Below are 55,443 nucleotides of genomic sequence, written 5' to 3'. Positions count from 1 at the left end.
CTCCGGGCCGACTCCCTCCGGGCCGGTGCCCGTTGGGATGGCCGAGCATCCACTCCCACAGCTCGACCGGGTCCTCGGCGGTGCGCTCGGCCCCGCAGTGGCAGACCCCGTGCAGCACATCGGTGCCGGGCAGCCAGTCGATCCGGTACACCTCGGCCGTGGGCGCGCCGCTCATGGGGAGGCCGCCACGGCCGCGGCCCGCTCTCCTTCGGCGGCGAGGCGGGCGAGGATGCGGCGCGCGGCCAGACCGCCGGTGTCGATGTTGATGCTGAGCTCCTGATAGCCCTCGCGCTCGGTGTCCAGGGCCTGCTGAAGCAGGTTCAGCGCCCCCACGTCCTGGAGCACCACGGTCCGGTTGAGGTCATGGAGGAAGGTGGACACCTCCTCGTCGTCCTGTGCGAAGTCCCGTGAGACGGCCCAGAAGTCGTACACATGGCGGTCGGTGGACGGGGTGATGGCGTAGGTGATCTCCACATGGAAGGCGTCCGGGTCGGAGCCGTCCGGTTCCGGCAGTACCCCCACCGGGGCGATCCTGCTGTGCAGCAGATACAGACACGGCGCGTGGTACTCGATGTCCTGCCAGCGGGTGATGCGGCCCTCGATCCCGGTGGAGCGGGCGTAGAAGGGCGGGCACTCGGCGTCGTCCATATGGCGGCTGACGCGTACGACGCCCGCGCCCTCGTCGACCTCCGTGGTGATCGGGGTCTCGGCGACCTCGGGGGTGCCGATGTAGCCGCTGTGCAGATAGGTCTCGTGGGAGAGGTCCAGCAGATTGTCCACGAGCAGGCCGTAGTCGGAGTCGATCGGCTCCATGCCGCCCACCGTCGTCCAGCCAGGGTCGGCCAGCCAGGGAGCGCGCGGCACCGCGCCGGGATCGGCGAGCGCCGGGTCCCCGATCCACACCCACACCAGCGAGTCCTGCTCGACGACGGGGTAGGAGCGGACCCGGGCGGTGCGCGGAACGCGCTTCTGGCCCGGTACGAACACACAGGCGCCGCCGGTGTCATAGGTGAAGCCGTGGTAGCCGCAGACGACGGTGTCGCCGTCGAGACGGCCGGCGGTGAGCGGATAGCGGCGGTGCACACAGCGGTCCGCGAGCGCGATGACCGTGTCGTCGGACTCCGCGCGGTAGAAGGCGATGGGCTCGTCGAGGATGGTGCGCCCCAGCAGCTCCCGGCCGATCTCGCGGCCGTAGGCGGCGACGTACCACTGGTTTCTGGCGAAGGCGGTCATGCGTGCCAGCGTGGTGACGCACATCACGTATGGGCAACGGCCCTTCCACTGAGTGGAAGAGCCGCCCGCTGAGCGGAAGGGCCACGCGGGAAGGGGTCCGGTGGACTGCCGGCGGGTCAGCCGCCGAACTGCCAGAAGACGGAGTGATTCAGCGTCAACAACACGATGAGCAGGACCACATCGGCGATGCCGAGCGCGATGCCGAGCAGCGCCCGGCCCCTGCGGCGGGTCTCCCGGGCGAGTGCGAGCGTCCCCAGGACGATCGCGCAGGGCCCGAAGACCGCGTTGAAGAGCAGCAGGCCGATCAGGCCGAGCACGAAGGAGGCGACGGCCATGCCGTCGGCGTCCCCGCGGGCCCGGAGGGGTGCGGTGCGGGACGGTGCGGTGAGTGCCATGGGTCTCAGCTCCCCTTGTGCCCGGTGCGTTCGCGGATGAAGAAGATGAGCAGCCAGGCGCCGATGGCGCCCGCGGCGGCGAGGAACAGGGGGAGCGGGGTGTGCGCCGCCGCCCCCAGAAGAACCCCCATCAGGGCGAGTGCCGCGACGATGAAGAGCATCTGAGCCTCTTTCGAAGTGACGATCCGGATGCGGTTGGCGTGCGGGTGGGCGTTGTCCGGGTGGACATTGTTCGCTTGGGCGTGGTTCGCCCGGTGTTCGGTGAACAGTTGGAAGTACAACTGTTCACTGAGATTCAGAGTACCCCGCCGGGGCCTGGAAAACTTCAGCGAACAGCTGTTTACTGAATGATATGAGTCACAGGTGCGGGGTCCGGCAGGCCCAGAAGGAGAAGACCCGGCGCGCCCTGCTGGACGCGGCGTTGCGGCTGCTGGAGGACCAGAGCCTGAGCAGTCTGGGGCTGCGTGAGGTCACGCGGGCGGTGGGCGTGGCGCCGGCCGCCTTCTACCGGCACTTCCGGGATCTGAGCGATCTCGGCGTCGCGCTGGTCGAGGAGTCCCTGGGCAGTCTGCACCATATGATCGGCGCGATACTCGCCGGTCAGGACGGTGACGCGGAGCGGATCGACGCCACCGTCGCCGCGGTCGCCGAGCATGTGCGCCGCTACCCCGCGCATATCCGCTTCATCGCGCGTGAGCGGCATGGCGGGGTGCGTGCCGTACGCGAGGCGATCGCCGCCGAGCTGGACCGATTCGCCGATGAGGTGGCCACCGACTTCTGCCCGCGGCTCTCGGCCGAGGACTGGCCGCCGGAAGACGTCCGGATGCTCGCGGAGCTGTATGTGGACCACATGGTGATGACGGCGACGGCGTTCCTGGAGGCACAGGCGGAGCACCCCGGGGCCGTGGGTGCTTCGGGTGCTTCGGGTGCTTCGGGTGCCGCTGATGTCGAGGATGCCGTGGGCCCCGCTGGTGCCGCGGATGCCGCTGGTGCCGCGGGCGCCGAGGACGAGCGCCGGGTCGCCGCCACCGCGCGTAAACAACTGCTGCTGATCAGCCTCGGGCGCCACCACTGGCGCGACGGCTGATCTCCACGCCGTAGTCGCCGTCCGCGTCCCGGCCGGTGACGCGGACGCGTATCCGGGTGCCGTTCGCCTGCGTGCTGAAGCTCTCGCCGGGCGCGTAGGCCGCGTCGCTGAGTCCGGGGTGGACATTGCGCTCCCGGGTGCAGCCGCGGCCGTGGGGGGTGGAGTCCACGATGGTGATGGGGCCGCCGCCGGAGTCGACACCGGTGTCCACCCAGGAGATCAGGACACCGGGCTTGCATATGGCCTCGTCATTGCCGCCGTTCGCGCGCGCCTCGATCGCGTAGCCGGTGGACGGCGAGACGGGGACGAAGACCAGCTTGGTCCCCTCCGGGCGGCTCAGCGGCGACAGGGTGTGCGCGACGACCCCGGAGCGGGCGGCGCAGGCGATCTGCCGTGGGTCGAGCCACCCCAGCTTCCACTTGTGCCAGGCCAGCAGGTCATTGCCGGCGCCCCAGTCCTCGGACATCACATCCCAGTGGCCCGCCTTGTCGCCGCCGAGCCGGGTATAGAGGTCGGGCAGCCCGAAGACATGGCCGTTCTCATGGGGCAGGACGCGGAAGCCGGTGCGGCGCAGCGAGCCGGAGCCGTCGTCCTGGCGGCTGTAGACGAAGGAGACATTGGCCAGCGGAACGCCGTCGGCGGTCGGGGCCTGCTGGTTGTCGGCGTAGGTGACGGACAGCACCGCGTGTGCGGCAGGCGGCCCGGCGTTCGGGGTGACCAGGACGTTCACCAGGTCGTAGCGGCGGAAGTCGACCTTGGGGTCGGCGGCCTTGGCGATATCGGCGACGAGTTTGCGATAGCCCGGGTCGAAGGGGCTGCCGCGCTTGATGCCATAGGCGCGGAACGAGCGCGGCATCCGCAGCCAGTGGGTGATCGGCATCTCGGGGCGGTAGTCCAGCCGTCCGTACGAGCTCTGTGTGAACCACCGGGTGGTCTGGGGGAAGAACTCCTCGAAGCGCTCGCGGGCGGTGCCCTGGCCGCGGACGTCCGGGAAGTCGATCATGAGGTTGAGGGCGCGTACCGTGCCGGTGCTGTGGCTGTAGCCGCGGCTGGTGGGCAGGCCCTCGGACATCTGGAGCCCCGGGCCGGAGGCGAGGGCGCAGGGTGCGAGCGAGCCGAAGGCCGGCCGTGCCGAAGGCGCCGGGGCCAGCTCGGGGGGTGCGGGGGGCTCGGGACGCGCGGCCGCCCCCGGTGAGACCACCGCCACCGTGAGCACGGCGGCGGTGGCGAATGCGCTGCCTCTGCGGGGCCGGCGTATTCGTATGCGGGGGCGGGTGGTCCCATGCGTCTGCTCCATTGCCGACCACGGTGTGACGGCGTGAGCCGGGGCGCTCGTGGGGTGCCGCCGTCCGGGGGAATGACCTGCTCCGTTCGGGCGGCGAGGGGTGCCGGGCAGGTGTGAGGCAGGTCACCTACGGACGCAGAAATTCCGGGGACTCATTCCCCGTTTAACCCGGTGAACGCATAAACGGGGACTGACTCCCCGGAAGAGTTGAAACTTGAACGTCAAGGCCGAGGCCGGTGTCACAGCCGAGCCGCCGGCCGAGCCACCGGAGAACCGTACGCATGGATGCCGTACGCAGAAGGGAGTGCTGTTATGGCCGCCGACACGATGACCGCGAAGTCCGCACAGCCTCGGCTGCGCGCGGACGCCCTGCGCAATCGGGAGCGTATTGTCGTAGCCGCCCGTGAGGTGATCGTCGAGAGCGGGGCACATATCCCCCTCGATGAAATCGCTCGACGGGCGGGGGTCGGCAATGCCACGATCTATCGGCACTTCACGGACCGCCGTGAGCTGATCCACCATGTGGCGCTCTCGGTGATGTCCCACGTCGCCGATCAGGCCGAAACCGCCATGGCCGAGGAGGTCGACGCCTTCTCCGCGCTGCGGCGCTTCGTACACGCCGCGGCGGATGAGCGCATCGGTGCGCTGTGCCTGCTGCTCTCCGACGGTCTCGACAAGGAGCATCCTGACCTCATTGCCACCCGTGACCGTCTGTCCGAAGGCGTCGAGGCCCTGATGGGGGCCGCGAAAGCCGACGGCCAGCTGCGCACCGACATCGGCGTCGGTGATCTGATGGTCGCGCTCAACCAGCTCACCCGGCCGCTGCCAGGCAGCTTCTGTGTGGACTTCGACGCCTTTGTGCACCGGCATCTGCAACTGTTCCTGGACGGTTTGCGGGCCCCGGCGCGCTCCGAACTACCTGGTAAGTCCGTGACCTTGGAGGATCTGCAACACCGGCCGTGACCGTGACATAAATCGCATCCGGCCGATCCCGAAGCACCGCTTATTCCACGCGCGTTCACAAGTCTTCCGTACGTGCGTCGTCGCATCTCGCTACCTCTTATCCAACGGCCTGTGCCGGTCTGACCTTGACCGGCCCCACACGTCCCATTTATCACCCTCCGCACCGCTAGGTAGGACCCTCCATGCCTGAAACGGCTCAATACGTGGATCCCCGGCGCTGGAAAGCGCTGATATTCATCGCCCTCGCCCAGCTGATGGTCGTGCTCGACGCGACCATCGTGAACATCGCGCTGCCCAGCGCCCAGGCCGATCTCGGCATCTCCGACGGCAACCGGCAGTGGGTCATCACGGCCTACGCCCTCGCCTTCGGCGGACTGCTGTTGTTCGGCGGCCGGATCGCCGACCTGTGGGGCCGTAAGCAGACCTTCATCGTCGGCCTGCTCGGCTTCGCTGCCGCCTCGGCCATCGGCGGTGCCGCGCTCAACACCGGCATGCTGCTGGGCGCACGGGCGCTCCAGGGTGTGTTCGGCGCGCTGCTCGCCCCCTCCGCGCTCTCGCTGCTCGCCGTGATGTTCACCGACCCCAAGGAGCGCGCCAAGGCGTTCGGTGTCTTCGGTGCCATCGCGGGTGGTGGCGGCGCCGTCGGTCTGATCCTCGGCGGTGTCCTCACCGAGTACATGGACTGGCGCTGGACCTTCTTCGTGAACATCCCGTTCGCCATCATCGCCGTGGTCGGTGCGGTCGCCGTGATCCGCGAGCCGGTGGAGAGCCGTAACTCGTCCCGGCTGGACATCCCCGGTGTGATCCTGGCCACCACGGGTCTGGTCGCACTGGTCTACGGCTTCACCCGCGCCGAGTCCGACGGCTGGACCGCGGGCCTGACCGTCGGTCTGTTCATCGCCGCGGCCGTGCTGCTGCTCGCCTTCGTGATCGTCGAGTCGCGGGTGAAGGCGCCGCTGCTGCCGCTGCGCGTGGTCGCCGACCGCAACCGCGGTGGTGTCTACGCCTCGCTGGCACTCGCCATCATCGGCATGTTCGGTCTGTTCCTCTTCCTCACCTACTACATGCAGATCGTCAAGGGGTACAGCCCGGTCAAGACCGGCTTCGCCTTCCTGCCGATGGTCGCGGGCATGATCACCGGCTCGACGCAGATCGGCGCCCGGCTGATGACCCGGGTCCCGGCGCGGCGGCTGATGGGGCCGGGCTTCCTGGTCGCCTCGGTCGGCATGCTGCTGCTGACCCAGATCGACCTGGACACCTCGTACCCGATGCTGATCCTGCCCGGGTTCCTGCTGCTCGGCCTCGGCATGGGCACCGCCTTCATGCCGGCGATGAGCCTGGCCACGCATGGTGTCGAGCCGCGTGATGCGGGTGTCGCCTCGGCGATGGTCAACACCTCGCAGCAGGTGGGCGGCGCCATCGGCACCGCGCTCCTGAACACGATCGCGGCGAGCGCCACCACCGAGTACGCGAAGTCGCATGCGGCCGGGGCCACTTCCCGCAAGGCGCTGGAGCTCCAGTCGATGGTCCACGGCTACACCTCCGCCATCTGGTGGGCGGTCGGCATCCTGGTGCTGGCCGCGGTGATCGCCATCACGCTGGTCAACGCCGGCCAGCCGGAGAACGGCGGCGCGGTCGCGGGCTCCGGGGACGGGGCGGCGGAGGACGCCATCCCGGTGATGGCGCACTGATGCTGAAGCGCTGAAGCGCTGATGTGCCGATGTGCCGATGTGCCGATGCGCCGATGCGCTGAGGTGCTGAGGTATTCGCCGGTCTGTCCGTACGGCGGCGAAGGCCCCGCTCCCTGGAATCCACCGGGGAGCGGGGCCTTCGTGTGCCGTCTCGGGGTGTCGGTGTCGGTGTCTCGGCGTGGTCTCAGGGTGTCAGCGCAGCCAGGGAAGGTCGGCGCCCTCCGGCTGGAGGCCGTCCGCGATGATCCGGCAGATGTCGCCGAACTGCTCGACCTGCTCGGGGGAGAGCCGGTCGAAGACGGCCAGCCGTACGGCGGAGACATGGCCGGGGGCGGCCTCCCGCAGCACCTCGAATCCCTTGTCGGTGAGGACCGCGTTCTGCCCTCGCTTGTCGTCGGGGCAGTCCTCGCGCCGTACCCAGCCGTCCTTCTCCATACGCGCGATGGCATGGGACAGCCGGGAGCGAGTGATCTTGGCGGACTCGGCCAGTTCGGTCATCCGCATCCGGTGGCGAGGCGCCCAGGAGAGCTTCACCAGCAGGCCGTAGTAGACATGGGGCATGCGCGCGTCGCGCTGGAGCTGGCGGTCGAGGTGGTCCTCCAGAAGCATGCTCGCCTGGATATACGCCTGCCAGCTGCGCTGTTCGTCGTCGGTGAGCCAACGCGGTTCGTCGGTATCCGTGAGGGTTTTCATGGCGTCGTCCACGCGTCCATTCTAGATAACACTCTTTGAACATTAAATAAGTGTGCGGTACAGTAAGGACTGCATGCTTGAGACTTCAAGCATCTTGTCGAATCCAGCTCTGTCGACCGCCGAGGAGTCATCATGTCCGCGCTCGACGGGCGCATGCCCGCCCTTTACCTCAGCCATGGTGCTCCGCCGCTCGCCGACGATCCGGTCTGGCCCGGACAGCTCGCCGCCTGGGCCGAGGGGCTGCCCCGGCCCAATGCCATTCTCATGATCTCCGCCCACTGGGAAGAGGCGCCCCTGGCCATCGGGGCCACTCAGCAAGTGCCGCTGGTCTATGACTTCTGGGGTTTTCCCCAGCACTACTACCAGGTGCGGTATGACGCGCCGGGCGCCCCCGGGCTCGCCGAGCGGATCCGTAAGACGCTGCGCACGGCCGGGACCCCGGTCCAGGACATTCCCGACCGGGGGCTGGACCACGGGGCGTATGTCCCTCTGGTCGAGATGTATCCGGAGGCCGACATCCCGGTTCTTCAGGTTTCGATGCCGACCCTCGATCCGCGGAAGCTGATGGAGATCGGCCGAAAGCTGGCGCCGCTGCGGGACGAGGGCGTGCTGATCGTCGGCAGCGGCTTCTTCACCCACAACCTGGCCGCCATGCGGCATACCGGCCCGATGCCGCCCAGTTGGTCGGCCGAGTTCGACGACTGGGGGCAGCGGGCCCTGGAGGCGCTGGACATCGACGCGCTGCTGGACTTCGAGCACACGGCCCCGGCGGGACGGCTCGCCCATCCGCGCACCGAACACTTCGCGCCGCTGTTCGTCACGCTGGGCGCGGCGGAGGCGGAGCTGGGCGGCCAGCGGAGCGTGATCGACGGGTTCTGGATGGGGCTGGCGAAGCGGTCGTTGCAGTTCGGGTGAGGGGGCGCGGCCGGGGGCGGCTGGGTGCGGCTTGGTGGCTGAGGTCGTACGGACGGGCTCGTGCCCCCGCCTCCGCGTCTCGCCTTCGCCCTAGCGTCTCGTCCTCGCGCCTTCGCTTTCGCCTTCGTCAGAGGACCGGATCGATCATCGCGCAGGCGTGCAGTGCGGCGGTCAGGGCCATCGCGTCCGGGCCCTGGGCGACGTCGAGGGCGGTGTCGGTCAGCTTGATGGCATGCTCATCGCCGTGCGCCGCGGCGCGGGCGAAGACCTCCTCGGGCGTGACGCCGCCGGCCACGGACGGCAGCCGGTCGGCCGGGAGCGGCTCCCGTGGCGCGTACACCGCCGTGACCGCGGCGCTCGCCGCCCATGCCGCGTCCAGACTCGGCGCCCACAGCTCGCGCGGCAGCGCGGGCAGGACACGCAGTACGGCGTTGGGCGCGGTCGCGGCGTGGACCAGCATGATCGGTTCGCCGTGGCCATGGGTGGCGTAGCGATGGGTCGCGGCCCGTACGAGCTCGGCCAGCCGCCGGTGCGCCTCCTCCGGGTGGTCGGTGGGGGCGGTCGTTGCGTCGTCCGTCGGGGTGGGCGGCCAGGTGGGGAAGGCGGTGAGCCGGGCCAGCCGCTCCCGTATGCCACCGCTCTGGTCGGCGATCGGCTCCACGGCGGTCAGCGCGTCGGCCGCCGACCCGGAGGCGGGGCCAGGTCGCTGCCGGAGCGGCGGCAGCGGGGCGTGGCGGGCGGCCCAGTAGCCGAGGGCGTGGGCCAGCTCGGCGGTGCGGGGAGCGGTCGTGGCGCCCGGGTCCGGACCGTCCAGGAGGGTCCGTACGGCGTGACCGACCCGGATCACCGGATGCGTCGCGCCGCCCGCGATGCCCGGCAGCAGCCGCGGCCACCACACGGCGAGTACGTCCCGCCAGGGGCGGCCGGCGAGCTCCCGCTCGAAGTAGGCGGGCCAGTCGGCGAGACGGCGCGGATCGCCGAGCGCCTCGTGCCAGTTCTCCTCGGTGATCCGGGCGTGCGGGCGCGGCATCTCCTCCAGCTTGTGGCGATAGCGGTCCAGCCAGCGGTGCACGGTGCGCCCCTGGCCGTGGCGTACCAGCGCCTCCACGGCCATGGGCGCGTGATTGCTCAGCCAGCCCAGACGCTCGGGGCCGCTGGCATGCAGGCGCTCGAGGGCTTCGTCGAGGGTTCCACTCGTGTCGTCCGTCATGACCTCACGCTAGGGACGGGGGCGGCGGCCCCGAAACGGACCGGGGACGGAAGCGTGTGGGGACCAATGACCTAAGCCGAGGACTATTCCGTCGACGGCTGTTCCGTCGAGGGCCGTTCCGGAGGACGCTCTTCCCGGATGTGGAAGACGTAGAACGACACGGCCGCCATCGCGACCCCCATCCCGAGGCCGATCCCCGCGGACCGGTACACCGAGCCGCCGCTCACGGAGTGCAGAAAGCCCATCGCGCAGCCGAGGAGCGCCCCGTACAGAATGGCCCTGATCTCCGGCATCAGGCCCGGCGTCAGCCTGCCGAAGGCGTAGCTGAGCACCCCGACCACCACGGCCGACACCACGCCGTAGACGGCGGACGCGGGGATGGTGGAGCCCTGGTTGTGGGCCACGAACATCACCCAGCCGCCGTAGAGCACCGCCAGCACGACGGGGACGCCCCAGGAGGCAGAGGGGTGCGGGGGGAGGTGGAGCCGTGGCTGGCGGTGGTGGCTGACCGGGGCCGTGAGGGCATGCATGGCGGAACCTCCTCGTCGCCGTGTCCCCGCCCTGACCTGTCACTTTCCAGCGCACACCCATGCGGGCGGGCGGGCAACCCGGCGCGATCGAACAAACGGGCAACCGCGCAGCCATGAGATTCGTCTTGACAGATGAGAGAAGGGCGGGACAGCCGTAGGAGGCGGCCGCAAAGGGGGTCTGACCTGCGCTTCCCGGCCTCTCGGCAGTGCGCTGACCCTGGTGTGGGTGGACAGGATACTGCATGATCGTAAAAAGATGAGGGCCTGATGGGAATTCTGTCCTGATTCCAGTCGTTGTTTCCTTCGGACGGGGCACCCGACACCGGAGAGTCCGTCCATAGTCCGCGCCCGATCCATCTGTAAGGGAGCACGCATGGCAACCCGTGCCGTCGCCCGTAATCAGTCCGCCGCCGGTGGTGGCGCTGATGGGGCCAACAGCGTTCGCGCCTCAGGCGGGGAGATCGCCGATCGCGACCTGGTCGGCATGTATCTCGACGAGATCGCTCGCACCCCGTTGCTGGACGCGGCGAAGGAGGTCGAGCTGTCTCAGTCCATCGAAGCGGGGGTGTACGCCCAGCAGATCCTGGACGGGGAGGTTGAGGACACCCCTGCCGCAGGTGCGAGCCGCGAGGAGCTGGAGGCGATAGCCGCCGAAGGTGCCCGCGCCAAGGACATCTTCATCCGCTCCAACCTACGCCTCGTCGTGGCTGTGGCGCGCCGCTATCCGCGCAGTGGGCTGCCCTTGCTCGACCTGATTCAGGAGGGCAACGCGGGCCTGGTGCGCGCGGTGGAGAAGTTCGACTACACCAAGGGCTTCAAGTTCTCGACCTATGCCACGTGGTGGATCCGTCAGGCCATCACGCGCTCGATCGCGGATCAGTCCCGTACGATCCGGCTGCCCGTCCATCTGGTCGAGGAGCTCGGCCGGATCCGCCGGGTGCAGCGGGAGTTCAACCGCGAGCACGGCCGCGAGCCGGAGCACGCCGAGATCGCCGAGGAGCTCGGCTCCACCATGGAGCGGGTCTCGGATGTGCTCGACTGGGCCCGTGACCCGGTCAGTCTGAACATGTCGGTCGACGATGAAGGGGAGACCCAGTTCGGCGATCTGCTGGAGGACACCTCGGCGGTCTCGCCCGAGCAGTCGGTGATGACGCTGCTGCGCAGCGAGGAGCTGGAGGGCCTGATCGGCCGCCTCGACGACCGCACCGCCTCCATCATCAAGGCGCGGTACGGCATCGACGACGGCCGGGAGCGCACCCTCACCGAGGTCGGCAAGCAGCATGGCCTTACCCGTGAGCGAATCCGCCAGATCGAGAAGCACGCATTGCTTGAGCTGAAGAAGATGGCCCGCCAGACCGGTTTCGACGCAGCGGCTTGAGTTCTCAAGCCAATAACTCTCAGCCACCAGACCCTCTCCAACCCATGGACCGAGCCCCGGCGCCTCCCCCCCCCCGGCGCCGGGGCTCGCTTATGTCCGCTCGTGTGACCCGTCTGTCCCTCATGGCCTCGCGTGGGGGCCTCGGCGTGGATGGTGTGACCTCGGCCGCGGACCGTTGGGGCGGTCGGTCAGACGGCGAAGCCGCCGTCCACGGCGATCGACGCCCCGGTGATGTAGCGGCCGTCGTCGCCCGCGAGATGGGCCACGGTCGCCGCGATCTCGGTGGGCCGACCGTAGCGGCCGAGTGCGGTGAAGCCGCTCTGGAGGGCGGCGCTCGCGCCGTCGGCCGGGTTCATCTCGGTGTCCACCGGGCCGGGGTGGATCAGGTTGGCCGTGATCCCGCGCGGGCCGAGCTCACGGGCCAGGGCCTTGGTGAGGCCGGTGAGCGCGGTCTTGCTGGTCGAGTAGAGGGTGCCGCCGGGGAAGGCGACGCGCTCGGCCATGCAACTGCCGATGTTGACGATCCGCCCGCCGTCGGTCAAATGCGCCGCGGCCGCCTGCGCCATCAGGAACGGCGCCCGGACATTCACGGCGAGGACCCGGTCCACATCGTCCAGCGACAGCTCGGCGATGGGGCCGAGGACGCCGACACCCGCGTTGTTGACCAGGATGTCCAGCCGTCCGAACTCGGCGGCTGCCCCCTCCACCGCGGCGCGCGCCGACGGCGCGTCGGCGCTGTCGGCCCGCACCGCCCAGGCGCGACGGCCGAGCGCCTTGATCCGGTCCACGACATCCGCCGCGCGGTCGGCCTGGCTGTGGTAGGTCAGGGCGATATCGGCGCCGTCCTCGGCGAGCCGGATCGCCACGGCCTCGCCGATGCCCCGGCTGCCGCCGGTGACCAGAGCCGCCTTGCCGTCGAGCGTCATGTCTTCTCCTCGTAAGCTGTCTTCAATGCCTTGTATGGGCAAGAGGTGATGAGAATTCCGCTGTGCGGTGGCCCCTCCCGATGAGGGGGACATGACTCGATCCTGGCCGGGCGGGTCGTGGAAGTCCGGCGGCATTCGGACGGTGCGCTGCGGTCGCCGGTCGCCGGTCGCCGGTCGCCGGTCGCCGGTTGCCGGGCGGCGGGTGGCAGGCGGCCGGGGGCGGGCGGCGGTCAGGGGGAGTGGTCAGAGGCAGTGGTCAGGGGCGGCGGTGAGACGTGGCCGGGGAGGTCGCTGAGCGATCGCGAACCGTATATGCCTGGTCGAGTTTGTTTCGTGCCCGAGTCTGTTTACTTTCCTGCATCGCCCACGTAATCTGGCCGCGAAATCACAGGTTCGGGCATGGAAGGGGCGTAAACCCACATGTACGCACCGGAGCGTCAGCAGGAGATTCTCCGGCTCGCCCGTGAGGGCGGGCGGGTGGATGTCCTGTCTCTCGCCGAGGAGTTCCAGGTCACCGCCGAGACCGTACGACGTGATCTGCGCGCCCTCGACCGGGCGGGGCTCGTCCGCCGCGTGCACGGGGGCGCCATCCCGGCGGGCCGTCTGGACTTCGAGCCCGATCTCGCCGAGCGCGAATCCACCGCCGCCGATGAGAAGGACCGCATCGCGCGGGCCGCCATCGCCGAACTGCCGTCCGACGGCAGCGTGATCATCGACGCGGGTTCGACGGCCGCCCGGTTCGCCGCAGCCCTTCCGCTGGAGGCCAAGCTCACCGTCGTCACCCACGCCCTGCCGGTCGCCGCCCGCCTCGCCGACCACCCCGGTATCGCGCTGCACCTCGTCGGCGGCCGGGTCCGCCACCGCACCCGGGCCGCCGTGGACGCCTGGGCGCTGCGCGGCTACGGCGAGATCAAGGCCGATGTGGTCTTCCTCGCCACCAACGGCTTCTCGCTGGACGGCGGGCTCACCACCCCCGATCTCGCGGAGGGCGCCGTCAAGAGCGCCATGATCGCGGCGGCCCGGCGGGTGGTGCTGCTCGCGGACTCCGCCAAGTTCGGCCGGGAGCACTTCGCCCGGTTCGGCGGCCTCGACGATGTCGATCTGCTCATCACGGACACCGGGCTCAGCCCGCAAAACGCCCTGGCCATCGAGCGCCAGGGCACGGAAGTGGCACGCGCATGATTCTCACCGTCACCCCCAACCCCAGCCTGGACCGTACGTACGAGATCCCCGCGCTGGAGCGCGGCGCCGTGCTGCGGGCCACGGCCGACCGGGTCGACCCCGGCGGGAAGGGCGTCAATGTCTCGCGCGCCGTGGCCGCCGCGGGGCATCGCACGGTGGCCGTGCTGCCGCTCGGCGGACCGGAGGGCGCGCTGCTCGCACGGCTGCTGGAGGAGCTCGGCATCGAGGCGGCGGGTGTGCCCGTGGCGGGCTCGACCCGGGTCAATATCTCCGTGGCCGAACCGGACGGCACCCTCACCAAACTCAACGCCAGCGGGCCCGAGCTGAGCGACGCCGAGGCCGAGGCGGTGCTCGAGGCCGTCCGGACGAGGGTCGAGAGCGCCGACTGGATCGCCTGCTGCGGCAGCCTGCCCCGGGGCCTGGCACCCGAGTGGTACGCCGAGTTGGTGGCGCGGGCCCATCGGGCGGGCGCCCGGATCGCCCTGGACACCTCCGGGCCCTCGCTGACCGCCGCCCTGCGCGAGCGCCCCGATGTGGTGAAGCCCAACGCCGAGGAGCTGGCCCAGGCCGTGGGCCGTCCGCTGGCCACCGTGGGCGAGGCGGTCAAGGCGGCCGAGGAACTGCGAGGTCTCGGCGCCCGCACCGTGCTGGCCAGCCTGGGTGCCGACGGCCAACTGCTGGTCGACGAGACGGGCGCCTACTTCGCCACCGCACGGGTCTCCGCCGTGCGCAGCAACGTCGGTGCGGGCGACGCCTCGCTCGCCGGATTCCTCACGGCGGGCGGCGCCGGACCCGCCGCGCTCGCCTCGGCCGTGGCCCACGGCGCGGCCGCGGTGCAACTGCCGGGCAGCGCCATGCCGACCCCCGCCGACCTCGACCCGTCCGCCGTGATCATCACGGCGGACATTCCGCTGGACCGTGTGCTCAAGGAGCCCGCGTGACCGGCCGACCCCACTCCCACCCCCCAGTCCCCACTCCACCCGCCCGCTTCCCCAAGGGCGGCACCGCACACAAGGGAGCCGCGAGATGAGTGAGCTGATCACCGCGGATCTGGTCGACCTTGACCTGTCCGCCGACACCAAGGAAGCCGCCGCCAGGTCGCTCGCCGAACGCATGGTCGCGGTCGGTCGGGTCACCGACCTCGACGGCTTTCTCGCCGATGTGGCGGCGCGTGAGCAGCAGATGCCGACCGGCCTGGACGGCGGCATCGGCATACCCCACTGCCGCAGCGCGCATGTCACCGAGCCGACCCTGGCCTTCGGGCGCAGCACGGCCCGGATCGACTTCGGCGCGGCAGACGGCCCGGCCGATCTGATCTTCCTGATCGCCGCCCCTGAGGGGGCGGACAGCGACCATCTGTCGATCCTGTCGAGCCTGGCGCGGCAGTTGATGAACGCCGACTTCACCAATGCGCTGCGCTCGGCCGGCCAGCCCGAACAGGCGGCCGCCCTGATCCGCGGCGATGAGCGGAGCGCACCCGCCGCCGAGGACACGGAAGCCGAGGGGCCTGCTGCTGAGCCCAGCACCGCTGAGCCCAGCGCATCCTCCGCTGGTGCTTCCGGCGCTGCCCAGACCGCTCCGGAGCCGGTGGCCCCCTTCCGGATCGTCGCCGTCACCTCCTGCCCCACCGGTATCGCCCACACCTATATGGCCGCCGAGTCGCTGGAGAACGCCGCTCGCGAGGCCGGGATCGAGCTGGTGGTCGAGACCCAGGGCTCGGCCGGATTCGACAAGCTCCCCGCCGCCACCATCGCCGCCGCCGACGCGGTGGTCTTCGCACACGATGTGGAGGTCCGGGAGAAGGCCCGCTTCGCGGGCAAGCCGACGGTGGACGTCGGGGTGAAGGCGGCCATCAACCGTCCCGCCGAACTCATCGCCGAGGCGCGGGCGAAGGCCGCGCGGGGCGAGATCACCGCACCGGCCGGAGGCTCGGCGGACGGCTCGGCGCCGATGGACGCGGACGGTGCCGCCGGTGACGGCTTCGGCACCCGGCTGCGCAAGTGGCTGATGACGGGCGTCAGTTACATGGTGCCGTTCGTCGCCGCGGGCGGTCTGCTGATCGCGCTCGCCTTCGCGATCGGCGGTTACGAGATCGCGAGCGCCAAGTCCGTGGCGGACCACTTCGTCTGGACCGAGACCAGTAGCTGGGCCGCGCTGCTCTTCCAGATCGGCGGTGCCGCGTTCACCTTCCTGGTGCCGGTCCTGGCGGGCTATATCGCCTACGGAATGGCCGACCGGCCCGGTCTGGTCCCCGGTTTCGTGGGCGGCTACATCGCGACCACCATCAAGGCCGGATTCCTCGGCGGTCTGGTCGCGGGTCTGATCGCGGGCGCGGTCGTCATGGCCATCCAGCGGTTCAAGGTCCCGCCGGCGCTGCGCGGCATCATGCCGGTGGTGGTGATCCCGCTGATCTCGTCGGCGATCGTCGGCGTCCTGATGTTCGTGGTGATCGGCAAGCCCATCGCGTCCGCGCAGGAGGCGATGACCGACTGGCTCAACGGCCTCTCCGGCGCCAACGCCATCGGGCTCGGCGTCCTCCTCGGCCTGATGATGTGCTTCGACCTGGGCGGTCCGGTCAACAAGGTGGCCTACGCCTTCGCGACCGGTGGTATCGCGGTGTCGGACCCGTCTACCGGAAGCCTCAAGATCATGGCCGCGGTGATGGCAGCCGGTATGGTCCCGCCGCTGGCGATGGCCCTGGCCACCGTCGTGCGCGGACGGCTGTTCACCAAGGCCGAGCGGGAGAACGGCAAGGCCGCCTGGGTGCTGGGCGCCTCCTTCATCAGTGAGGGCGCCATTCCGTTCGCCGCGGCGGATCCGCTGCGGGTGATCCCCTCCTCGATGGCGGGCGGTGCCGTCACCGGTGCGCTGTCGATGGCGTTCGACTGCACACTGCGCGCCCCGCACGGCGGCATCTTCGTGGTCCCGTTGATCGGCCAGCCGTTCCTCTACCTGCTGGCCATCGTGGCGGGCACGGTGGTCTCGGCCGGTTTGGTGATCTTCCTCAAGGGGCTGCGGAAGACGGCGGAGCCGGAGGCGAAGGGCCAGGCGGGCGGCGAGGCCGCCACGGGCGGCGCCACCGAGGACGAGTCGAAGGTGGCGGTCGCGGTCTGACCGCATCTCAGTCACCCCCTGTCGGGTCCGGCGGCTTGCCCACTTCCGTGGGCGGGCCGCCGGTCTCCGTAGGCAGGCCAGTCTCTGTGGACATGCCGGTCTCTGTGGGCAGGCCGCGCGAGGCGTAGTAGGCACCGAGCGCCGCCTCGCCACCCGACCCCATGGCGGTCGCGATCCGCTGGAAGCGAACCGATCGCAGATCACCGGCGGTGAACACCCTGGGATGCTGGCTCCCGGGAGGGCAGTACCCGGACCGGTCACGGGCCACGGCCCCGGCCGGGGGCGCCGGAGCGCTGCCCAGGTTGAGGAAGGCGAGATCGGCCGTGAGGGTCCGCCGCTCGCCCTCCACCGTCCGGACCTCGGCGGTGACCGGGGCCGACACGGGCCCCAACTCCAGCCGCCGCACCGCCACCAGCTCCATCCGAGGGTCCTGCCGGATCTCCTCGGTCTTGTAGGCGTCCTCGGGCGGATACGCCACCACAAAGCGGGTCCTCAGCTCCGGATGAGCCAGCGCCATGGTCCCCAGAGGCCGGTCCGCCCCCAGGACCAGCACGGTCCGGTCGTCGATCGCCGCCGGATTCGCCTCCCACAGCGGCGGCAGCGCCCGGCCCGCCGCACCCCCGAGCCATTCCACGCTCTCGGGATCCAGCGGCCCGACCCCGGTGGCGACGACCACATACGGAGCGGTCAGCCGCGTTCCAGACGCCTGCACGGACCCCTCCGGCTCCATGGATCCGACCGGCCCCACGGACCCCACCGCCCCCACGGACCCCATCGCCCCCAACGGTCCTACGGGCTGGACCGTGACCTCGACGTGGTCTTCGTAGGCGTCGATCCGCGTGGCGCGCCGGCCCAGCTCCACCCGGCATGGATCACACCGCCCCAGATCGGCCTCGATCGCCGCCGCCAGATCCGGGCCGTTGGTGGCTCCGAGGACATTGCGCACCGCCGGGATGCGCCGCAGCGCCCCGCACAGGGCGTCGCCCGATTCGATCAGCACCGAGCGCATCCCCACGCTCGCAGCCATCACGGCGGCGGCGCAGCCCGCCGGGCCACCACCGACGATCAGCAGATCGGTATCCATGTCCATAGGAAGCCCCCCTCTCTTCGTCGCTGCGGCCCGCCGCTCTTCCGGCCAGACGCTTCCTTCCTTCCGGCCTCGGCGGATCAGCGGTTGTAAAGATCCCGGTACGCCGGGAAGACACCGCCCGGGCCGTCCACGGTCTCCGCCGCGAGCACCGCCTTGACCACCGCCCGGGTCAGCACATCCGCCCCGGCCGCCAGCACCTCGTTCAGCGCACCGCTCTCCCTGTGCACCCCGAACGCCGGATCGCCGGCGTCCTCGGGGCCGCCGTCCGGTATCAGCGGGCGCCCGCTGGTGGCCAGGGCGAAGACCGTGTCGCCGTCGGACAGCAGATGCACCGGCCGGACGGCCCGCGCCAGACCGTCGTGTGCCGTACCCGCCAGCTTGTGGGCCTGGGCCCGGGTGAGCACGGCATCGGTGGCGACCACAGCCAGTGTGGTGTTCAGCGGGGGCCGCACCGACGCGGCCTGCCGTCGCTCCGACTCGGCCCGTGCGGCGGTCAGCCGACGCATCGCCTCCGCATGCTCGGCCACAGTGGGGCCGTGGGGCCCGTCCTCGTCCAACGGCTCGTAGTGCTCCCCGTACAGCGCGCCCGTACGGGGATCGACGACCGATCCTGCGGCGTTGACCGCGGCCAGGGCGGCCACCGTGACGCCGGACGGCAGCACCGTGGAGGCCGAACCGATGCCGCCCTTGAGCCCACCGGCCACCGCGCCCGTGCCCGCTCCCACATTGCCCTCCGCGACCGGCGCTCCCGGCCGCGAACCGGCCGCCGCCTCGATCGCCTCACGCCCCAACGCGGCGTCCGGGCGGGCCCGCCAGTCGCCGCCCCGGCCCAGGTCGAAGAGGGCGGCGGCCGGGACCACCGGAACGACCTGCGCCGGATCGGGGCCGACCCGGAAGCCCCGGCCGTGCTCCTCCAGCCAAGAGGCCACCCCCGAGGCGCTGTCGAGCCCGAACGCGCTGCCGCCGGTCAGCACCACGGCATCGACGCGCTGGACCAGATTGCGCGAATCGAGGGCATCGGTCTCCCGGGTGCCGGGACCACCGCCGCGCACATCGACCGCGGCAACCGCACCGCCCTCGGGGGCCAGCACCACCGTTGTCCCGGTCAGCCGGCCGCCGCCGGATCGCTGGGCATGCCCCACCCGCAGTCCGGGGACATCCGTCAGGCAGTCGGCCGGACCGGTGGGAGCTGATTCGGGGTTTGTCCGCTCGGCGTTCATGGAAGCTATGCGTAGCACGGCAAGCCGTGGCATGGTCGGGTACCGAGGCGCGAACCACCCTCGTATCCGTCCTCCCGCGATCGCCGCCGAAGGGCGCGGGACGGGGTGAGGCCCTCTCATATAGAGGGCGTTCATCAGACGTTGATGGCGTGGCGGCACTCTGAGCGGTATGCCGTTCGCCCCCGTCCGAAAGAAGACCGCCGTGCCCCATACCTCTCGGACGGAGGAGCTCCCGACGCCGGCCACCGACACTCGGCGGTCCGCCCGGGTCGCCCTCCGCTGGATCAGCGAGCCGGACCGCACCGAGGAGCTCACCCATGCCGAGCTGCTCGACCAGGCGGCCCGGGCCGCCGCCGCGCTCACCCGGCTCGGCGTCCGCGCCGGGGACCGGGTGGCGGTCCATCTGCCGCTGGTGCCCGAGTCCGTGATAGCCACCCTCGCCTGTGGTCGGCTGGACGTCGTCCGCGCCAGCCTTCCCGTGGGATTGCACCCCCATGAGTTGCGCGACCGGATCAGGGAGGTCGGCGCCAAGGTCGTCATCACCGCGGACGCCGGGCAGCACCGCGGGGAGCTCCAGCCGCTCAAGCGCCATGTCGACCGGGCACTGAGCGGCTGCCCGGAGGTGCGGTCCGTGCTGGTGGTCCACCGGCTCGCCTGCCCGGTGTCCTGGAAGCCAGGGCGTGACCTGTGGTGGCATGACGAGCTCGGCCGATACACCGAGCCGCTGCCCGGGCCGTACTCTTGAGGCATGAACACCGCCCCTGCCCCTGGACCGCGCGATCCGGCCGCCGCGCTGATCTTCGACGATCCACTGGCGCAGCGGTCATCGGACGATACGGACCACGGGTGGGGTGAGCGGATTCCCGGCGGCGACAGCGCCGGCGATGCCGCCGATCTGGCCCGGTTCCTCGACGAGAAGCCGCCCCACCACCTCTGACGGGTCCCTAGGCGCTGGAGCCGCTGCCACCACCGTTGTGGACGGCGGCGCGCTGTGCCACCAGCTCGTCGCGGATCTCGCGCAGCAGAACGATCTCCTCGGCGTCCGCGACGGCCTGCTCCTCCTCCGCCTGCGCCTCCTTGGCGGCCTTCCGCGCCAGATAGCGCGACATGGGCAGCACCATCAGGAAGTACACCACCGAGGCCGTGATCAGGAACGTCAGCACAGCGGAGAGCACGCTTCCCCAGAGGATCGGGATGCCGTGGATCACATCGCCCGTGGCGTTGGTCTCGCAGGGCGCCTTGAGACAGGAGCGGTACTTCTCGAGGTCCTTCGTGCCGAAGGCTCCGACTATGGGGTTGATAAAGCCCTTCACTATCGAGTTCACGACGGAGGTGAAGGCGGCTCCGATGACGACCGCGACAGCGAGGTCGATCACATTGCCGCGCATCAGGAAGGCTTTGAACCCTTCCATGACGCTCTTCTTCTCCTCGGCCACCTTCTCTTGGCTCACCCCACTGCCTCTCTTTCGCCGCGTCGGTGCGGGAGCGGACGGTTTCGCAACCTACACCCGCAGGTGAGCGGGGCATCAGGGGAGTCGGGGGAGTCAGCGACGGCATAGCGTCACCGCCAATCGGGAACCGGCCGCGGCCCCGGCCAGCGCGGTGGCGTCCGCTCGCGGCACCGTCAGCACCACCAGCGCCCCGCCGCCGCTCGCGCCTCCGTACTGCACGCCGCCGTCGTCCACGGTCCCGTCACCGCTCGGATCCTTGTCCGCACCGGCCTCCGGCGCACCGCCGTCGGCTGCGCCGCCCTCGGCTGCGCCGCCCTCGGCTGCGCCGCCCTCGGCTGCGCCGCCCGTCGCGCGGCCGCTCCGCGAGCCGGGCACCTCGGTCACCCGGACCCCATGCGCGACCACCCGCGCCGCGGCGCCGGACGACCGGGCTCCTGCGGCGTCCGGAAGCGGTGTGGCCAGCACATCCACCCGGTCGCCGGGGTGCAGCAGCCGCACTGCGGCCGCATCGGCGATCCGGACCGGCGCCGACACCATGGCGGGGCGCGGGCCGCCTCGCCGTTCCTCGCCCGCGGGGGCGGGCGCTCGCGAGGACACCGCGTCCGTATGCCCACGGCCGGGCGGTGCCGCGGCCGCGAGCGCGGCGGCCGTCAGCGCCAGCCCGGCCGCCATCGCTCGGCGCCGCCGCCGCACGGCCCGCCGCAGCCCGAACTCACGGGCGCGCCCGGTGCGCACCGGATCGAAGCACGGCACCGCACGGGCCGGGGGAGCGGAGCGGGGCAACGCGAGGGAGCGGGGCAACGCGAGGTTGGGGGACGGATGGGACATGGCACATCACCGCCTGCCGTGAGGGTCCGGGTGCTTCTGGCCCCCTCACCATGCCCACCTCCGCCCGATCCCGCTCGAGCCTGTGGATGGCCACCGGCCTGTGGACAACTCGGTCACCCGGGCGAGCGACACGCGCCCCGAGGCGAGTTCGGACCCGCCCCCGGCGATGACCTCGGCACCTCACCCCCGCGCCTATGGAAGCTCTATCCCCAGGTCCCAGCCGTCGTGGGCATGGGTGCACAGGCAGTCCCGAGTGGAGCTCTCCGGCAGCTTGCCGACCGCGTCGAAGAGCACCTCGCGCAGTCGGCCCACGTTCTCCCCGAAGACCTTCAGCACCTCGGTGTGGGTGACGCCCTCGCCGGTCTCCACGCCCGCGTCCAGGTCGGTGACCAGTGTCAACGACGTGTAGCAGAGCCCCAGTTCGCGTGCGAGCACCGCCTCCGGGTGGCCCGTCATGCCGACCACCGACCAGCCCTGCGCCGCATGCCAGCGCGATTCGGCCCGGGTGGAGAAGCGCGGCCCCTCGATCACGCACATCGTCCCGCCGTCCACCGGCTCCCAGTCGCGTCCGCGCGCCGCCTCCACGGCCGCCTTTCGGCCCACCGGGCAGTACGGGTCCGCGAAGGTGGTGTGCACCACATTCGGAATCCGGCCGTCCGGCAGCGCCTCGCCGTCGAAGTAGGTCTGCGTACGCGCCTTGGTGCGGTCGACCAGTTGGTCCGGGATGAGCAGCGTCCCAGGTCCGTACTCCGGCTGTAGTCCGCCCACGGCGCACGGGCCGAAGACCTGCCGCACCCCGAGCGAGCGCAGGGCCCAGAGGTTGGCGCGGTAGTTGATGCGGTGCGGTGGCAGATGGTGCTTGCGGCCGTGCCGCGGGAGGAAGGCGACCCGGCGCCCCTCGATGTCGCCGAGGACGAGCGAGTCACTCGGCGCCCCATAGGGAGTTTCCACGGTGATCTCGGTCACGTCGTCGAGGAACGTGTAGAACCCCGATCCCCCGATGACCCCTATGTCTGCTTGCCTGCTGGTCTCGACCATGCGATCACCCTAGCCACCCGCGTCCGCGCGAACGACATACGACGGCGAGCTGAGCGGGGAGGGCGGATGAGGAGCCACCCGCGTCCACGCGAACGACACCCCGCCGCCTCCCGGTGGAGGCGGCGGGGTGTCGATGAAACCGGAGGCCAGGTGGCCGGGATCAGGCGGCCGAGCTCGATGTCGATGTCGTCGAGGACGACGTCGACGACGAAGAAGACGAAGACGTCGAGGAGGAGGACGAGGAAGAGGAGTCCGATGACGAGGACGAATCCGATGACGAGGAGGACGACGAGCTGGAGCTGTCGCTCTTCGCCGCCGACTTGCCGGAACCGCCGCTCGTGCTGCTGGAGGAGGAGCGGCTGTCGTTCCGGTAGAAACCGGAGCCCTTGAAGACGATGCCGACCGCCGAGTACACCTTCTTCAGGCGTCCCTGGCAGTTGGGGCACTCGGTGAGCGCGTCGTCGGTGAACTTCTGCACCGCCTCGAGGCCCTCGCCGCACTCGGTGCACTGGTACTGGTAGGTCGGCACGTTCTTCCTCCTGGCACTCTCACTCGATGAGTGCTAACGACGCTCCATAGTGCAGTATTCCCGCGCGTCAGTCCACTGGGGCGGGACATGGGTGATCGAATCCACCGCCCCGGGCGCGCCCCCAGGCTCCCCGTCCAGCCCCCCCCGTCAGCTCGCTCCCGTGCCGAGCCAGCCGGCCAGTTTGCCGCCCCGGCCCACCGACCGCAGCCGCCGTTCCGCCGCGTCGCGCACCGGGTCCGTGGCCACCACCAGCAGCTCGTCGCCGCGCCGCAGCATGGTCGAGGGCAGCGGTACGAAGCTGGTCCCGTCCCGGACCACCAGGGTGACCGCGGCCCCCGTGGGCAGCCGCAGCTCGCCCACCTCGACGCCGTGCATCTTGGACGCCTGGGGGATCGACACCGACAGCAGATGGCCGCGCAGTCGCTCCAGCGGCGCCGACTCGATGCCCAGGTCGGCCGGCTCGGGCTCCTCGAGCCGTAGCCGGGTGGCGAGCCAGGGCAGTGTCGGCCCCTGGACCAGGGTGTAGACGATCACCAGTACGAAGACGATGTTGAAGATCCGGCGGCTGTCGGGCACGTTGCTGACCATCGGGATCGTGGCCAGCACGATCGGCACCGCCCCGCGCAGCCCGGCCCAGGACAGCAGCGCCTTCTCCCGCCAGGGCAGCCGGAACGGCGCCGTGCTGAGCAGGACCGACACCGGCCGGGCCACCACGGTGAGCACCAGCCCGACCGCGAGGGCGGGCAGCACATCATCGCCCAGCTCATGCGGGGTGACCAGCAGTCCCAGCAGGACGAACATCCCGATCTGGGCGAGCCAGCCCAGCCCCTCGGCGAAGCCGCGGGTCGCCGGCCAGTGCGGCAGCCGTGCGTTGCCCAGGAGGAGGGAGGCGAGGTAGACGGCGAGGAAGCCGGACCCGTGCGCCAGCGAACCGCCCGCATAGGCGATGACGGCGATGGCGACCACCGCGATCGGGTACAGACCGGAGGCGGGCAGTGCCACATGCCGCAGGCCGAAGGCGCCCAGCCAGCCGATCGCGAGACCGACCACCGCGCCGATCGCCAGCTCCAGGGCGATCTCGCCGATCAGGGTGTACCAGGAATCCATGTGGCCCTGGCTGGAGAAGGCGACCACAAGGATCACCACGGGGGCGTCGTTGAAGCCGGACTCGGCCTCCAGGACGCCCGTGAGCCGCTTGGGCAGCGGCACCGTGCGCAGCACCGAGAAGACCGCCGCCGCGTCCGTGGAGGACACCACCGCGCCGATGATCAGCGCCTGCCGCCAGTCCAGTCCCACCACATAGTGCCCCGCAGCAGCGGTGACCCCTACGCTCACCGCGACACCCACGGTGGACAGTACGGCGGCCGTTGGCAGGGCCGGTTTGATCTCGCTCCACTTCGTGCCCAGACCGCCCTCGGCCAGGATCACGACCAGTGCGGTGTAGCCGAGGATCTGTGTGAGCTCGGCGTCGTTGAAGGTGACACCGATCCCGTCCGTGCCGATGGCGACGCCGATGCCGAGATAGATCAGCAGTGTGGGCAGCCCGCTGCGTGTGGAGATCCTTACGGCCGCCACGCCGACGAGCAGGACGAGCGCGCAGATCAACAGCAATTCATTGAGGTGGTGAACAGTCAGGGGCCGACCCTTTCTCACGGGAGCGGAGGGAACGCTGAGAAAGGGTCCCCGCCGACCGGAACTTCATTGCCTTATCTAACATTTTACGGGATCTTGACGCGAGCCTCCGCCGAGAGGTCTTCGCCGAGGTGTACAAGCCCGGCCGATGGCCGGTGCGCGGCGTCCAGTCATGACTCCGCGTAGGGGCGGCGACAGCGCTGCGCCTATGGTTGCTCCAGCACTCCAGGTTCACCCTGCCCCTCGAAGGACAGCGATGCCCGCCAACACAACCGGCTCTTCTCCCAAAAAGAAGAAGAGTCGACGTCTCCGCCTGATCGTGATCGCAGTCGTGCTGCTGCTCGTCGGGGGCGTCGGCTACGGCGCGTACTGGAGCGTCAGTACAGTCCGTGCCTCATTCCCGGAGACCACGGGATCGCTTCAGCTCAAGGGGCTGTCAAGCCCCGTGCAGGTCAAACGGGACGGCTATGGGATACCCCAGATCTACGCCGGCACCCCCGAGGACCTCTTCCGCGCCCAGGGGTTCGTCCAGGCCCAGGACCGCTTCTGGGAGATGGACGTCCGCCGCCATATGACGGCCGGCCGCCTCTCGGAGATGTTCGGTTCAGGCCAGGTGGAGACCGACGCGTTCCTGCGCACCATGGGCTGGCACCGGGTGGCCAAGCAGGAGTACGACACCAAGCTGTCGGCCACCACCAAGAAGTATCTGCGGGCCTACTCCGACGGCGTCAACGCCTACCTCAAGGACCACCAAGGGGACGCGCTGTCCGTCGAGTACGCGGCCCTGGACTTCAAGAACGACAGCTACAAGCCGGAGAAGTGGACCCCGGTCGACTCGGTGGCCTGGCTCAAGGCGATGGCCTGGGACCTGCGTGGCAACATGCAGGACGAGGTGGACCGCGCCCTGGCCTCCAACAGGCTCAGCGCCAAGCAGATAGACGAGCTCTACCCGTCGTACCCGTACAGCCGGAACAAGCCGATCGTGCAGGACGGCGCCGTCAACGAGGCCACGGACGAGTTCGACCCCAAGGCGACCCCGGCCGCCTCCACGGACGGCACGGGAGGCACGGTGGGCGGAGGGGCCACCGGCGCCGCGCAGGGGGTTCAGACGCAGCTGTCCTCGCTCTCCAAGACGCTGGACGACGTTCCGGCGCTGCTCGGCCCGAACGGGACCGGTATCGGCTCCAACTCGTGGGTGGTCTCCGGCAAGTACACGACCACCGGCAAGCCGCTGCTCGCCAACGACCCGCACCTGGCGCCCCAGCTGCCGTCCGTCTGGTACCAGATGGGGCTGCACTGCAAGCAGGTCTCCAGCGCCTGTCCGTACGACACGGCGGGCTTCACCTTCTCCGGTATGCCCGGTGTGGTCATAGGTCACAATCAGGACATCAGCTGGGGCATGACCAACCTCGGTGCCGACGTCAGCGACCTGTACCTGGAGAAGGTCACCGCCGAGGGCTACCTCTACGACGGCAAGCAGGTGCCGTTCACCACCCGTGAGGAGACCATCAAGGTCGCGGGTGGCAAGAGCCGTACGATCACCGTCCGCACCACCAACAACGGCCCGATCATCTCCGACCGCGACGACGAGCTCGCCTCCGTCGGCAAGAGCGCTCCGGTGGGCAGCGGCGCCGACGATGTGGCCCCCGACCGCGGCGACGGCTACGCGGTGGCGCTGAAGTGGACCGCGCTCACCCCGTCCAACACCATGGACGCGGTCTTCGGGCTGAACACCGCCAAGAACTTCAGCGACTTCCGTAAGGCGGCCCGCGACTTCGCGGTGCCCTCCCAGAACCTGATCTACGCCGACACCCAGGGCAACATCGGCTACCAGGCGCCCGGCCAGATCCCGGTGCGCTCCAAGGGCGACGGCCGCTACCCGGCGCCCGGCTGGGACTCGCGCTACAAGTGGAGCAAGTACATTCCGCAGTCGGCGCTGCCCTGGGAGCTCAACCCCGATCGCGGCTTCATCGTCACCGCCAACCAGGCCGTCATAGACGAGAAGAGCTACCCGTATCCGCTGACCGACGACTGGGGGTACGGCGCGCGGAGCCAGCGCATCACCGACCTCATCGAGTCGAAGATCAAGGACGGCGGGAAGATCTCCACGGACGATATGCAGTCCCTGCAAATGGACAACAGCAGCGAGATCGCCAAGCTGCTGACGCCCTATCTGCTGAAGATCGACATCAAGGACGACTACGTACGCCAGGCGCAGAAGCTCCTGGAGAGCTGGGACTACACCCAGGACTCGGACTCGGCGGCCGCCGCGTACTTCAACGCCGTCTGGCGCAACACCCTCAAGCTGGCCTTCGGCGACAAGCTCCCCAAGGAGCTGCGGGTCAAGGGGGAGTGCCTGCGGGTGCGCCCGGCCGACGACTCGGGTCCGCTGGAGGACCTCAACGGCAACACCCGGCTGGTGCGCGAATGCGGTAAGCGCGATCCCGACATGGCGCAGCCCGACGGCGGCGACCGCTGGTACGAGGTCGTGCGCAGCATCATCAAGGATCCGAAGAACAACTGGTGGAAGACGGAGGGCACCCGCAACAAGCCCGGTGCCACCAACCGTGACGAGCTGCTCGCGCAGGCCATGCGGGCCGCGCGCTCCGAGCTCACCGCCAAGCTGGGCAAGGACATCAACAGCTGGAGCTGGGGCCGGCTGCACCGGCTGAACCTGAAGAACCAGACCCTGGGCACCGACGGCCCCGGCGCGGTCCAGTGGCTCCTCAACCGGGGCCCGTGGAACCTCTCCGGCGGCGAGGCGGCGGTCAACGCGACCGGGTGGAACGCGGCGGGCGGTTACGACGTCACCTGGGTCCCCTCGATGCGGATGGTCGTCAACCTCGACAACCTCGACAAGTCGCGCTGGATCAACCTCACCGGCGCCTCCGGCCACGCCTACAACGCGCACTACACGGACCAGACCGAGAAGTGGGCGAAGGGCGAGCTGCTGCCCTGGGCGTTCAGCAAGGGCGCCGTGGACAAGTCGACGGACGACGAGCTGGCGCTCACCCCGTAGCGATCCGTAGCGATCCATGGAGCACCCGGGGCCCCGCACGGGCCCCGAAGGGCCCGGTGGCCGTCTGAGGGGCGTTTGTGCCCCCGGCCGGTCCCGGGTCCGCCGACCCTCGCGGCCCCGCCGAGAGACGCCTCCGGGCGCCTCAGCGGGGCCGCGGCGTGAAGCGGTGGACGCCCGACGGCGTCACCGCCGCGTGCACCGGACGGTCGTGGCCCTCCTCGGGCACCTCGTCCAGCAGCTCGCCGTCGTACAGCAGCACCACCAGCGCCGGATCGGCCCCCGCGGCCGCCAGCCGGGCCAGCACCCGGTCGTACGAGCCGCCGCCGCGGCCCAGCCGCATCCCGCGCCGGTCCACCGCGAGCCCGGGCAGCAGCACCACGTCCGCCCGGGTGACCGCCTCGGGGCCGAGCCGCGGCCCCTCGGGCTCCAGCAGGCCGCGCCGGGCGGGCGCCAGCCGGCCGGCCCCCTCGTCCTCACCCCAGTCGAGATCGTCGTCCTCGAGCAGCACCGGAAGCAGCACCCGGGCCCCGCGGGCGCGCAGGGCCTCCCGCAGGGCGTGCGTACCGGGCTCGCTCCCCACGGACACATAGGCCGCGACCGTGGCCGCACCGGCGATCTCGGGCAGTTCCAGGGCGCGACACGCCAGGGCGGCGCCGGCCTTCTCGATGTCATCCGCCGTCAACCTGGACCTCACCGTCAGGTGACGTCTCCGCAATGCGCGCTTACTAGCGTCGGTGTTGATCACTGGGTGGGCAATCTCCTTGTCTCATGCCATATTCACCGAATACTCATCATTTGCCCCAAAGGCACCGGATAAGGTTCGGTGCATGACTCAATCGCGTACTCGGATCAGCAAGGCTGTCATCCCTGCCGCGGGCCTCGGAACCCGCTTTCTTCCGGCCACCAAGGCCACCCCCAAGGAGATGCTGCCGGTCGTCGACAAGCCGGCGATCCAGTACGTCGTCGAGGAAGCCGTCACCGCCGGTCTGTCCGACGTCCTCATGATCACCGGTCGTAACAAGCGGCCCCTGGAAGACCACTTCGACCGCAACTACGAGCTCGAAGAGGCACTGACCCGCAAGGGCGACGAGACCCGACTCGCCCGCGTCCAGGAGTCCAGCGACCTGGCGACCATGCACTACGTCCGGCAGGGAGACCCCAAGGGTCTCGGCCACGCCGTGCTCTGTGCCGCCCCGCACGTTGGTGACCAGCCCTTTGCCGTCCTCCTCGGCGACGACCTCATCGATGCCCGCGACCCGCTTCTGGCCCGCATGGTCGACGTCCAGGAGCAGCACAGCGGCAGCGTCATCGCCCTGATGGAGGTGGACCCTTCACAGATCCACCTCTACGGCTGCGCGGCGGTCAAGCCGACCGTGGACGACGACGTCGTCCAGGTGACCGGCCTGGTCGAGAAGCCCGACCGCGCCGACGCACCCAGCAACTACGCCGTCATCGGCCGCTATGTGCTCGACCCGGCCGTCTTCGGGGTGCTGCGCAGGACCGAGCCCGGCCGCGGTGGCGAGATCCAGCTCACCGACGCCCTCCAGGCGCTAGCCTCCAGCCCGGACCTCGGCGGCCCTGTGCACGGCGTTGTCTTCAAGGGGCGCCGCTACGACACAGGCGACCGTGGCGACTATCTGCGTGCCATTGTCAGACTCGCGTGCGAACGTGAAGATCTGGGCCCGGAGTTCCGGGAATGGCTTCGCAGTTACGTCACCGAGGAGATGTAGCACCTTGAGCAGCACCGCAGAACGGGCCGCCGATCGTGGTCCGGACCAGGACCGGGTCTGGACGGTGGCCGAGCACCTCGACGACATCCTCGGGCACGTCCACCCGCTGGAGCCCATCGAGCTGCAATTGCTCGACGCCCAGGGCTGTGTCCTGGTGGAGGATGTCACCGTCCCCGGCGCGCTTCCGCCGTTCGACAACAGCTCCATGGACGGCTATGCCGTCCGTACGGCTGACGTCGCGGCCGCGACCGAGGACCATCCCGCGGTGCTGACCGTCGTCGGCGACATCGCGGCGGGCAGTGGTGACCTGCCCGCCGTGGGCCCCGGGGAGGCGGCCCGGATCATGACCGGCGCCCCGATCCCGCCCGGCGGCCAGGCCGTCGTCCCCGTCGAGTGGACCGACGGCGGCCTCGACAGCGGGCCGGTCACGCATATGCCCGCCCGTGGCTCGGACCCCCATGGCGGAAGCGGCAGGGTGCGCGTCTTCCGCCCGGCGAAGGACGCCCAGCATGTGCGCGCCCGGGGCAGCGACGCGGACGCGGGCGAGCTCGCGCTGCGCGCCGGCACGGTCCTGGGCGCCCCGCAGATCGGGCTGCTGGCCGCGCTCGGCCGCGCCACCGTGAAGGTGCGGCCCCGGCCCCGGGTGGTCGTGCTCTCCACCGGCAGCGAGCTGGTCCAGCCCGGCGAGGACGTGGGCCCCGGCCGGATCCACGACTCCAACAGCTTCCAGCTCACCGCCGCCGCCCGGGAGGCCGGCGCGATCGCCTACCGGGTGGGCGCGGTGGCCGACGACGCCGAGACGCTGCGCGCCGCCGTCGAGGACCAACTGGTCCGCGCCGATGTCGTCGTCACCAGTGGCGGGGTCAGCGTCGGCGCCTACGACGTGGTCAAGGAGGCGATGCACGAGGTCCACTTCCGCAAGCTGGCCATGCAGCCCGGCAAGCCCCAGGGCTTCGGCCGCGTCGGCCCGGAGAGCACCCCGCTGCTCGCCCTGCCGGGCAACCCGGTGAGTTCGTACGTCTCCTTCGAGCTCTTCGTGCGGCCCGTCATCCGCACCATGCTGGGCAGCGCCGACGTCCACCGCACCATCGTGCAGGCGGTCTGCCCCGAGGGCGTCGCCTCCTCGCCCAAGGACCGGCGCCAGTTCCTGCGCGGCTGGTACGAGCCGGCCACGATCGACGGGCCGGCCACCGTCAGCCCGGTGGGTGGCACGGGATCGCACCTGATCAAGGCCATGGCGCACTCCAACGCGCTGATCGTCGTCCCCGAGAACGTCACCGAGGTCGCCCCCGGCTGCGAGGTGGACGTCGTCCTGCTGGCCTAGCCGCCATTCGCGGCGGGTACGGTGTCGTCCCACACAGGAGCCACCTGGCCCGGACCGGGAGAACGATGAGCAGCGCCCAGGACCATCTCACCCACCTCGACCCGTCGGGCGCCGCCCGCATGGTCGACGTCTCGGCCAAGGACGTCACCGCGCGCACCGCCCGCGCGAGCGGCCGCGTACGGGTCGCGCCGCGCGTCGTGGAACTGCTGCGCGGCGAGGGCGTTCCCAAGGGCGACGCCCTCGCCACCGCCCGTATCGCGGGCATCATGGGCGCCAAGCGGACCCCGGATCTGATCCCGCTGTGTCATCCGCTCGCGGTGTCCGGCGTCACGGTGGACCTCGAGGTCGCCGATGACGCCGTCGAGATCACCGCCACCGTGAAGACCACGGACCGCACGGGCGTGGAGATGGAGGCCCTGACGGCGGTCTCGGTCGCCGCCCTGACGGTGATCGACATGGTCAAGGCCGTCGACAAGGGAGCCGTCATCACCGACGTCCGGGTGGAGGAGAAAACCGGCGGCAAGTCCGGCGACTGGAGCCGGGCATGAGCGGCTCAGCGGCGCCGCGCCGCCGCGCCCTGGTCGTCACCGCCTCCAACCGGGCCGCCGCCGGGGTCTACGCCGACACCGGGGGCCCGCTGATCGCCGAGGGTCTTGCGGGCCTCGGCTTCGCCGTGGACGGCCCGCGCGTGGTGCCCGACGGCGATCCGGTGGAGGCCGCTCTGCGGGACGCCGTGGCGGCCTCGTACGACGTCGTGGTGACCACCGGCGGCACCGGGCTCACCCCCACCGACCGCACCCCGGAGGCCACCCGGCGCGTCCTGGACCGCGAGATCCCCGGGATCGCGGAGGCCATCCGCGCCGAGGGGCTCGCCAAGGTGCCCACCGCCGCGCTCTCCAGGGGGCTCGCCGGAGTCGCCGGCACCACCCTGGTGGTCAATCTGCCCGGCTCCACCGGAGGGGTCCGTGACGGCCTCAAGGTGCTCGGCCGCCTCCTGGAGCACGCGGTCGACCAGATCCACGGCGGGGACCACCGCAGGCCCGCTGAATCCACCCAGCCCGCTGACCCTGCTGATCCCGCTGACCCCGCCGATCCCGCGGGATCGGCCGGGAGCCCGCGCTGAACGCCCCCTGGCCGGTCGTGCTGGCGGACGGCGACACCGTTCTCCGCCCCATAAAGCTGCGTGACCAGCGCGCCTGGCGCGAGATCAACCAGCGCAACCGGGAGTGGCTACGGCGCTGGGAGGCGACCATCCCGCCGCCCGCGCCGGGCGGCCCCGTCACCCATCGGCCCACCTACCGGCAGATGGTCCGCCACCTGCGGGCCGAGGCGCACGCGGGCCGGATGCTGCCGTTCATCATCGAGTACCAGGGGCGCCTGGCCGGGCAGTTGACGGTCGCCGGGATCACCTGGGGGTCGATGTGCTCGGGCCATATCGGCTACTGGGTCGACCAGGCGGTGGCCGGGCGCGGGGTGATGCCGACCTCGGTCGCGCTCGCCGTCGACCACTGCTTCCGCACCGTCGGACTGCACCGCATCGAGGTGTGCATCCGGCCCGAGAACCTGCCCAGCCGCCGGGTGGTGGAGAAACTCGGATTCCGCCAGGAGGGACTGCGCCCGCGCTATCTCCACATCGACGGCGCATGGCGCGACCACCTGGTCTACGCGCTCACGGTGGAAGAACTGTCCGAGGGGCTGCTCGACCGGTGGCATCGGACCCGACCAGGCGCATCGCAGAAATAAAATATCTGTTCGAATTACGGGAGAACATTTCCAACCTGGTCATCCCAACAATCACAAAAAACTTTCGAGATATCAGCCAGATCGTGCGACACACCGCGCCAATTGGCAGATGGCCTCATGCGGACCCCTCTACCGTGTGAGCGTGAGCAGCAGTGGCCTCATCTACGCAGTCATCGTCGGGGCCTGGGCCGCCTATTTGGTGCCGATGTGGCTTCGTAGGCAGGACGAGCTCAATGAGGCCCGTCCGACGGAACGCTTCAGCACCGCCATCCGGCTGCTGTCCGGACGGGCGGGCATGGAGCGCCGTTACGCCAAGAGCCGTGTGGACCTCGAGCGCCCCGGGGACCCGGCGGACGACCCTGCGGAGCGCGCCGAGGACGCGGACGCCCCCGCCGCGGCGGGCGCCTCCGCCGAGCCGGGGCGCTACGTGGCCGACCCGGAAGCGGTGACCGACGCGGTCGACGTCCGGGCCTTCGCCGACCCCGTAACCCTGTGCGCCCCCGCTCCGGCGGCCGGCGACGCCCCCGCCGAGGCCGTGTCGGCACCGGCGGCCGGGGGTGCGACCGGCGCCCGGGGCACGGGCGGCACGGCCGGTGCGCGCGGCCAGGGTGGCTCGGCCGGTGCGCGCGCCGCGGGCGGCGGAGCCTGGAGCGCGCTGGACCGTGGACGGCGCGCGCGAGTGCTCGCGCGCCGCCGCCGCACCACCGTGATGCTCTTCCTCGGCTTCACCTTCGGCGCGATCGTCGCCGCCGTCGGCGGCCTCGCCTTCCTGTGGGCCCCGGGCATCCCGGCCATACTGCTCAGCGCCTATATCGCCTATCTGCGCGCCCAGGAGCGCCGCCGCTTCGCGTTCACCATGGACCAGCGCCACGCCGAGCAGGCCGCGCAGCGGCTGCGTGAGCGCCGTCGGCGGACCCATCCGCCTGCCGAGTGCCCCTCCGACGACGACGGCCCCGTGGACCCTCCCGCCCCCGCCGAGGCCGAGCCCGCCCCGGCGCCGGCCCCCTCCCGGCACGCGGCCGGGCGCCGCGCCCTGGTCGAGCAGACCGATCACGCGGAGTGGGTGGACCACGAGCGTGAGCGTGAGCGGGGCCCGGCCGCCGGGGAGGGCTGGGAGCCGGTGCCCGTCCCGCTGCCCACCTACGTCACCGCCCCGGTCGCCCCGCGCGCCACCGGCAGCGTCGACCTGGCGGCCCCCGACGCCTGGAGCTCCGCCCGCTCCAGCACCGTCGACCCCGCCTCCGCCCAGGACCCCGCCCCGGCCCCGGACCCGGTCGCCACCCCGCCCCGCGGCGCCCGCGATCGTGGCCGCACCCCCCTCTTCGACCAGTACGCCGACGAGGACCGGCCACGTGCTGCCAACGAGTGACGGCCCCTTCACTGACCAGCGAGGAACGGATTACCAAGCACCCGGGAGGGGATGCTAGAGTTTCACTCGTTGCAAGGGCCTGTGGCGCAGACTGGTAGCGCACCTCGTTCGCATCGAGGGGGTCAGGGGTTCAAATCCCCTCAGGTCCACCGCAGCTCAAAGCCCCCGCCGGGGAAACCTGGCGGGGGCTTTTTGGTGCCGTCAGGCGGTTTGGTTTTCCGCGCTGACCATCCAGGCGTGCTTTTCCATGGAGTCGATGATCGCGTGCAGCAGGTCGGCCGTGGAGGGGTCCTCGTTGTCGATCCGGTCGTGGTGGGTGCGCAGGGTGTCGACGGTGGCGCGCAGGCGTGTGGTGACGAGATCGACGACGTTGGTCACGCTCACCTCGCCCTCCGGGAAGCCGGGGAGCGTGGTGGTCGCCGACACCGTGTCGGAGCGGCCGTCCGGGCAGGTCGCGAGCGCGCGCATGCGTTCGGCGATGGTGTCGGCCGACTCCCGGGCGTCATCGACGATCTGATCCAGTTGAAGGTGCAGGTCCCGGAAGTTGTGGCCGACCACGTTCCAGTGGGCCTGCTTCCCTTGGAGATGGAGTTCGACGAGGTCCACCACGATCTGCTGCAACGACTGGGTGAACTGCGGCGAGGCCGTGAATCCGGTGATACCGCTCTCCGGACGTCGGGAACCTCCGGGAGAAGAGGCCATGGGGTGTCTCCTTCGAAAGCGCCGCACAGCAGACCCCTGGCACGGAGGCCCGTGTTCCTATGCGATCAAGCCTTAGGGAGGTCTCCGGCCGTCGCCACCGCGCCTGGTCCGGTTGGGTGGACGGCCGGGCGCCGGGCGGATCGGGGCGGGTGAGCCCCGGTACCCAGGGGGAATGAGTACTCGGCGCGATTCGCCCACGCCCCGCGCGCGGTTGGGTGGAACGGTGAACGGGACAGCTTCCACCGGAACGGGCGCGGCCGAGGCGTCCGGCGCCGCGCATGACCGGAGACTCCGTACGGCGGCCAAGGTCGGCCTCGCGCTGTTGGTGCCCACGGCCGTCGTCAGCGTCGTCCTGTCCCTGATGACGGAACGTGCCGCCGACTGCGTCATGTACGGCAACCGCTGCTCCTCCATTCCGGGCCCGATGATCTTCGGGGCGTTTCTCGTGTCGGCGGCGCTGGGTGCCTTCGCCGTCGGCTGTCCCCGGGAGCGGCTGCCGTTCGCCTCGGCGCGTTCGTGGGCGGTGAAGTTGCAAGGCGTCGCCCAGGTGGCGATGGCGATGCTGCTGCTGGTCTCTCCCTGAGCGTTCGGGAGGTGCGATGTCATGGAATCGTGCTGACCGCGTTGGTGTTTGGTGCGAGCCGTGAGACCGGTGATGGCGCAGGCCAGGGGCAGAGGCATAGTGGTGCCCTGTTCCGTGGCTCCATGGCGGGAAACCGCTGTAGGCCATAGTGCGTCACAGCACAACAACTGCACCACAACAGGGGGATAAGGCTCCATGCCACTCATACGCCGTTCCACTGTGGCCGCCGCGGCGATGACCGCGCTGCTGGTGGTCTCCGCTTCGGCCTGCGGGCCCGGTGACGACGAGGCGGCTTCCTCGTCGAGCTCCTCGGCCGCGTCCGCCGGTCAGCAGGCCAAGGACGGGATCCAGTTGCCCGAAGGCGTCCCGACGAGTCTGGACGACCTGAAGAAGTGGAAGGAGGGCGGCTGGAAGGACTGGGACAAGTGGGCCCGCAAGGCATCGGAATTCGCCAATCCGATCATCAAGAACTTCTGGCAGCCGTCCAGGATGGCCAAGGCGAAGGACTCGTCGAAGACCGTCTCCACACAGAGCACCGGCCAGAACCAGGCGGCCACCGACCCCGAGCCGCCCGCCGTGCCGGCCAAGCAGGTCTCGCGGCCGTACCACCAGAACATGGCGCCCGTCGGGAAGGTGTTCTTCGACAGCCCCGAGGGGCCGATGGTGTGCTCCGGCACGGTTGTCGACGACCCGGCCCACCCGGGGAAGTCCAACCTGGTGTGGACCGCGGGCCACTGTGTGCACTCCGGCAAGCAGGGCGGCTGGATGCGCAACATCGTGTTCGTGCCCTCGTACAACGACAACGGGCTGGCGGCCGAGCAGACCCAGACGGCGGCCCAGAACGAGGTCAGCCCCTACGGCGTGTGGTGGGCGGACTGGTCGCAGACCTCGTCCGAGTGGATCGCCAACGGCGGTAAGACCGGCGGGCTGGGGTCGGCCTACGACTTCGCGGTGCTGCATGTGAAGCCCGAGAGCGGCAGTGGCAAGTCGCTTCAGGAGACGGTCGGGGCCTCGGTGCCGGTGTGGTTCGGGGCGCCGTCGGCGGACCGGGTGAGCTCGATCGGCGCCTACGGCTATCCGCAGGCCCCGCCCTACGACGGGGCGAAGATGTTCAACTGCACCAGCAGGCCGGGCCGGCTGTCGTTCTCGCCGACCTCGCCGACGATGTACCGGATCGGCTGCTCGATGACCGGCGGGACCTCGGGCGGCGGCTGGTTCGTCAACCACGACGGCAAGACGGTGCTGGCATCCAACAGTTCGATCGGCTCGTACGGACACACCTGGCTCGCCGGTCCGCATCTGGGGACCGAGGCCAAGGGCGTGTTCGAGGCCATCAGCGAGAAGTTCGCCGGTCAGGGCTGACCCCGCGCGAACGCCTTCGGGCGCACGGTAGACGAAGGGGCCCGCTCCTCATCCGGGGCGGGCTCCTCGTCATGGCCGCCTTACGGTCGCGTCCACCGCGTCCGTTCCGTCCGTCGCCTCCGTAAGGAGCTTGGCGTAGCAGCGGCTGCTCTCCTCGAAGCGGTAGAGCCCGAACTTCGTCACCGGTGCATAGCCGGACGAGGTGTAGAGCCCGATGGCCTCGGGCTGCTCGGTGCCGGTCTCCAGGACCATCCGCACCCGCCCCGCCTCCCGCGCGCTGTCCTCCAGCGCCGCGAGGATGTACCGGGCCAGCCCACGCCCGCGGGCCGCGCGTACCACGAACATCCGCTTGATCTCGGCGTCCCCGTCCTCGTAGCCCTCATCGCTCCGCTCCTGGCTGCGCCAGCCGCCGCTCGCGACCGGAGTGCCGTCCGTGTCGTAGACGACGAGGTAGAGGCCGTGCGGCGGGTCGAAGTGGGTCGCGTCCATGGGCGTCAGATCGCCCTCGCCGTAGCGCTCGGCGTACTCGACCTGTACTTCGCCGTCGAGTTTGCGGGCGTCGGGGTGGTCGTAACGGACGGTTCGAATGTTCATGCGATGGATCGTACTTCTATGCAGTGCGCGTGGCGCGTGGTTTTTGTCGCGTATCGTGCCGGGGGTGCTCACCGTGACGACCGTGAATGTAAACGGGCTGCGCGCCGCCGCCAAAAAGGGCTTTGTCTCCTGGTTGGACGGTACCGCGGCCGATGTGGTGTGCCTCCAGGAGGTACGCGCCGAGCCCAAGGAGCTGCCCGAGGCGGTTCGCGAACCCCATGGCTGGCATGTGGTGCACGCCCCCGCGGCGGCCAAGGGCCGGGCCGGGGTGTCGGTGTACGCCCGGCGCGAGCTTGAGGGCGTCCGGGTCGGCTTCGGGTCGTCCGAGTTCGACGGCAGCGGCCGCTATGTGGAGGTCGATCTGCCCGGCGTGACCGTGGGCAGCCTGTACCTCCCCTCGGGTGAGGTCGGCACCGACCGCCAGGACGAGAAGGAGCGCTTCATGGCGGAATTCCTTCCGTATCTGAAGGAGCTGCGCGAGCGGGCGGCGGCCGGTGGGCGCGAGGCGCTGGTGTGTGGTGACTGGAACATCGCCCACCAGGAGGCCGACCTCAAGAACTGGAAGGCCAACCAGAAGAAGTCCGGCTTCCTGCCGGACGAGCGGGCCTGGCTGACCAGGGTCTTCGAGGAGGCGGCGTACGTGGACGTGGTGCGTGGTCTGCACCCGGATGTCGCCGGTCCGTACTCGTGGTGGTCCTACCGTGGCCGGGCCTTTGACAACGACGCGGGCTGGCGCATCGACTACCAGGTCGCCACCCCCGGGCTCGCCGAACGCGCGGTCAAGGCGGTCGTGGAGCGGGCGGCCGCCTACGACCAGCGGTGGAGCGACCATGCCCCGGTGACGGTGGTCTACGGCCCGGCTCGCTGACCTTCGCGGGGTCGTCGGTTCCGCATGCTCGCTGACCTTCGAGGGGGCGTCGATACCGCGCGCTCACCGGCCTTCGCGCGCTCGCTGACGCGTACGGGGCAACCCGCCCCACGCGTTCGCTGACGCTCACTCGGCCGGGTTCACCGACTCCGCGGCGTGTCGCCCAGATCCGCCCGCATCCGGCGGTTCATGGCCATCGTCAGCTCGGCGTCGACCACGCTCGTGGCCAGTGGCCGCAGCCGCTCCACAGTCTCGCCGATGTCCTCGCCGCGCTCCTGGGCGTCCGCCAGCACATGGGTGCGCAGCAGTGTGACGAAGGTCTCGGCGATCGCGTCCACATGCTCACGCACCTCGCGCGCCGCCGCGAGCACGGCGGTCAGCGGGACGCCCTGCTCGACCAGGGTGTGTGAGACATCCAGCAGGCGGCGGCTGAGGTGGACGATCTCGTCGCCGTCGACGGCCAGATAGCCGAGGTCGAGGGAGGTGATGAGGTTCTCCGGGGTGACCTCCCCCTCGAAGTAGTCCGCGAGCACCTCGGGGGCGAGCCGGACCGGGGTCTCCGCGGGCCAGGAGGCGGCCGCGCCCGGCATGCCGAGCAGCTCGCCCACGTCCCGGCGGCCGCTTTCGAAGGCGGTGAGCAACTCGACGATGCCGCCGAGGGTGTGACCACGCTCCAGCAGCGCCGCGATCGTCCGCAGCCGGGCCAGATGGTGGTCGTTGTACCAGGCGATCCGGCCCTCGCGGCGCGGCGCTGGGAGCAGCTTGCGCTCCCGGTAGAAGCGCAGGGTGCGCACGGTGATCCCGGCCTTCTCGGCCAGTTCCGCCATGCGGTACTCGCGTACCTCGTCCGCTTCGCTCTTCGCCACAAGGGAAGCCTATGCCGAAGCCAAGGCCGCGGCCGGTCTGGTGCGACCGGCGGTAACTTCGTTATCCACAGCCCCTACCGCTCGGTAGATCCCTGTCCTACGCTCCCATCGTGCCAGTGATTGCTGGCACGGTCGTATTCGCGTTCGTGGGAGGCGGCGGCATGGCTGGGCTGACGCATGAGCATGTACGGGTGGCGGTGATCGGCGCCGGATTCGGCGGGCTGGGAGCGGCGGTGCGGCTGCGCCGCGCGGGCATCACGGACTTCGTGGTGCTGGAGCGGGCGGACGCGGTCGGCGGGGCCTGGCGGGACAACACCTATCCGGGCTGTGCCTGTGATGTTCCGTCACATCTGTATTCCTTCTCCTTCGCGCCCAACCCCGACTGGCCCCGGAACTTCTCCGGTCAGCCGCATATCCGCGCGTATCTGGAGCGGGTCGCCGACACCTTCGGGCTGCGGCCGCACCTCCGCTTCGATGCCGAGGTGCGGTCCCTGCGCTGGGACTCCGGGGCGGTGCACTGGGAGGTGGAGACCGCGCGGGGCTCGCTGACCGCCGATGTCGTGGTCAGCGCCACCGGTCCGCTGGCCGACCCGCGGATGCCGGACATCCCGGGGCTCGACGGCTTCCCCGGCGCGGTCTTCCACTCCGCGCGCTGGGACCACACCGTCGATCTCCGCGGTAAGCGCGTGGCGATGATCGGCACGGGCGCCTCGGCCATCCAGATCGTCCCCGCCATCGAGCGCGAGGTCGGCCGGCTCACCCTCTTCCAGCGCACCCCGGCCTGGGTGCTGCCCCGGATGGACCGCCGGATCAGCGGCGTCGAGCGATGGCTGCATACGAAGGTCCCGGCCACCCGGGCGCTGCGCCGCGGGGTGCTGTGGGGCATCCGGGAGCTTCAGGTCGGAGCCTTCACCAAGCGGCCGGGCGAGATGCGGTTCGTCGAGCGGCTGGCCGCTGCCCATATGCGACGGGCCGTCAAGGACCCGGCGCTGCGGGCGGCGCTGACGCCCGACTACCGCATCGGCTGCAAGCGCATCCTGCTCTCCAACGACTACTATCCGGCGCTCGCCCAGCCGCATGTGGATGTGGTTCCGGCCGGGCTGAAGGAGGTGCGCGGCACCACCCTCGTCGGTGCCGACGGCACCGAGGCCGAGGCCGACGTGATCATCTTCGGCACCGGCTTCCATGTGACCGACGTCCCCATAGCCCACCGGGTGACCGGGGCGCGCGGGACGACGCTCGCGGAGGAGTGGAAGGACGGGATGGAGGCGCTGCGCGGCACCACTCCGGCGGGCTTCCCCAACTTCCTGACCATCATCGGGCCCAACACCGGCCTCGGGAACAGCTCGATGATCCTCGTCATAGAGGCACAGCTGGCCTATATGGCCGACTATCTGCGCCAGTTGGACACCCTGGGCGGCAAGGTCGCGCTGGACGCCCGGCCGTCGGCGGTGCGCGCCTACACCGACATGGTCCAAGAGCGGATGCGGCGCACGGTGTGGAACACCGGCGGCTGTGACAGCTGGTACCTCGACAACGGCCGGAACACCACGCTGTGGCCCGGGACGACCACCGAGCTGCGGAGGGAAACCCGGCGCGTGGACCTCGCCGAGTACCGGGTGCTGCGGCCGCACACCGGCCCGGTCAAGGCCACCGTGTCCACGGCCGGTGCGGGGAGGGGATCGCGGTGAGGCGGCTTCCTTCCCCGCCCTCCTCGGGGCCGTACGCACCGCCCGTCCCGGAGCGCACCTTGACGGTCGTCTCGGCCGACGGGAGCCGGGTCCATACGGAGCTGCACGGCCCCGAGGACGCCCCGGCCGTCGTGCTCGCGCACGGCTGGACCTGCTCCACGGCCTTCTGGGCGCCGGTGGTGCGCGCCCTTTCGGCAGATCACCGGGTGATCGTCTACGACCAGCGCGGCCATGGCCGCAGCCCGGCCCCCGGCCCCGGCGGCTATAGCACCCACGCCCTGGCCGACGACCTGGTGGCGGTGGTGGAAGCGGCTCTTCCGGCCGGTCGGCGGGCCGTGCTGGCGGGCCACTCCATGGGCGGGATGACGCTGATGGCCGCGGCCGACCGCCCCGTGCTGCGTGAGCGCGCGGCCGCCGCGGTGCTGTGCAGCACTGGCGCCTCACGGCTGGTGGACCGGGCGCGGGTGCTGCCGCTGCGCCCGCCGCGGGCACGGGCGCTGGCGCACCGCGCGCTCCTCGGCTCACGCGCCCCGCTGGGCCCGGTCACCCCGCTCTCCAAGCGGCTGGTGCGGTACGCCACGATGGGCCCCGGCGCCGACCCGGCCGCGGTGGAGGTATGCGCGCGGATCCTGCACGCCTGCCCCCGCGCCGTGCGCGCCGGATGGGGCCGGGTGTTGCTGGATCTCGAACTGGACGCGCGCATCGGTGAACTGACCATGCCCACGGCCGTCATCGCCGGCACCGCCGACCGGCTCACCCCGCTCGAGCACGCCCACGCCATGGCCGCCGCGCTGCCGCACTGCACCGGCCTCATCGAGCTCCCCGGGCTCGGCCATATGACGCCGGTGGAGGACCCCGAGGCGGTCACCGGAGTGATCCGCGGTCTGGTCGAGGAGTACGGGACGTCCCAGGCGCCCCACCCCTCGACAACTCAGAAACCCCATGCGAAGGAGCAGACGGCATGAGTGCGCGCAGAAGCCTTCAGGGCCAGGTCGCGGTGGTGACGGGCGCGGCGCGGGGAGTCGGCGAGCTGCTCGCCCGCAAGCTCTCCGCACGCGGTGCGAAGGTCGCGCTGGTGGGCCTGGAGCCCGAGGAACTGAAACGGGTCTCGGAGCGGCTGCCCACCGACTCCGCCCACTGGTACGCCGATGTCACCGACGCCAAGGCGATGGCGCGGGTGGCGGAGGAGGTCGTGGAGCGGTTCGGCGCGGTGGACATCGTCTGCGCCAACGCGGGCGTGGCCCAGGGCGGTCCGTTCCTCGACTCCGAGGAGACGGCCTGGCGGCGGGTGATCGAGGTCAATCTGCTGGGCAGCGTCACCACGGCCCGTGCCTTCCTGCCCGCGCTGACCGCCAGCCGCGGCTATCTGTTGCAGATCGCCTCGCTGGCCGCGATCGCGCCCGCGCCCATGATGACGGCGTACTGCGCGTCCAAGTCCGGTGTCGAGGCGTTCGCCCACAGTCTGCGGGCCGAGGTGGGCCACCGTGGGGTCCGGGTCGGTGTGGGCTATCTGAGCTGGACGGACACCGATATGGTGCGCGGCGCCGACCAGGACGAGGTGATGCGCGAGCTACGGCAGCGGCTGCCCTGGCCCGCGGGCCGCACCTATCCGCTGGGCCCGGCGGTGGACCGGCTGGTGGCGGGCATAGAGCGCCGGTCGGCGCATGTGTACGCGCAGTGGTGGCTGCGCGGTATGCAGTCGGTGCGCGGCTATCTGCCCATGTTCATCCACGCCGTGGGGCAGCGCGAGATGCGCCGTGCCGAACCGCGGCTGGCGGCCACCCGGAAGGAGCGGGGCGGTCTGGTGGGCGAGGGCGGCGCGGCGGACGAGCGAGCGCGCACGGCTGGGACGGGGGACGCACTGGACACCGCGGATACGCAGCGTCACCAGTAACGCTCTGTCAACCGCGCTGACCTGTGCTTTCTTCAGCTCCTTCGGTCCGGAATGCGGCGAAAGTCGCCGCATGTAACTCTTGTCGGGCCCGACGCCATTCATCCGATGAGGAGTGACACATGGGCCCCAAGGACCAGCCGAACGAGAAGGCTCAGCAGGGCAAGCGGAAGTCGCAGGGCGGACGCGGCCAGGAGCGCCGCGGCCAGCAGATGCAGGAGGGCCAGCAGATGCAGTCCGGCGACCGCATGCAGTCCGATGAGCGCATGGAGGAGCGCTCCCGCCGGGAGCCGGGGCAGGAGCAGCGCCGTGGCCGGCAGGGCGGACCGGAGGACCGCGGGGAGTCCCAGCGGATGAGCCGCGAGCGCCGTCAGCAGGGCATGGGCGACGAGATGATGGACCAGGAGCCCTACGAAGAGATGTGACCCGCCGGGGCGGGGGCGCGTCCCAAGGCCGACCTTGGGGACACGCCCCCGCGCCCGCCCCCGCCTGCCCGCTCCCCGCCCGTCCGCTCCCTGCCCTCCCTCCCTCCGCCTGCCCTCCCTCTGCCTGCCCGTCCCCGCCCGCCTGCTTCCGCCCGCCTATTTCCCCCCGCGCGGCGGCAGTTGGGGTCGGCGCAGATCGGGGACGCCCGAGTAGTCCGGCGGGGTCGCGGCCGGGTGTCGTTCCAGCAGATCGAGCGCCGTACGGACGGCGACCCCCAGCTGCGGATGGCGGCCCTCCGCCCAGTCCACGGGGGAGCGCGGCGCCTCGATGTCCGGCTCCACGCCGTGGTTCTCCACGCTCCAGCCGTAGGCGTCGAACCACGCGGCGTTCATCGGCACCGTGATCGACGTACCGTCGCCCAGGCGGTGACGGCCGGTCATCCCGACCACCCCGCCCCAGGTGCGCAGCCCCACCACCGGCCCGATGCCCTGGATCTTGAAGGCCGCGGTGATCATGTCGCCGTCGGAGGAGGTCATCTCGTCGGCGACGGCGACGATCGGCCCGCGCGGCGCATTGCTCGAGTACGACACGGGCTGGGCGTTGCGGGTGAGGTCCCAGCCCATGACCTTGCGGGTGAGCTTCTCCACCACCAGCTCGCTGATGTTGCCGCCCGCGTTGCCCCGGACGTCCACGATCAGCGCGGGCAGTGACATCTCGCGGCGCAGATCGCGGTTGAACTGCGCCCAGCCGGAGCCGCCCATATCGGGGATGTGGAGATAGCCGCACCGCCCGCCGCTCAACTCCCGCACCACGGCCCGGCGCTGGGCGACCCAGTCCTGATAGCGCAGCGGCCGGTCGTCGATCAGCGGGGAGACCGCGACCCGCCGCGGTGGCCCCTCGCCGTCCTGCGGTTCGAAGGTCAGCTCCACCGTCGTGCCGCCCGCGGCGGTCAGCAGCGGATACGGACCGGCCACCGGGTCCACCGGACGCCCGTCGACATGGGTGAGGACGGCGCCGTCCCGGATGCCCAGACCGGCCAGCGGTGAGCGGGCCCGGGAGTCGGAGGACTCACCGGGCAGGATGCGGGCCACCGCCCACCGGCCGTCCTTGGTGCGGATGAGGTTGGCGCCGAGCAGTCCGATGGGGCGCTGGTAGTGGGACGGTCCCTCGTTGCGGCGCGCGGCGCTGACGTAGGCATGGGAGGTGCCCAGTTCGCCGAGGGTCTCGCGGAGCAGATCGGCGAACTCGTCGGGCGAGGCGACCCGTTCGACCAGCGGGCGGTACTGGTCGAGCACCCCGTCCCAGTCGACACCGCACATCCCCGGGTCCCAGTAGAAGTGCCGGGTGATGCGCCCGGCCTCGTCGTACGCCTGCCGCCACTCGGCCGCCGGATCGGCGGTGTGCTGGATCCGCCGCATGTCGATATGGACGGTGGAGTCGCTGTCGGCGGTGTCGGTGGCGGGCACCGCGCGCAGATCGCCGTCGTCGTAGACCACCAGCCGGGTGCCGTCGCCGCTGACCACGAACCAGTCCAGGTCGCTGGTGAGTTCGGTCCGCTTGGCCTTGGCCAGGTCGAAGTGTTCGAGGGTGGGGCGGCCGGAGGTCTCGGCCGGATTGGCGAACGTCTCGCCGAGCGCGCCCGAGATCGGCCAGCGCAGCCACACCAGTCCGCCGCCGCTGACCGGGCGCAGCGAGGAGTACTTGGACGCGGACACCGGGAAGACCGTGACCCGGCTGGCCAGCCCCTCCACCTCGACCGTCACCGTGCCGTCGCCCTCGCCACCGCTGATGTCCGGGTCCAGTCCGCCGGCGGCCGGGCGCCCCTCGGGGGAGAGCGCGAAGGGCGAGGGGGTGGCGGAGGACAGCGGTACGAGATAGGGGCGGCAGCCCAGCGGGAAGGAGAGGTCGCCGGTGTGCACGTCGTAGACGGGGTCGAAGCCGCGCCAGGAGAGGAAGGCGAGATAGCGGCCGTCGCTGGTGAAGACCGGCTCCTCGTCCTCGAACCGCCCGTTGGTCACCTCCACTATGGTCCGGTCGGCCAGCCGCGCGATCTTGATCGAGCGCAGTGTGCGCCCTATTCCGGGGTGGGACCAGGCGAGCCAGGCCGAGTCGGGGGAGAAGGCAAGGTCGCCCACCGGGCCGTTGTCCGACCGGATCAGCTCGGTGACCTCGCCGTCCCCCTCGGGGGAGGTGTCCACCAGCAGCAGCCGTCCGTCGCCCGCGGCCACCGCGAGCCGGTCGCCGTCCGGTGAGGACTCCAGCTCACGCACCCGCCCCAGCAGCCCGGCGGCCAGCCGGCGCGGTTCGCCGGGGTCGCTGGCCCGGGGCAGATGCCCTATCTCGATGGCGTCCTCGCCCTCCGCGTCGGTGAGGTACGCGACCCGGCCGGTGGAGCCCAGCATCACGGGCAGCCGCACCCGGACGCCCGGGGTGTCGGCGAGGGTGCGGGCGGGGCCGTCGCGGTGGGTGAGCCAGTACAGGCTGGAGCGGACGCACACCGCGCTGCCCCGGCCCGTGGTGTCCACCGACAGCGAGTCGATGTGCGAGGCGGCCGGCACCTGGTAGGGCCGCCGCCCGGTCCGCGCCCCGCCCAGCCGTACGTCCAGCTTGCGCGGTTCGCCGTCCGGGCCCAGGTCGTCCACCAGCCACAGCTCGCCCGCGCATTGGTAGACGACGCGGGAGCCGTCGGTCGAGGCGTGCCGTGCGTAGAAGTCGGCGTGGTCGGTGTGGCGGCGCAGATCGGAGCCGTCGGGCAGACAGGAGTAGAGGTTGCCGATGCCCTCGTGGTCGGAGAGGAAGGCGATCCGGCCGCCGACGAACATCGCCGCGTCCAGATGGCCGTTCAGCTCGGCCATGAGCCGGGTGCCGTGCAGCCACAGCCGGCCGGTCGCCCCGCCCCGGTAGCGCTTCCAGGTGGCGGGCTCATGCGGCGGCTTGCCGGTCAGCAGCAGGGTGCGGCGCTCACCGTCGAGGTCGGCCACGGCGATGTCGGACACCGGCCCCCAGGGCAGCCGCCCGCCGGGGCTGCCGTCGGTGGGCAGGCTGTAGGCCCAGGAGAAATGGGAGAACGGCTGCTCATGGGAGGAGACCGCGAGGATCTGGGAGGCGCCGTCCTGGTCCGGCGGGCTCCAGCCGCAGACCTGGGCGTCCGTACTGCCCCAGTAGGTCAGCCTGCGGGCCCGGCCGCCGGCCACGGGGACGAGATAGATCTCCGGGTCGAGGCTGCGCCAGGTGGTGAACGCGATCTGTGAGCCGTCGGGGGAGAAGCGGGCGGGGCCCACGCGCGTACGGTCCACGGTCAGCCGCCAGGCCCGCCCGGGTGATCCACCGGGCGCGGTCAGCGGGGCGACCCACAGATCGTCCTCGGCCGCGAAGCACAGCAAGTCGCCGTGCAGATGCGGAAATCGCAGGTACGCCAGGTCGTCGTCGCATGCGTAAGGCTCCACCCACCTATGTTTTCGGGCTACGCCATTCGGAGCAACTCGGTTGTGTGACCGAGACCACGAGCGAAACGGTCCAGTTTCGATAGTGCCGGGCGTATGCTGGAGGAGTACGAAACCGTTTCGTTCGGAGGGAGGCGACGCGCCATGCGGACCACGGACCGGCCGACGGAGGACCGGGACACCGCCCGGGTGCGCCGCAGCAGGCTCTCCCCGGAGCGTGAGCGGGAGTTGTACGAGGCGGTGCTGGAGCTGCTCGGCGAGGTCGGATACGACGGTCTGACGATGGACGCCGTCGCGGCCCGTACGCGATCCAGCAAGGCCACGCTCTACCGCCAGTGGAAAGGCAAGCCGCAGCTGGTCGCGACCGCGCTGCGCCATACCAAGCCCGTTCTGCTCGAGGGTATCGACACCGGATCGCTCCGCGGTGATCTGCGGGAGATCGTGCGGTGTTCGGAGCAAGCCCATGAGCGGGACTCCGGCCTGATGAGGGGACTCGCCCACGCAAGTCACGACAATCCGGACCTTCACGAGGCCCTGCGAGAGTTGTTGATCTACCCCGAGATCGACGCGCTCAATGTGCTGCTGAGGCGCGCCGTCGACCGGGGCGAAATCGCCCCGGACCGGCCCGCCTTGAACTACGTCGTGCACATGGTGTGCGGCGCGTTCATCGCCCGACCGCTCGTCGAGGGCCGGCAGCCGGACCAGACGTATCTCCTGGAGTACATCGACGCCGTGATCCTCCCCGCGCTCGGCGCCGCATAGCCCTTCCCTCTCCTCACACCCCCCCACTCCCTGATTCCCCGCACAACCGCATAAGGCCCCGACCGGCGCGCCGCTCTCGTCGCCGGTTCGGTCACCCATCCCTGCCCAGTGCCATACAACCGACGGGAGCACCCCTTCTCGTGGCCACCTTCCTCTATAAACTCGGCCGATTCGCCTTCCGGCGACGCGGCTTCGTCGCCCTGATATGGGTGGCGCTGCTCGCGGTCGCGGGCGTCGGCGCCGCCACCGCCTCCCAGCCCGCCAACGACAGCTTCTCCATCCCCGGCACCGAGGCCCAGAAGGCATTCGACCTGCTGGAGCAGCGGTTCCCCGGGGGTAACGCGGACGGCGCCACCGCCCGTGTGGTCTTCCGCGCCCCGAGCGGTGAGAAGATGACCGACCCGGCGAACAAGGCGGTGGTCACCAAGACCGTCGCCGAGCTCCAGGCCGGCTCTCCGCAGATCGCCTCGGTCGCCGACCCGTACCAGGCCCACGCCGTCAGCAAGGACGGCTCCACGGCGTACATCCTGACCAGCTACAAGGTCAACTCCATGGAGCTGAAGGACGCCGCCAAGGACAGTCTGAAGGAAGCGGGGGAGAAGGCCGAGAAGTCGGGTCTGACGGTGCAGATCGGGGGTGACGCGCTCCAGGAGATGCCCGAGACCGGCTCCACCGAGATCATCGGCATCGCGATCTCCGCGGTCGTGCTCGCCATCACCTTCGGCTCGCTGGTCGCCGCCGGACTGCCGCTGCTCACCGCGCTCATCGGCGTCGGCATCGGCATCTCGGCGATCACCGCTCTCGCCACCACGCTGGGGCTGTCCACCACCACCTCCACACTGGCGATGATGATCGGCCTCGCGGTCGGTATCGACTACGCGCTCTTCATCGTCTCCCGCTACCGCGCGGAGCTGATGGAGGGACGGGACCGGGAGGAAGCCGCCGGACGTGCCGTGGGCACCGCGGGCTCCGCGGTCGTCTTCGCCGGCCTCACGGTGGTCATCGCGCTGGTCGGTCTCGCCGTCGTCAACATCCCGATGCTGACCAAGATGGGCTTCGCCGCGGCCGGTACGGTCGTCATCGCCGTCCTCATCGCGATCAGCCTCATCCCGGCGGTGCTGGGCTTCGCGGGCAAGCGGGTGTTCGGGCGCAGGGCGCGCCGGCGGCTCGAGGAGCGCGCGGCGGCGGCCGCCGCGGGTGGCTCGCAGACCTCCGAGGAGAAGCCCAACATGGGCACCCGCTGGGCCCGCTTCGTGCTGCGCCGCCCGCTGATGGTGCTCCTGGTGGCCGTGCTCGGCCTCGGCGCGGCCGCCGTGCCCGCCGTCAGCCTGGAACTCGGTCTGCCGGACGACGGTTCGCAGCCGGTCAGCAGCCAGAAGCGCCAGGCGTACGACATGATCTCCGAGGGCTTCGGCCCCGGCTCCAACGGTCCGCTGATGGTGGTCGTCGACGCCAAGGGCAGCGATGACGCCAGGGGCGCGGCCGAGCGGGTCCGCAAGACCATCACCGGTCTGGACGGGGTGGCGGCGGTCAGCCCGGCCACGTTCAACAAGGCCGGTGACACCGCGACGCTCAGCGTCATCTCCAAGTACAAGCCGAGCAGTATCGACACCGAGAACCTGGTTGGTGACATCCGGGACGAGGCGAGCGGCTTCAAGTCCGACACCGGTGCCGAGGTGCTGGTGACCGGCCAGACGGCGATGAACATCGACATCTCGCAGAAGCTCAACGACGCGCTGGTGCCCTATCTGGTGCTTGTCGTCGGACTGGCCTTCCTGCTGCTGATGGTCGTCTTCCGGTCCGTGCTGGTCCCGCTCAAGGCGGCGCTCGGCTTCCTGCTCTCCGTCGTCGCCGCGCTCGGCGCGGTGGTCGCGGTCTTCCAGTGGGGCTGGCTGTCGGATCTGTTCGGCGTCGAGGAGACCGGCCCGATCATGAGCATGATGCCGATCTTCATGATCGGTGTGGTGTTCGGTCTGGCGATGGACTACGAGGTCTTCCTGGTGACCCGGATGCGGGAGGCGTTCGTCCACGGCGAGCGCCCCGGCCAGGCCATCGTCACCGGCTTCCGGCACGGCGCCCGGGTGGTCACCGCGGCCGCGGTCATCATGATCAGCGTTTTCGCCGGATTCATCGGCTCGTCCGAGTCGATGATCAAGATGATCGGCTTCGGCCTCGCCACCGCCGTTCTCTTCGACGCCTTCGTGGTGCGCATGGCCATCGTCCCGGCGGTTCTGGCGCTCCTCGGCAAGTCGGCCTGGTGGCTTCCGCGCTGGCTGGACCGGGCGCTGCCCAACGTGGACGTGGAGGGCGAGGGGCTGCGCAAGCAGCTCGAATCGGACCCCGCGACCCAGCGGCGCGACCGGGACTCCGACCCCGACGCGGAGCTGACCCGCGTCTGATCCGCGTCTGACACCCGGAGTCACGCTTCGGGCCCGACGGCGGCCTTCCAATCCCGGAAGGCCGCCGTCGGCGCGTTCAGGCTTCCGCCGCGTCACCGCCGCGTCGGGTGGTGAGCTCCCGCCTCACGCCTTCAGCGCGGCGATGATCTTGTCGGTAAGGCGTTCGGCGTAGGCGTCGTCCACGGGGGTCCTGATGACGGCCAGCCGCCAGTACGTCGGGCTGACCAGGAAGTCCAGACAGAGTTCGAGGTCGGTGTCCTCGGGCAACTCACCGCGCTCGACGGCCCGTTGCAGGATCTGGGCGACGTTCTCGCGCCGGGGGTCGCGAATGCCCGTCAGCAGGGCGCCGGCGAGTTCGGCGTTGCGCGATCCCTCGGCCAGCAGATCGGGAACGATGCGCGAGGCCAGGGGGTGGCTCAGGGCGGCCATGGTGTCGCGGACGAACTGGGCGACGTCCTCCCGCAGGCTTCCCCGGTCGGGGGCGCGTACGAACGCCGTCGCGGCCTTCGCGGTGAGCTCGATGGTCATGGCCTGCTTCGAGGGCCAGCGGCGGTAGACGGCGGCCTTGCCGGCGCCCGCCCGGCGCGCGACGGCCTCGATGGACAACTTCCCGTAGCCGACCGCGGCGAGTTCCTCGAAGAAGGCGGCCTCCAGGGCCCGTGTCAGATCTCCCTGGAGGACGGGGCCGCCGGGCGGGCGCTTGCCGGCGGGCGCGCCGATATTGGTGTCCATGAGGTGATCGTACACGAGACGGAACGGTTGCGTCTCGACTGTTGCCGGGAGTACGGTCGTGCTCTGTCGATACGGAACGGTTCCGTATCGTCTGGAGGTGATCTCATGAAGTTCCTCTTCGACGATGAGTCCTTCTCCTTCGAAGCGCTGCGCGCGGCCGGGTTCGCCAACTACGGCGGCGCCGACCTGGGCGAAGTCATCGCCACCGCCCGGAACATCGCGGAGGGGGACGAGGAGGGCTGGCACCGGGCATGGAAGGCGACCGCCGAGCGGGTCGAGGCCATCGGGCGGCAGTCGCTGGCCGACGGGCACCGGGTGAGCGCCCGCGAGGCGCTGCTGCGGGCGTCGAACTACTACCGCACGGCCGAGTTCTTCCTGCGCGAGAACCCCGCCACCGACCAGGAGGTCACCCTGCTCTCCTCCCGCTCGCGCGACACCTTCGCGGCCGCCGCCGGGCTCTTCGACACCCCCGTGGAGGCCGTGGCCATTCCCTACGAGAACACCACCCTGCCCGGCTATCTCTTCCTGGTCGACGACTCCGGCACTCCCCGCCCGACCGTCGTCTACACCAGCGGCTACGACTCCACCCTGGAGGAGTCCTACTTCGCCATCGCGGCCGCCGCACTGCGCCGCGGCTACAACGTCCTGGCCTTCGACGGCCCGGGGCAGGGCGCCGCGCTGCGCGAGCAGCGGCTGGTCTTCCGCCCCGACTGGGAGGCCGTGACGGTGCCCGTGATCGACTACGCGCTGGGCCGTCCCGAGATCGCCGACGACAAGATCGCCCTGTTCGGCTACAGCCTGGGTGGCTATCTCGTCGCACGCGGCGCGGCATTCGACCACCGCATCGCCGCGCTGATCCTCGACGACGGCCTCCACGACTTCCACGCTGCCTTCGAGCGGATGCTCCCGCCCGCGCTGTACCGGTGGATCGAGGAGGAGCGCGACGATGTCGCGAACCCCGTCATGGCGATGCTGGCCACGGCCAGCACGCAGGTGCGCTGGGCGCTGCGCAACGGCGTCTGGGCCATGGGGGCAGCCTCGTTCGCCGACCTCGTCCGCATGTCCCGCCGCTACACCCTGGCCGACAGCGCCGACCGCATCACGGCTCCCACGCTGATCATGGACGCCGAGAACGACCAGTTCTTCAAGGGCCAGGCGGCCGAGGTCGAGAAGGCCCTCACCAGTGCCCCCACCCGCCTCGTCACCCTCACGGAGGCCGAAGGGGCCGGTGAGCACTGCCACATGGGCGCGATGGGGCGGGCCCACCAGGTCATGTTCGACTGGCTCGACTCCACGCTGCCCACCGGGCTGCCCCGAGTCGCGTAGCGGCGGCTCCGTACGGGAATCGTAGCGGCGACTCCGCACGGGAGTCCGATTCGCGGCGTAGGCGCTCTTGCGAACGACTTGCAGGTACGGGCTACCATCGGGCCGATAGTTGCAGCTCAGGAGCGGAGTCCTGCCATGCATGTGCCCGACGGATTCATAGACGCGCCGGTGTCGGTGGCCACCGGTGTGGTCGCCGCGGGGGCCGTCGCGGTCAGTTTGCGCGGTGCCCGGCGGGAGCTCGACGAGCGGACCGCGCCACTGGCCGGGCTGGTGGCGGCGTTCATCTTCGCCGTGCAGATGCTGAACTTCCCCGTCGCCGCGGGGACCAGCGGGCATCTGCTGGGCGGGGCGCTGGCAGCGATACTCGTGGGGCCGTATACGGGGGTATTGTGCGTCTCCGTGGTGCTGCTGATGCAGGGCGTCCTGTTCGCGGACGGCGGTCTCACCGCGCTCGGCGTCAACATCACGGACATGGCCGTGGTCACCACGGTCGTGGCGTACGCGATCTTCCGCACGATCGTGAAGCTGGCCCCGCACCGACGCCGTACGGTCACTGTCGCGTCCTTCGTGGCGGCACTGATCTCCGTACCGGCCGCGGCCATCGCGTTCACCGCGATCTACGCGCTCGGCGGTACGGCGGACGTGTCGATCGGCAAGGTCTTCACGGCGATGGTCGGTGTGCATGTGCTGATCGGCATCGGCGAGGCGGCGATCACCGCGCTGACGGTCGGCGCCGTCGTGGCCGTACGGCCGGATCTGGTCTACGGAGCGCGCGGGGTGACGGCGCGTCCGCTGGAGATCCGCGACAGCCCGCTGGCCCCGGCCGCCCCGGGGGCGGTGGCCCGAGCCGAGGCCCCGGCGGCAGAACCCGCGACGGCAGAATTCACGACTGCCGAACCCACGACTTCCGAACCCACGGTGGCGACATCCCGGACCCCCGAGCCCGTCGCCGCGCCGCGGCGGTCGGCGCGGCATGTGTGGTGGGCCGGGCTCGCGGCCGCGCTGCTGTGCGCCGGGGTCGTCAGCTTCTACGCCTCCGCGAGCCCCGACGGGCTGGAGAAGGTCGCCCATGACAAGGGGATCGACCAGAAGGCGGAGGACCACGCCGCCAAGGACTCGCCGCTCGCCGACTACGGCGTCAAGGACATCTCCGACGCCCGGATCTCCGGCGGGCTCGCCGGGGTGATCGGGGTGGGGGCCACGCTCGCCGTCGGCTCCGGGGTCTTCATCGTCGTACGGCGGCGCAGGGCGACGGCCGAGAGCGGGAGAGTCTGACGATGGGCGCGGGACACGCGCACAAGCTCTACCGGGAGGGCCGGTCGCCCGTCCACGCCCTCCCTCCGCACTGCAAGATCGCCGCGGTCTTCTGCTTCGTCCTGGTCGTCGTCTCCACGCCCCGCGAGGCCGTCTGGGCCTTCGGGGCGTACGCGGTGCTGCTGGCCGGGGTGGTGGCGGTGGCCCGGATACCGGCCGGGTATGTGCTGCGGCGGCTGCTGATCGAGATCCCGTTCGTGGCCTTCGCCGTGCTGATGCCGTTCATCGCGGAGGGCCCGCGGGTGGAGGCGCTGGGGATGTCGCTCAGCGAGTCCGGGCTGTGGAGCGCCTGGAACATCCTCGCCAAGGGCACCCTCGGCGTCGCCGCCTCCGTCCTCCTGGCGTCCACGACCGAGCTGCGCGCCCTGCTGCTGGGGCTCGAGCGGCTGCGGATGCCCTCGCTGCTGGTGCAGATCGCCTCGTTCATGATCCGCTACGGGGACGTCATCTCCGATGAGATGCGCCGGATGCGGATCGCCCGTCAGTCGCGCGGCTTCGAGGCGCGCGGGGTGCGGCACTGGGGTGTGCTCGCCTCCTCGGCGGGGGCGCTGTTCATCCGCTCCTACGAGCGTGGCGAACGGGTCCACCTGGCGATGGTCAGCCGGGGCTATACGGGCACCATGCCGGTGATCGACGATGTGACGGCGTCCCGTGCCCAGTGGCTGTACGCCGCCGCCCTCCCGCTGACCGCGCTGGTGGTCTGCCTGACCGGATGGATGCTCCCATGACCGACCCCGCCACCACTCCGCCGTCCCTCCAGGTGTCCGGTCTGGCCTATGCGTACCCCGACGGCCATCAGGCCCTCTTCGGGGTCGATCTGACCGTGGCCCGCGGGGAGCGGGTGGCGCTGCTCGGCCCCAACGGCGCGGGCAAGACCACTCTGGTACTGCACCTCAACGGCATCCTCACCGCGGGCGCCGGGACGGTCACGGTCGCGGGGCTGCCCGTGGCCAAGGCGCATCTGGCCGAGATCCGCCGCCGGGTGGGCATCGTCTTCCAGGACCCGGACGACCAGCTGTTCATGCCGACCGTGCGCGAGGACGTGGCCTTCGGGCCGGCCGCGGCCGGGCTGCGCGGCGCGGAGCTGGAGGAGCGGGTGCGCCGCGCGCTGGAGCGGGTCGGGATGGCGGAGTTCGCCGACCGGCCGCCCCACCACCTCTCGTTCGGGCAGCGGCGGCGGGTGGCCGTGGCGACGGTATTGGCCATGGAGCCGGAGATCCTCGTCCTGGACGAGCCCTCGTCCAACCTCGACCCGGCCTCACGCCGCGAACTCGCCGACATCCTGCGGTCCCTGGAGGTGACCGTGCTGATGGTCACCCACGATCTGCCGTACGCGCTGGAGCTGTGCCCGCGCTCGGTGGTGCTCAGCGGCGGGGTGATCGCGGCGGATGGCGGAACGCAGGAGCTGCTGTGCGACGAGGAGCTGATGCGCGAACACCGGCTGGAGCTCCCCTTCGGTTTCGACCCCCGGTCGGTGACGGCGCCGGTGCGGTGATGCCCGGTGCGGTGACGTTGAGGCGGGGGTGAACGGATCCGCTGCCTTACGCCTCCAGCGCCGCGAGGCTGGTCCGTACCGCGCGCACCAGCGCCTGCGCACGTGGATCCGCGGTGACCCCGCGCCGCATACCGTTGGTGACGTAGGCGAAGCCGATGCGCGCCTCCGGGTCGGCGAAGGCGAGCGAGCCCCCGCGCCCCGGGTGGCCGAAGGAGCCCGGCCCCAGCAGCGGGCAGGCCGGGCCGTGCAGCATATAGCCGAGGCCGAAGCGGGTGCCGACGACCAGGACCTGGTCCGGACCCGCGGACTCCTCGGTACGGGCCATCGTCAGCGTCGCCGGGGCGAACAGCCTGCCCCCCGAGCGGACCGTACGGGCCGAGGGCAGCGGGCCGATCAGCGCCGCGTAGAAGCGGGCCAGCGCCTCGGCGGTCGCGACCCCGCCCGAGGCGGGCAACTCGGCGGCGAGATACGCGGGGTCGTTCTCGTCCGGCACCGGGGTGATCGCGGCGAACGCCCGCCGGGTCAGCGACTCCGGATCCCGATACGCCTCGGCGACCGACCGCTTGGGGCGCAGCCGCGGCCCCGCGGAGGCGGGCGCGGCGGGCGGCTCCACCGCCGCGATCCGGCCGACCCGGCCGCGCTGCTCCTCGGGCAGCCCGAGCCACAGGTCCAGCCCCAGCGGCCGGGCGATCTCCTCGGCGATCCACCGTCCGATGGTCCGCCCGGTGACCCTGCGCACCAGCTCGCCCAGCAGCCAGCTGTACGTCTGGGCGTGGTAGCCGTGTGCCGTACCGGGCTCCCATACGGGGCGCTGGGCGGCGACGGCCAGCGGCCCGGATATGCCGTCGATGGCCTGGTCGGGGGTGAGCGGGGTGTCGAGAACGGGCACGCCGGTGCGGTGCGCGAGCAGATGGCGCACCAGCACCCGCTCCTTGCCGGTCGCCTTGAACTCCGGCCAATAGGTGCTGACCCGGCCGTCCAGGTCCAGCTGGCCGCGCTGATGCAGCAGCAGCGGAACGGCGGCGGCGACGCCCTTGGTGACCGACCGGACGACCTGGGCGGTGTCCTGGGTCCAGGGCTCATGGCCGCCCTTGGACTCCTCACGGCCGTCGGACCCCTCGCCGCCGTCGGGCACCTCGCCGCCGTCGGAACCCTCGCCGCCGTCGAAGTCATCGGCGCCGTCGGGCGTCTTAGTACCGCCCCACAGATCGACGACCTTCTCGCCCTCCCGGTAGAGGACCACGGCCGCGCCGCGCTCCCCGTGCCGGGTGAAGTTCGCCGCGAAGGCGTCCCGGACCGGTCCGAAACCGTCCGCCACCGTGCCCTGGACGTCCACCACTGTCCGACTCCCGCCATGCCGACCCGAGCGTGTGTGCTGTGTTTCTCCTTATGGTGCAACGTCCCGCGCGTGAGG

The 55,443-nt window shown here is 70.9% G+C and carries 53 protein-coding genes and 1 tRNA gene (1 of these 54 only partly in view); 31 read left to right on the top strand and 23 right to left on the bottom strand.

Going from position 1 to position 55,443, the window contains the following annotated elements:
* The 4 genes from AB0E24_RS04140 to AB0E24_RS04125 form a co-directional block, all read right to left on the bottom strand.
* Positions 1–175, bottom strand: partial view of a hypothetical protein gene (locus AB0E24_RS04140; protein WP_359374796.1) — the 5' portion only. The gene continues 104 nt to the left of window position 1, outside the view; 175 of the gene's 279 nt are visible here — the first part of the coding sequence; it begins with the start codon at positions 173–175; its stop codon lies off the left edge, out of view.
* A complete protein-coding gene (locus AB0E24_RS04135) occupies positions 172–1,233 on the bottom strand; it encodes a Rieske 2Fe-2S domain-containing protein (protein ID WP_102937955.1) in 1,062 nt (353 codons plus the stop codon). The genes AB0E24_RS04140 and AB0E24_RS04135 overlap by 4 nt, the downstream gene beginning before the upstream one ends.
* Positions 1,234–1,349: 116 nt before the next feature.
* Positions 1,350–1,628 (bottom strand): DUF4190 domain-containing protein, encoded by a 279-nt coding sequence (locus tag AB0E24_RS04130; RefSeq protein ID WP_079258685.1) that lies wholly within the window; start codon positions 1,626–1,628, stop codon positions 1,350–1,352.
* 5 nt (positions 1,629–1,633) lie between these two features.
* A complete protein-coding gene (locus tag AB0E24_RS04125) occupies positions 1,634–1,909 on the bottom strand; it encodes a hypothetical protein (RefSeq protein WP_359374743.1) in 276 nt (91 codons plus the stop codon).
* Between the two features lie 71 nt (positions 1,910–1,980).
* Here AB0E24_RS04125 and AB0E24_RS04120 point away from each other — a divergent pair, with 71 nt between their 5' ends.
* On the top strand, positions 1,981–2,715 hold the full coding sequence (locus AB0E24_RS04120; RefSeq protein ID WP_359374741.1) for a TetR family transcriptional regulator: 735 nt from the start codon (positions 1,981–1,983) through the stop codon (positions 2,713–2,715).
* Here the strand turns inward: AB0E24_RS04120 and AB0E24_RS04115 are convergent.
* Complete coding sequence (locus AB0E24_RS04115; protein WP_359374740.1) at positions 2,681–4,012, bottom strand: M6 family metalloprotease domain-containing protein; 1,332 nt, start codon at positions 4,010–4,012, stop codon at positions 2,681–2,683. The genes AB0E24_RS04120 and AB0E24_RS04115 overlap by 35 nt on opposite strands.
* A gap of 300 nt (positions 4,013–4,312) precedes the next feature.
* Between AB0E24_RS04115 and AB0E24_RS04110 the strand changes: the two genes are divergently transcribed.
* On the top strand, positions 4,313–4,963 hold the full coding sequence (locus tag AB0E24_RS04110; RefSeq protein ID WP_069864860.1) for a TetR/AcrR family transcriptional regulator: 651 nt from the start codon (positions 4,313–4,315) through the stop codon (positions 4,961–4,963).
* A 182-nt stretch (positions 4,964–5,145) separates the two neighbouring features.
* Complete coding sequence (locus AB0E24_RS04105; RefSeq protein WP_069864858.1) at positions 5,146–6,654, top strand: MFS transporter; 1,509 nt, start codon at positions 5,146–5,148, stop codon at positions 6,652–6,654.
* A gap of 192 nt (positions 6,655–6,846) precedes the next feature.
* Here AB0E24_RS04105 and AB0E24_RS04100 read toward each other — a convergent pair whose 3' ends face one another.
* Positions 6,847–7,347 (bottom strand): MarR family winged helix-turn-helix transcriptional regulator, encoded by a 501-nt coding sequence (locus AB0E24_RS04100; protein ID WP_069865586.1) that lies wholly within the window; start codon positions 7,345–7,347, stop codon positions 6,847–6,849.
* Between the two features lie 132 nt (positions 7,348–7,479).
* On the opposite strand from AB0E24_RS04100, the gene AB0E24_RS04095 reads away from it, so the two are divergent.
* Positions 7,480–8,262, top strand: coding sequence for a dioxygenase family protein (locus AB0E24_RS04095; RefSeq protein ID WP_359374738.1), 783 nt, complete (start codon positions 7,480–7,482; stop codon positions 8,260–8,262).
* Between the two features lie 127 nt (positions 8,263–8,389).
* Here the strand turns inward: AB0E24_RS04095 and AB0E24_RS04090 are convergent, their stop codons facing one another.
* Positions 8,390–9,472, bottom strand: coding sequence for a questin oxidase family protein (locus AB0E24_RS04090; RefSeq protein ID WP_359374736.1), 1,083 nt, complete (start codon positions 9,470–9,472; stop codon positions 8,390–8,392).
* A gap of 83 nt (positions 9,473–9,555) precedes the next feature.
* Positions 9,556–10,002, bottom strand: coding sequence for a hypothetical protein (locus tag AB0E24_RS04085; RefSeq protein ID WP_359374734.1), 447 nt, complete (start codon positions 10,000–10,002; stop codon positions 9,556–9,558).
* A gap of 373 nt (positions 10,003–10,375) precedes the next feature.
* Here AB0E24_RS04085 and AB0E24_RS04080 point away from each other — a divergent pair, with 373 nt between their 5' ends.
* Entirely contained in the window at positions 10,376–11,380 is a 1,005-nt protein-coding gene (locus AB0E24_RS04080) for a sigma-70 family RNA polymerase sigma factor (RefSeq protein WP_069864850.1), read from the top strand.
* A gap of 188 nt (positions 11,381–11,568) precedes the next feature.
* On the opposite strand, the gene AB0E24_RS04075 is transcribed toward AB0E24_RS04080, so the two are convergent.
* Positions 11,569–12,306: a 3-oxoacyl-ACP reductase family protein gene (locus AB0E24_RS04075; protein WP_359374732.1), complete on the bottom strand. Its 738-nt coding sequence runs from the start codon at positions 12,304–12,306 to the stop codon at positions 11,569–11,571.
* A 420-nt stretch (positions 12,307–12,726) separates the two neighbouring features.
* Here AB0E24_RS04075 and AB0E24_RS04070 point away from each other — a divergent pair, with 420 nt between their 5' ends.
* The 3 genes from AB0E24_RS04070 to AB0E24_RS04060 all read left to right on the top strand — a co-directional run bounded on the left by AB0E24_RS04070 (position 12,727) and on the right by AB0E24_RS04060 (position 16,602).
* Positions 12,727–13,488 (top strand): DeoR/GlpR family DNA-binding transcription regulator, encoded by a 762-nt coding sequence (locus tag AB0E24_RS04070; protein ID WP_069864846.1) that lies wholly within the window; start codon positions 12,727–12,729, stop codon positions 13,486–13,488.
* On the top strand, positions 13,485–14,429 hold the full coding sequence (pfkB, locus tag AB0E24_RS04065; protein WP_359374730.1) for a 1-phosphofructokinase: 945 nt from the start codon (positions 13,485–13,487) through the stop codon (positions 14,427–14,429). Before AB0E24_RS04070 ends, pfkB begins: the two co-directional genes overlap by 4 nt.
* Before the next feature lie 85 nt (positions 14,430–14,514).
* On the top strand, positions 14,515–16,602 hold the full coding sequence (locus tag AB0E24_RS04060) for a PTS fructose transporter subunit IIABC (RefSeq protein ID WP_359374728.1): 2,088 nt from the start codon (positions 14,515–14,517) through the stop codon (positions 16,600–16,602).
* A 7-nt stretch (positions 16,603–16,609) separates the two neighbouring features.
* Here AB0E24_RS04060 and AB0E24_RS04055 read toward each other — a convergent pair whose 3' ends face one another.
* Together AB0E24_RS04055 and AB0E24_RS04050 are read right to left on the bottom strand one after the other, a co-directional pair.
* Entirely contained in the window at positions 16,610–17,686 is a 1,077-nt protein-coding gene (locus tag AB0E24_RS04055) for an FAD-dependent oxidoreductase (RefSeq protein WP_359374791.1), read from the bottom strand.
* An 83-nt stretch (positions 17,687–17,769) separates the two neighbouring features.
* Complete coding sequence (locus tag AB0E24_RS04050; RefSeq protein ID WP_359374726.1) at positions 17,770–18,912, bottom strand: P1 family peptidase; 1,143 nt, start codon at positions 18,910–18,912, stop codon at positions 17,770–17,772.
* A gap of 202 nt (positions 18,913–19,114) precedes the next feature.
* Between AB0E24_RS04050 and AB0E24_RS04045 the strand changes: the two genes are divergently transcribed.
* Positions 19,115–19,657 carry an AMP-binding protein gene (locus AB0E24_RS04045; RefSeq protein ID WP_231981320.1) on the top strand — a complete coding sequence of 181 codons (543 nt, stop codon included), beginning with the start codon at positions 19,115–19,117 and terminating at the stop codon, positions 19,655–19,657.
* Between the two features lie 3 nt (positions 19,658–19,660).
* Positions 19,661–19,849 (top strand): hypothetical protein, encoded by a 189-nt coding sequence (locus AB0E24_RS04040; RefSeq protein ID WP_069864839.1) that lies wholly within the window; start codon positions 19,661–19,663, stop codon positions 19,847–19,849.
* Positions 19,850–19,856: 7 nt separating this feature from the next.
* On the opposite strand, the gene mscL is transcribed toward AB0E24_RS04040, so the two are convergent.
* The 5 genes from mscL to AB0E24_RS04015 all read right to left on the bottom strand — a co-directional run bounded on the left by mscL (position 19,857) and on the right by AB0E24_RS04015 (position 24,411).
* Complete coding sequence (gene mscL, locus AB0E24_RS04035) at positions 19,857–20,324, bottom strand: large conductance mechanosensitive channel protein MscL (RefSeq protein ID WP_093702265.1); 468 nt, start codon at positions 20,322–20,324, stop codon at positions 19,857–19,859.
* 132 nt (positions 20,325–20,456) lie between these two features.
* Positions 20,457–21,191, bottom strand: a complete 735-nt coding sequence (locus AB0E24_RS04030; protein ID WP_359374724.1) for a hypothetical protein — start codon at positions 21,189–21,191, stop codon at positions 20,457–20,459.
* Positions 21,192–21,383: 192 nt separating this feature from the next.
* Positions 21,384–22,229: an S-methyl-5'-thioadenosine phosphorylase gene (locus AB0E24_RS04025; RefSeq protein ID WP_093706976.1), complete on the bottom strand. Its 846-nt coding sequence runs from the start codon at positions 22,227–22,229 to the stop codon at positions 21,384–21,386.
* A 160-nt stretch (positions 22,230–22,389) separates the two neighbouring features.
* A complete protein-coding gene (locus AB0E24_RS04020) occupies positions 22,390–22,758 on the bottom strand; it encodes an FmdB family zinc ribbon protein (RefSeq protein WP_359374721.1) in 369 nt (122 codons plus the stop codon).
* A gap of 147 nt (positions 22,759–22,905) precedes the next feature.
* Positions 22,906–24,411, bottom strand: coding sequence for a potassium/proton antiporter (locus tag AB0E24_RS04015; RefSeq protein ID WP_069864832.1), 1,506 nt, complete (start codon positions 24,409–24,411; stop codon positions 22,906–22,908).
* A 235-nt stretch (positions 24,412–24,646) separates the two neighbouring features.
* Between AB0E24_RS04015 and AB0E24_RS04010 the strand changes: the two genes are divergently transcribed.
* Positions 24,647–27,409: a penicillin acylase family protein gene (locus AB0E24_RS04010; RefSeq protein WP_174885023.1), complete on the top strand. Its 2,763-nt coding sequence runs from the start codon at positions 24,647–24,649 to the stop codon at positions 27,407–27,409.
* Positions 27,410–27,551: 142 nt separating this feature from the next.
* Here AB0E24_RS04010 and AB0E24_RS04005 read toward each other — a convergent pair whose 3' ends face one another.
* On the bottom strand, positions 27,552–28,151 hold the full coding sequence (locus tag AB0E24_RS04005; protein WP_347215757.1) for a 5-formyltetrahydrofolate cyclo-ligase: 600 nt from the start codon (positions 28,149–28,151) through the stop codon (positions 27,552–27,554).
* 85 nt (positions 28,152–28,236) lie between these two features.
* Between AB0E24_RS04005 and galU the strand changes: the two genes are divergently transcribed.
* From galU to AB0E24_RS03970, 7 genes are all read left to right on the top strand, one after another.
* Positions 28,237–29,139 carry a UTP--glucose-1-phosphate uridylyltransferase GalU gene (gene galU / locus AB0E24_RS04000; protein ID WP_079258699.1) on the top strand — a complete coding sequence of 301 codons (903 nt, stop codon included), beginning with the start codon at positions 28,237–28,239 and terminating at the stop codon, positions 29,137–29,139.
* Positions 29,140–29,143: 4 nt separating this feature from the next.
* Positions 29,144–30,463: a molybdotransferase-like divisome protein Glp gene (gene glp / locus AB0E24_RS03995; protein WP_359374716.1), complete on the top strand. Its 1,320-nt coding sequence runs from the start codon at positions 29,144–29,146 to the stop codon at positions 30,461–30,463.
* 65 nt (positions 30,464–30,528) lie between these two features.
* Positions 30,529–31,011 carry a cyclic pyranopterin monophosphate synthase MoaC gene (gene moaC / locus AB0E24_RS03990; RefSeq protein ID WP_069864824.1) on the top strand — a complete coding sequence of 161 codons (483 nt, stop codon included), beginning with the start codon at positions 30,529–30,531 and terminating at the stop codon, positions 31,009–31,011.
* Complete coding sequence (locus AB0E24_RS03985; protein WP_099014669.1) at positions 31,008–31,586, top strand: MogA/MoaB family molybdenum cofactor biosynthesis protein; 579 nt, start codon at positions 31,008–31,010, stop codon at positions 31,584–31,586. The genes moaC and AB0E24_RS03985 overlap by 4 nt, the downstream gene beginning before the upstream one ends.
* The gene (locus AB0E24_RS03980; RefSeq protein ID WP_069864820.1) at positions 31,583–32,206 is read left to right on the top strand and encodes a GNAT family N-acetyltransferase; all 624 of its coding nucleotides are present in this window, start codon (positions 31,583–31,585) and stop codon (positions 32,204–32,206) included. Before AB0E24_RS03985 ends, AB0E24_RS03980 begins: the two co-directional genes overlap by 4 nt.
* A 142-nt stretch (positions 32,207–32,348) precedes the next feature.
* Complete coding sequence (gene sepX, locus AB0E24_RS03975) at positions 32,349–33,575, top strand: divisome protein SepX/GlpR (RefSeq protein WP_359374714.1); 1,227 nt, start codon at positions 32,349–32,351, stop codon at positions 33,573–33,575.
* 75 nt (positions 33,576–33,650) lie between these two features.
* A tRNA-Ala gene (locus tag AB0E24_RS03970) sits at positions 33,651–33,724 on the top strand.
* Positions 33,725–33,776: 52 nt separating this feature from the next.
* Here the strand turns inward: AB0E24_RS03970 and AB0E24_RS03965 are convergent.
* Entirely contained in the window at positions 33,777–34,277 is a 501-nt protein-coding gene (locus AB0E24_RS03965) for a Dps family protein (protein WP_359374712.1), read from the bottom strand.
* Positions 34,278–34,500: 223 nt separating this feature from the next.
* On the opposite strand from AB0E24_RS03965, the gene AB0E24_RS03960 reads away from it, so the two are divergent.
* Both AB0E24_RS03960 and AB0E24_RS03955 read left to right on the top strand, forming a co-directional pair.
* The gene (locus AB0E24_RS03960) at positions 34,501–34,860 is read left to right on the top strand and encodes a hypothetical protein (protein WP_147968564.1); all 360 of its coding nucleotides are present in this window, start codon (positions 34,501–34,503) and stop codon (positions 34,858–34,860) included.
* Positions 34,861–35,055: 195 nt separating this feature from the next.
* Positions 35,056–36,222, top strand: coding sequence for a trypsin-like serine peptidase (locus tag AB0E24_RS03955; protein ID WP_359374710.1), 1,167 nt, complete (start codon positions 35,056–35,058; stop codon positions 36,220–36,222).
* Between the two features lie 69 nt (positions 36,223–36,291).
* Here the strand turns inward: AB0E24_RS03955 and AB0E24_RS03950 are convergent, their stop codons facing one another.
* Positions 36,292–36,816: a GNAT family N-acetyltransferase gene (locus AB0E24_RS03950; RefSeq protein ID WP_359374709.1), complete on the bottom strand. Its 525-nt coding sequence runs from the start codon at positions 36,814–36,816 to the stop codon at positions 36,292–36,294.
* Positions 36,817–36,880: 64 nt separating this feature from the next.
* Between AB0E24_RS03950 and AB0E24_RS03945 the strand changes: the two genes are divergently transcribed.
* The gene (locus AB0E24_RS03945; RefSeq protein WP_099017059.1) at positions 36,881–37,684 is read left to right on the top strand and encodes an exodeoxyribonuclease III; all 804 of its coding nucleotides are present in this window, start codon (positions 36,881–36,883) and stop codon (positions 37,682–37,684) included.
* A gap of 140 nt (positions 37,685–37,824) precedes the next feature.
* Here the strand turns inward: AB0E24_RS03945 and AB0E24_RS03940 are convergent, their stop codons facing one another.
* Entirely contained in the window at positions 37,825–38,511 is a 687-nt protein-coding gene (locus AB0E24_RS03940) for a MerR family transcriptional regulator (protein ID WP_147968570.1), read from the bottom strand.
* A 200-nt stretch (positions 38,512–38,711) separates the two neighbouring features.
* Between AB0E24_RS03940 and AB0E24_RS03935 the strand changes: the two genes are divergently transcribed.
* The 4 genes from AB0E24_RS03935 (at position 38,712) to AB0E24_RS03920 (ending at position 42,557) form a co-directional block, all read left to right on the top strand.
* On the top strand, positions 38,712–40,241 hold the full coding sequence (locus AB0E24_RS03935) for a flavin-containing monooxygenase (RefSeq protein WP_093700956.1): 1,530 nt from the start codon (positions 38,712–38,714) through the stop codon (positions 40,239–40,241).
* Positions 40,238–41,206, top strand: a complete 969-nt coding sequence (locus AB0E24_RS03930) for an alpha/beta fold hydrolase (RefSeq protein ID WP_251770746.1) — start codon at positions 40,238–40,240, stop codon at positions 41,204–41,206. The genes AB0E24_RS03935 and AB0E24_RS03930 overlap by 4 nt, the downstream gene beginning before the upstream one ends.
* Positions 41,203–42,135 carry an SDR family oxidoreductase gene (locus AB0E24_RS03925; protein WP_069864804.1) on the top strand — a complete coding sequence of 311 codons (933 nt, stop codon included), beginning with the start codon at positions 41,203–41,205 and terminating at the stop codon, positions 42,133–42,135. The genes AB0E24_RS03930 and AB0E24_RS03925 overlap by 4 nt, the downstream gene beginning before the upstream one ends.
* Before the next feature lie 119 nt (positions 42,136–42,254).
* The gene (locus AB0E24_RS03920; RefSeq protein ID WP_069864802.1) at positions 42,255–42,557 is read left to right on the top strand and encodes a hypothetical protein; all 303 of its coding nucleotides are present in this window, start codon (positions 42,255–42,257) and stop codon (positions 42,555–42,557) included.
* Positions 42,558–42,713: 156 nt separating this feature from the next.
* Here AB0E24_RS03920 and AB0E24_RS03915 read toward each other — a convergent pair whose 3' ends face one another.
* Positions 42,714–46,004 (bottom strand): S41 family peptidase, encoded by a 3,291-nt coding sequence (locus AB0E24_RS03915; RefSeq protein WP_069864801.1) that lies wholly within the window; start codon positions 46,002–46,004, stop codon positions 42,714–42,716.
* A 141-nt stretch (positions 46,005–46,145) separates the two neighbouring features.
* Between AB0E24_RS03915 and AB0E24_RS03910 the strand changes: the two genes are divergently transcribed.
* Together AB0E24_RS03910 and AB0E24_RS03905 are read left to right on the top strand one after the other, a co-directional pair.
* Positions 46,146–46,763, top strand: a complete 618-nt coding sequence (locus tag AB0E24_RS03910) for a TetR/AcrR family transcriptional regulator (protein WP_202543073.1) — start codon at positions 46,146–46,148, stop codon at positions 46,761–46,763.
* A gap of 140 nt (positions 46,764–46,903) precedes the next feature.
* Positions 46,904–49,162: an MMPL family transporter gene (locus tag AB0E24_RS03905; protein ID WP_359374705.1), complete on the top strand. Its 2,259-nt coding sequence runs from the start codon at positions 46,904–46,906 to the stop codon at positions 49,160–49,162.
* Between the two features lie 123 nt (positions 49,163–49,285).
* Here AB0E24_RS03905 and AB0E24_RS03900 read toward each other — a convergent pair whose 3' ends face one another.
* On the bottom strand, positions 49,286–49,894 hold the full coding sequence (locus tag AB0E24_RS03900; protein WP_069864797.1) for a TetR-like C-terminal domain-containing protein: 609 nt from the start codon (positions 49,892–49,894) through the stop codon (positions 49,286–49,288).
* A gap of 105 nt (positions 49,895–49,999) precedes the next feature.
* Between AB0E24_RS03900 and AB0E24_RS03895 the strand changes: the two genes are divergently transcribed.
* The 4 genes from AB0E24_RS03895 (at position 50,000) to AB0E24_RS03880 (ending at position 54,029) form a co-directional block, all read left to right on the top strand.
* Positions 50,000–51,220, top strand: a complete 1,221-nt coding sequence (locus tag AB0E24_RS03895) for an alpha/beta hydrolase family protein (RefSeq protein WP_359374703.1) — start codon at positions 50,000–50,002, stop codon at positions 51,218–51,220.
* A gap of 135 nt (positions 51,221–51,355) precedes the next feature.
* A complete protein-coding gene (locus AB0E24_RS03890) occupies positions 51,356–52,495 on the top strand; it encodes an energy-coupling factor ABC transporter permease (RefSeq protein WP_187286967.1) in 1,140 nt (379 codons plus the stop codon).
* Between the two features lie 2 nt (positions 52,496–52,497).
* Positions 52,498–53,262 (top strand): cobalt ECF transporter T component CbiQ, encoded by a 765-nt coding sequence (gene cbiQ, locus AB0E24_RS03885; RefSeq protein WP_069864793.1) that lies wholly within the window; start codon positions 52,498–52,500, stop codon positions 53,260–53,262.
* A complete protein-coding gene (locus AB0E24_RS03880) occupies positions 53,259–54,029 on the top strand; it encodes an energy-coupling factor ABC transporter ATP-binding protein (protein WP_069864791.1) in 771 nt (256 codons plus the stop codon). The genes cbiQ and AB0E24_RS03880 overlap by 4 nt, the downstream gene beginning before the upstream one ends.
* Positions 54,030–54,075: 46 nt before the next feature.
* On the opposite strand, the gene AB0E24_RS03875 is transcribed toward AB0E24_RS03880, so the two are convergent.
* Entirely contained in the window at positions 54,076–55,368 is a 1,293-nt protein-coding gene (locus AB0E24_RS03875; RefSeq protein WP_359374700.1) for a serine hydrolase domain-containing protein, read from the bottom strand.
* Between the last annotated feature and the right edge of the window lie 75 nt (positions 55,369–55,443).

Origin of the sequence: Streptomyces malaysiensis subsp. malaysiensis, from assembly GCF_040653035.1 — a bacterium.
GTDB classification, from domain to species: Bacteria; Actinomycetota; Actinomycetes; order Streptomycetales; family Streptomycetaceae; genus Streptomyces; species Streptomyces malaysiensis.
Note: the sequence above shows the minus strand (reverse complement) of the source record. Positions and strands in the feature narration are given on the sequence as shown.

What these genes read in the sequence shown, in the direction of transcription:
- AB0E24_RS04135 (WP_102937955.1), bottom strand. Translation starts at nt 1,233, where the DNA reads ATGACCGCCTTCGCCAGAAACCAGTGGTACGTCGCCGCCTACGGCCGC.
- AB0E24_RS04130 (WP_079258685.1), bottom strand. Translation starts at nt 1,628, where the DNA reads ATGGCACTCACCGCACCGTCCCGCACCGCACCCCTCCGGGCCCGCGGG.
- AB0E24_RS04120 (WP_359374741.1), top strand. Translation starts at nt 1,981, where the DNA reads ATGAGTCACAGGTGCGGGGTCCGGCAGGCCCAGAAGGAGAAGACCCGG.
- AB0E24_RS04115 (WP_359374740.1), bottom strand. Translation starts at nt 4,012, where the DNA reads ATGGAGCAGACGCATGGGACCACCCGCCCCCGCATACGAATACGCCGG.
- AB0E24_RS04110 (WP_069864860.1), top strand. Translation starts at nt 4,313, where the DNA reads ATGGCCGCCGACACGATGACCGCGAAGTCCGCACAGCCTCGGCTGCGC.
- AB0E24_RS04105 (WP_069864858.1), top strand. Translation starts at nt 5,146, where the DNA reads ATGCCTGAAACGGCTCAATACGTGGATCCCCGGCGCTGGAAAGCGCTG.
- AB0E24_RS04100 (WP_069865586.1), bottom strand. Translation starts at nt 7,347, where the DNA reads ATGAAAACCCTCACGGATACCGACGAACCGCGTTGGCTCACCGACGAC.
- AB0E24_RS04095 (WP_359374738.1), top strand. Translation starts at nt 7,480, where the DNA reads ATGTCCGCGCTCGACGGGCGCATGCCCGCCCTTTACCTCAGCCATGGT.
- AB0E24_RS04090 (WP_359374736.1), bottom strand. Translation starts at nt 9,472, where the DNA reads ATGACGGACGACACGAGTGGAACCCTCGACGAAGCCCTCGAGCGCCTG.
- AB0E24_RS04085 (WP_359374734.1), bottom strand. Translation starts at nt 10,002, where the DNA reads ATGCATGCCCTCACGGCCCCGGTCAGCCACCACCGCCAGCCACGGCTC.
- AB0E24_RS04080 (WP_069864850.1), top strand. Translation starts at nt 10,376, where the DNA reads ATGGCAACCCGTGCCGTCGCCCGTAATCAGTCCGCCGCCGGTGGTGGC.
- AB0E24_RS04075 (WP_359374732.1), bottom strand. Translation starts at nt 12,306, where the DNA reads ATGACGCTCGACGGCAAGGCGGCTCTGGTCACCGGCGGCAGCCGGGGC.
- AB0E24_RS04070 (WP_069864846.1), top strand. Translation starts at nt 12,727, where the DNA reads ATGTACGCACCGGAGCGTCAGCAGGAGATTCTCCGGCTCGCCCGTGAG.
- pfkB (WP_359374730.1), top strand. Translation starts at nt 13,485, where the DNA reads ATGATTCTCACCGTCACCCCCAACCCCAGCCTGGACCGTACGTACGAG.
- AB0E24_RS04060 (WP_359374728.1), top strand. Translation starts at nt 14,515, where the DNA reads ATGAGTGAGCTGATCACCGCGGATCTGGTCGACCTTGACCTGTCCGCC.
- AB0E24_RS04055 (WP_359374791.1), bottom strand. Translation starts at nt 17,686, where the DNA reads ATGGATACCGATCTGCTGATCGTCGGTGGTGGCCCGGCGGGCTGCGCC.
- AB0E24_RS04050 (WP_359374726.1), bottom strand. Translation starts at nt 18,912, where the DNA reads ATGAACGCCGAGCGGACAAACCCCGAATCAGCTCCCACCGGTCCGGCC.
- AB0E24_RS04040 (WP_069864839.1), top strand. Translation starts at nt 19,661, where the DNA reads ATGAACACCGCCCCTGCCCCTGGACCGCGCGATCCGGCCGCCGCGCTG.
- mscL (WP_093702265.1), bottom strand. Translation starts at nt 20,324, where the DNA reads ATGGAAGGGTTCAAAGCCTTCCTGATGCGCGGCAATGTGATCGACCTC.
- AB0E24_RS04030 (WP_359374724.1), bottom strand. Translation starts at nt 21,191, where the DNA reads ATGTCCCATCCGTCCCCCAACCTCGCGTTGCCCCGCTCCCTCGCGTTG.
- AB0E24_RS04025 (WP_093706976.1), bottom strand. Translation starts at nt 22,229, where the DNA reads ATGGTCGAGACCAGCAGGCAAGCAGACATAGGGGTCATCGGGGGATCG.
- AB0E24_RS04010 (WP_174885023.1), top strand. Translation starts at nt 24,647, where the DNA reads ATGCCCGCCAACACAACCGGCTCTTCTCCCAAAAAGAAGAAGAGTCGA.
- galU (WP_079258699.1), top strand. Translation starts at nt 28,237, where the DNA reads ATGACTCAATCGCGTACTCGGATCAGCAAGGCTGTCATCCCTGCCGCG.
- moaC (WP_069864824.1), top strand. Translation starts at nt 30,529, where the DNA reads ATGAGCAGCGCCCAGGACCATCTCACCCACCTCGACCCGTCGGGCGCC.
- AB0E24_RS03985 (WP_099014669.1), top strand. Translation starts at nt 31,008, where the DNA reads ATGAGCGGCTCAGCGGCGCCGCGCCGCCGCGCCCTGGTCGTCACCGCC.
- AB0E24_RS03965 (WP_359374712.1), bottom strand. Translation starts at nt 34,277, where the DNA reads ATGGCCTCTTCTCCCGGAGGTTCCCGACGTCCGGAGAGCGGTATCACC.
- AB0E24_RS03955 (WP_359374710.1), top strand. Translation starts at nt 35,056, where the DNA reads ATGCCACTCATACGCCGTTCCACTGTGGCCGCCGCGGCGATGACCGCG.
- AB0E24_RS03950 (WP_359374709.1), bottom strand. Translation starts at nt 36,816, where the DNA reads ATGAACATTCGAACCGTCCGTTACGACCACCCCGACGCCCGCAAACTC.
- AB0E24_RS03940 (WP_147968570.1), bottom strand. Translation starts at nt 38,511, where the DNA reads ATGGCGGAACTGGCCGAGAAGGCCGGGATCACCGTGCGCACCCTGCGC.
- AB0E24_RS03935 (WP_093700956.1), top strand. Translation starts at nt 38,712, where the DNA reads ATGGCTGGGCTGACGCATGAGCATGTACGGGTGGCGGTGATCGGCGCC.
- AB0E24_RS03925 (WP_069864804.1), top strand. Translation starts at nt 41,203, where the DNA reads ATGAGTGCGCGCAGAAGCCTTCAGGGCCAGGTCGCGGTGGTGACGGGC.
- AB0E24_RS03920 (WP_069864802.1), top strand. Translation starts at nt 42,255, where the DNA reads ATGGGCCCCAAGGACCAGCCGAACGAGAAGGCTCAGCAGGGCAAGCGG.
- AB0E24_RS03910 (WP_202543073.1), top strand. Translation starts at nt 46,146, where the DNA reads ATGCGGACCACGGACCGGCCGACGGAGGACCGGGACACCGCCCGGGTG.
- AB0E24_RS03900 (WP_069864797.1), bottom strand. Translation starts at nt 49,894, where the DNA reads ATGGACACCAATATCGGCGCGCCCGCCGGCAAGCGCCCGCCCGGCGGC.
- AB0E24_RS03895 (WP_359374703.1), top strand. Translation starts at nt 50,000, where the DNA reads ATGAAGTTCCTCTTCGACGATGAGTCCTTCTCCTTCGAAGCGCTGCGC.
- AB0E24_RS03890 (WP_187286967.1), top strand. Translation starts at nt 51,356, where the DNA reads ATGCATGTGCCCGACGGATTCATAGACGCGCCGGTGTCGGTGGCCACC.
- cbiQ (WP_069864793.1), top strand. Translation starts at nt 52,498, where the DNA reads ATGGGCGCGGGACACGCGCACAAGCTCTACCGGGAGGGCCGGTCGCCC.
- AB0E24_RS03880 (WP_069864791.1), top strand. Translation starts at nt 53,259, where the DNA reads ATGACCGACCCCGCCACCACTCCGCCGTCCCTCCAGGTGTCCGGTCTG.